Origin of the sequence: Kosakonia sp. H7A, assembly GCF_003028445.1 — a bacterium.
Lineage (GTDB): Bacteria > Pseudomonadota > Gammaproteobacteria > Enterobacterales > Enterobacteriaceae > Kosakonia > Kosakonia radicincitans.
In genome coordinates this window covers 1,612,820-1,668,702 of record NZ_PYTZ01000001.1, presented here as the reverse complement: position 1 = coordinate 1,668,702, position 55,883 = coordinate 1,612,820, and the positions used below count along the sequence as shown (strand labels likewise).

General features: G+C 52.6%; 59 protein-coding genes and 1 riboswitch (2 of these 60 running past the window's edge). Of the genes, 40 read left to right on the top strand and 19 right to left on the bottom strand.

Going from position 1 to position 55,883, the window contains the following annotated elements; translation table 11 throughout:
• The 19 genes from CWM66_RS07790 to CWM66_RS07700 form a co-directional block, all read left to right on the top strand.
• Positions 1-325 carry the 3' end of an outer membrane lipoprotein-sorting protein gene (locus CWM66_RS07790; protein ID WP_071920270.1) on the top strand. Its footprint begins 422 nt before the window's first position, so only the last 325 of its 747 coding nucleotides appear in the window; its start codon lies off the left edge, out of view; its stop codon occupies positions 323-325.
• Positions 322-1,575 carry a hypothetical protein gene (locus tag CWM66_RS07785; protein WP_107146446.1) on the top strand — a complete coding sequence of 418 codons (1,254 nt, stop codon included), beginning with the start codon at positions 322-324 and terminating at the stop codon, positions 1,573-1,575. The genes CWM66_RS07790 and CWM66_RS07785 overlap by 4 nt, the downstream gene beginning before the upstream one ends.
• Before the next feature lie 102 nt (positions 1,576-1,677).
• Positions 1,678-2,763, top strand: coding sequence for a sensor histidine kinase (locus CWM66_RS07780; RefSeq protein WP_079516892.1), 1,086 nt, complete (start codon positions 1,678-1,680; stop codon positions 2,761-2,763).
• Positions 2,756-3,547 (top strand): LytTR family DNA-binding domain-containing protein, encoded by a 792-nt coding sequence (locus CWM66_RS07775; RefSeq protein ID WP_071920271.1) that lies wholly within the window; start codon positions 2,756-2,758, stop codon positions 3,545-3,547. The genes CWM66_RS07780 and CWM66_RS07775 overlap by 8 nt, the downstream gene beginning before the upstream one ends.
• A gap of 445 nt (positions 3,548-3,992) precedes the next feature.
• Positions 3,993-4,772: an SDR family oxidoreductase gene (locus tag CWM66_RS07770; RefSeq protein ID WP_007373371.1), complete on the top strand. Its 780-nt coding sequence runs from the start codon at positions 3,993-3,995 to the stop codon at positions 4,770-4,772.
• A complete protein-coding gene (locus CWM66_RS07765; protein ID WP_007373372.1) occupies positions 4,772-5,161 on the top strand; it encodes an acyl carrier protein in 390 nt (129 codons plus the stop codon). The genes CWM66_RS07770 and CWM66_RS07765 overlap by 1 nt, the downstream gene beginning before the upstream one ends.
• Positions 5,161-6,225 carry a hypothetical protein gene (locus tag CWM66_RS07760; RefSeq protein WP_107146445.1) on the top strand — a complete coding sequence of 355 codons (1,065 nt, stop codon included), beginning with the start codon at positions 5,161-5,163 and terminating at the stop codon, positions 6,223-6,225. Before CWM66_RS07765 ends, CWM66_RS07760 begins: the two co-directional genes overlap by 1 nt.
• A gap of 13 nt (positions 6,226-6,238) precedes the next feature.
• Entirely contained in the window at positions 6,239-7,525 is a 1,287-nt protein-coding gene (locus CWM66_RS07755; protein WP_007373374.1) for a beta-ketoacyl-[acyl-carrier-protein] synthase family protein, read from the top strand.
• 10 nt (positions 7,526-7,535) lie between these two features.
• The gene (locus CWM66_RS07750; protein ID WP_107146444.1) at positions 7,536-8,942 is read left to right on the top strand and encodes an AMP-binding protein; all 1,407 of its coding nucleotides are present in this window, start codon (positions 7,536-7,538) and stop codon (positions 8,940-8,942) included.
• A 15-nt stretch (positions 8,943-8,957) separates the two neighbouring features.
• The gene (locus CWM66_RS07745; protein ID WP_107146443.1) at positions 8,958-9,635 is read left to right on the top strand and encodes a 4'-phosphopantetheinyl transferase superfamily protein; all 678 of its coding nucleotides are present in this window, start codon (positions 8,958-8,960) and stop codon (positions 9,633-9,635) included.
• A gap of 51 nt (positions 9,636-9,686) precedes the next feature.
• Entirely contained in the window at positions 9,687-10,349 is a 663-nt protein-coding gene (locus CWM66_RS07740; RefSeq protein ID WP_107146442.1) for a class I SAM-dependent methyltransferase, read from the top strand.
• Positions 10,350-10,355: 6 nt separating this feature from the next.
• The gene (locus CWM66_RS07735) at positions 10,356-11,564 is read left to right on the top strand and encodes an AMP-binding protein (protein WP_107146441.1); all 1,209 of its coding nucleotides are present in this window, start codon (positions 10,356-10,358) and stop codon (positions 11,562-11,564) included.
• Positions 11,564-12,373 (top strand): class I SAM-dependent methyltransferase, encoded by an 810-nt coding sequence (locus CWM66_RS07730; RefSeq protein ID WP_007373379.1) that lies wholly within the window; start codon positions 11,564-11,566, stop codon positions 12,371-12,373. Before CWM66_RS07735 ends, CWM66_RS07730 begins: the two co-directional genes overlap by 1 nt.
• A gap of 3 nt (positions 12,374-12,376) precedes the next feature.
• Positions 12,377-13,450: a citrate/2-methylcitrate synthase gene (locus CWM66_RS07725; RefSeq protein WP_090397514.1), complete on the top strand. Its 1,074-nt coding sequence runs from the start codon at positions 12,377-12,379 to the stop codon at positions 13,448-13,450.
• A complete protein-coding gene (locus CWM66_RS07720; protein ID WP_107146440.1) occupies positions 13,441-14,241 on the top strand; it encodes a beta-hydroxyacyl-ACP dehydratase in 801 nt (266 codons plus the stop codon). The genes CWM66_RS07725 and CWM66_RS07720 overlap by 10 nt, the downstream gene beginning before the upstream one ends.
• 140 nt (positions 14,242-14,381) lie before the next feature.
• Positions 14,382-14,783 carry a hypothetical protein gene (locus CWM66_RS07715; protein ID WP_233218367.1) on the top strand — a complete coding sequence of 134 codons (402 nt, stop codon included), beginning with the start codon at positions 14,382-14,384 and terminating at the stop codon, positions 14,781-14,783.
• A gap of 1 nt (position 14,784) precedes the next feature.
• Entirely contained in the window at positions 14,785-15,294 is a 510-nt protein-coding gene (locus tag CWM66_RS07710; RefSeq protein ID WP_035887163.1) for a DUF6622 family protein, read from the top strand.
• Positions 15,295-15,512: 218 nt separating this feature from the next.
• A complete protein-coding gene (gene gcvA / locus CWM66_RS07705) occupies positions 15,513-16,418 on the top strand; it encodes a transcriptional regulator GcvA (RefSeq protein ID WP_007373384.1) in 906 nt (301 codons plus the stop codon).
• Between the two features lie 135 nt (positions 16,419-16,553).
• Positions 16,554-17,444 carry an oxidoreductase gene (locus tag CWM66_RS07700; RefSeq protein ID WP_007373385.1) on the top strand — a complete coding sequence of 297 codons (891 nt, stop codon included), beginning with the start codon at positions 16,554-16,556 and terminating at the stop codon, positions 17,442-17,444.
• Between the two features lie 104 nt (positions 17,445-17,548).
• Here the strand turns inward: CWM66_RS07700 and CWM66_RS07695 are convergent, their stop codons facing one another.
• Positions 17,549-18,466, bottom strand: coding sequence for a LysR family transcriptional regulator (locus CWM66_RS07695; RefSeq protein ID WP_107146439.1), 918 nt, complete (start codon positions 18,464-18,466; stop codon positions 17,549-17,551).
• Between the two features lie 100 nt (positions 18,467-18,566).
• On the opposite strand from CWM66_RS07695, the gene CWM66_RS07690 reads away from it, so the two are divergent.
• The gene (locus CWM66_RS07690; RefSeq protein WP_107146438.1) at positions 18,567-19,565 is read left to right on the top strand and encodes an aldo/keto reductase; all 999 of its coding nucleotides are present in this window, start codon (positions 18,567-18,569) and stop codon (positions 19,563-19,565) included.
• 122 nt (positions 19,566-19,687) lie between these two features.
• Here the strand turns inward: CWM66_RS07690 and CWM66_RS07685 are convergent, their stop codons facing one another.
• Positions 19,688-20,158: a hypothetical protein gene (locus tag CWM66_RS07685; RefSeq protein ID WP_079516882.1), complete on the bottom strand. Its 471-nt coding sequence runs from the start codon at positions 20,156-20,158 to the stop codon at positions 19,688-19,690.
• A 55-nt stretch (positions 20,159-20,213) separates the two neighbouring features.
• Entirely contained in the window at positions 20,214-21,671 is a 1,458-nt protein-coding gene (locus CWM66_RS07680) for an efflux transporter outer membrane subunit (protein WP_107146437.1), read from the bottom strand.
• An 89-nt stretch (positions 21,672-21,760) separates the two neighbouring features.
• Here CWM66_RS07680 and CWM66_RS07675 point away from each other — a divergent pair, with 89 nt between their 5' ends.
• The 8 genes from CWM66_RS07675 to CWM66_RS07640 all read left to right on the top strand — a co-directional run bounded on the left by CWM66_RS07675 (position 21,761) and on the right by CWM66_RS07640 (position 31,254).
• Positions 21,761-22,375, top strand: coding sequence for a TetR/AcrR family transcriptional regulator (locus CWM66_RS07675; protein WP_007373390.1), 615 nt, complete (start codon positions 21,761-21,763; stop codon positions 22,373-22,375).
• Between the two features lie 74 nt (positions 22,376-22,449).
• Entirely contained in the window at positions 22,450-23,559 is a 1,110-nt protein-coding gene (locus CWM66_RS07670; protein WP_007373391.1) for an efflux RND transporter periplasmic adaptor subunit, read from the top strand.
• On the top strand, positions 23,556-26,657 hold the full coding sequence (locus tag CWM66_RS07665; protein ID WP_107146436.1) for an efflux RND transporter permease subunit: 3,102 nt from the start codon (positions 23,556-23,558) through the stop codon (positions 26,655-26,657). Before CWM66_RS07670 ends, CWM66_RS07665 begins: the two co-directional genes overlap by 4 nt.
• 84 nt (positions 26,658-26,741) lie before the next feature.
• Entirely contained in the window at positions 26,742-27,419 is a 678-nt protein-coding gene (locus CWM66_RS07660) for a hypothetical protein (protein WP_107146435.1), read from the top strand.
• A 105-nt stretch (positions 27,420-27,524) separates the two neighbouring features.
• A complete protein-coding gene (locus tag CWM66_RS07655; protein WP_007373395.1) occupies positions 27,525-28,250 on the top strand; it encodes a MerR family transcriptional regulator in 726 nt (241 codons plus the stop codon).
• A 153-nt stretch (positions 28,251-28,403) separates the two neighbouring features.
• Positions 28,404-29,363, top strand: coding sequence for a DUF523 and DUF1722 domain-containing protein (locus tag CWM66_RS07650; RefSeq protein WP_035887191.1), 960 nt, complete (start codon positions 28,404-28,406; stop codon positions 29,361-29,363).
• Between the two features lie 116 nt (positions 29,364-29,479).
• Positions 29,480-30,115: a carbonic anhydrase gene (locus CWM66_RS07645; RefSeq protein WP_007373397.1), complete on the top strand. Its 636-nt coding sequence runs from the start codon at positions 29,480-29,482 to the stop codon at positions 30,113-30,115.
• A gap of 170 nt (positions 30,116-30,285) precedes the next feature.
• Positions 30,286-31,254: a helix-turn-helix domain-containing GNAT family N-acetyltransferase gene (locus CWM66_RS07640; RefSeq protein WP_107146434.1), complete on the top strand. Its 969-nt coding sequence runs from the start codon at positions 30,286-30,288 to the stop codon at positions 31,252-31,254.
• 45 nt (positions 31,255-31,299) lie between these two features.
• On the opposite strand, the gene CWM66_RS07635 is transcribed toward CWM66_RS07640, so the two are convergent.
• Together CWM66_RS07635 and bhsA are read right to left on the bottom strand one after the other, a co-directional pair.
• Complete coding sequence (locus CWM66_RS07635) at positions 31,300-31,509, bottom strand: DUF1471 domain-containing protein (protein WP_007373399.1); 210 nt, start codon at positions 31,507-31,509, stop codon at positions 31,300-31,302.
• Between the two features lie 89 nt (positions 31,510-31,598).
• A complete protein-coding gene (gene bhsA / locus CWM66_RS07630) occupies positions 31,599-31,856 on the bottom strand; it encodes a multiple stress resistance protein BhsA (RefSeq protein ID WP_007373400.1) in 258 nt (85 codons plus the stop codon).
• Positions 31,857-32,106: 250 nt separating this feature from the next.
• On the opposite strand from bhsA, the gene CWM66_RS07625 reads away from it, so the two are divergent.
• Positions 32,107-32,742, top strand: coding sequence for a TetR/AcrR family transcriptional regulator (locus CWM66_RS07625; protein ID WP_035887192.1), 636 nt, complete (start codon positions 32,107-32,109; stop codon positions 32,740-32,742).
• 38 nt (positions 32,743-32,780) lie between these two features.
• Here the strand turns inward: CWM66_RS07625 and CWM66_RS07620 are convergent, their stop codons facing one another.
• The 6 genes from CWM66_RS07620 to CWM66_RS07595 all read right to left on the bottom strand — a co-directional run bounded on the left by CWM66_RS07620 (position 32,781) and on the right by CWM66_RS07595 (position 38,059).
• Positions 32,781-33,071, bottom strand: coding sequence for a putative quinol monooxygenase (locus CWM66_RS07620; RefSeq protein WP_007373402.1), 291 nt, complete (start codon positions 33,069-33,071; stop codon positions 32,781-32,783).
• A gap of 109 nt (positions 33,072-33,180) precedes the next feature.
• Positions 33,181-34,116, bottom strand: coding sequence for a GlxA family transcriptional regulator (locus CWM66_RS07615; protein WP_007373403.1), 936 nt, complete (start codon positions 34,114-34,116; stop codon positions 33,181-33,183).
• A gap of 9 nt (positions 34,117-34,125) precedes the next feature.
• On the bottom strand, positions 34,126-35,328 hold the full coding sequence (locus CWM66_RS07610; RefSeq protein ID WP_090397497.1) for an MFS transporter: 1,203 nt from the start codon (positions 35,326-35,328) through the stop codon (positions 34,126-34,128).
• A gap of 42 nt (positions 35,329-35,370) precedes the next feature.
• The gene (locus CWM66_RS07605) at positions 35,371-36,132 is read right to left on the bottom strand and encodes an SDR family oxidoreductase (protein WP_107146433.1); all 762 of its coding nucleotides are present in this window, start codon (positions 36,130-36,132) and stop codon (positions 35,371-35,373) included.
• 26 nt (positions 36,133-36,158) lie between these two features.
• A complete protein-coding gene (locus CWM66_RS07600; RefSeq protein ID WP_072438107.1) occupies positions 36,159-36,974 on the bottom strand; it encodes an SDR family oxidoreductase in 816 nt (271 codons plus the stop codon).
• A gap of 122 nt (positions 36,975-37,096) precedes the next feature.
• A complete protein-coding gene (locus CWM66_RS07595) occupies positions 37,097-38,059 on the bottom strand; it encodes a GlxA family transcriptional regulator (protein ID WP_007373407.1) in 963 nt (320 codons plus the stop codon).
• A 117-nt stretch (positions 38,060-38,176) separates the two neighbouring features.
• Between CWM66_RS07595 and CWM66_RS07590 the strand changes: the two genes are divergently transcribed.
• Positions 38,177-38,818, top strand: a complete 642-nt coding sequence (locus CWM66_RS07590) for an HD domain-containing protein (protein ID WP_107146432.1) — start codon at positions 38,177-38,179, stop codon at positions 38,816-38,818.
• 25 nt (positions 38,819-38,843) lie between these two features.
• Here CWM66_RS07590 and CWM66_RS07585 read toward each other — a convergent pair whose 3' ends face one another.
• Entirely contained in the window at positions 38,844-39,737 is an 894-nt protein-coding gene (locus CWM66_RS07585; protein WP_107146431.1) for a LysR family transcriptional regulator, read from the bottom strand.
• Positions 39,738-39,877: 140 nt separating this feature from the next.
• Here CWM66_RS07585 and CWM66_RS07580 point away from each other — a divergent pair, with 140 nt between their 5' ends.
• Positions 39,878-40,798 carry an aromatic alcohol reductase gene (locus CWM66_RS07580; RefSeq protein WP_107146430.1) on the top strand — a complete coding sequence of 307 codons (921 nt, stop codon included), beginning with the start codon at positions 39,878-39,880 and terminating at the stop codon, positions 40,796-40,798.
• A 23-nt stretch (positions 40,799-40,821) separates the two neighbouring features.
• On the opposite strand, the gene zinT is transcribed toward CWM66_RS07580, so the two are convergent.
• The gene (zinT, locus tag CWM66_RS07575; RefSeq protein WP_071920297.1) at positions 40,822-41,466 is read right to left on the bottom strand and encodes a metal-binding protein ZinT; all 645 of its coding nucleotides are present in this window, start codon (positions 41,464-41,466) and stop codon (positions 40,822-40,824) included.
• A 224-nt stretch (positions 41,467-41,690) separates the two neighbouring features.
• On the opposite strand from zinT, the gene mntP reads away from it, so the two are divergent.
• From mntP to CWM66_RS07560, 3 genes are all read left to right on the top strand, one after another.
• Positions 41,691-42,260, top strand: a complete 570-nt coding sequence (gene mntP, locus CWM66_RS07570) for a manganese efflux pump MntP (protein WP_035887205.1) — start codon at positions 41,691-41,693, stop codon at positions 42,258-42,260.
• 30 nt (positions 42,261-42,290) lie between these two features.
• Positions 42,291-42,360, top strand: a riboswitch (Fluoride riboswitch).
• A gap of 79 nt (positions 42,361-42,439) precedes the next feature.
• A complete protein-coding gene (gene crcB, locus CWM66_RS07565; protein ID WP_007373413.1) occupies positions 42,440-42,817 on the top strand; it encodes a fluoride efflux transporter CrcB in 378 nt (125 codons plus the stop codon).
• A 240-nt stretch (positions 42,818-43,057) separates the two neighbouring features.
• Positions 43,058-43,396 (top strand): hypothetical protein, encoded by a 339-nt coding sequence (locus tag CWM66_RS07560; RefSeq protein ID WP_107146429.1) that lies wholly within the window; start codon positions 43,058-43,060, stop codon positions 43,394-43,396.
• A gap of 424 nt (positions 43,397-43,820) precedes the next feature.
• Here CWM66_RS07560 and CWM66_RS07555 read toward each other — a convergent pair whose 3' ends face one another.
• Positions 43,821-44,105 carry a SelT/SelW/SelH family protein gene (locus tag CWM66_RS07555; protein WP_007373416.1) on the bottom strand — a complete coding sequence of 95 codons (285 nt, stop codon included), beginning with the start codon at positions 44,103-44,105 and terminating at the stop codon, positions 43,821-43,823.
• A 228-nt stretch (positions 44,106-44,333) separates the two neighbouring features.
• Here CWM66_RS07555 and CWM66_RS07550 point away from each other — a divergent pair, with 228 nt between their 5' ends.
• The 5 genes from CWM66_RS07550 (at position 44,334) to CWM66_RS07530 (ending at position 50,416) form a co-directional block, all read left to right on the top strand.
• Positions 44,334-46,706 (top strand): TonB-dependent receptor domain-containing protein, encoded by a 2,373-nt coding sequence (locus CWM66_RS07550; RefSeq protein ID WP_107146428.1) that lies wholly within the window; start codon positions 44,334-44,336, stop codon positions 46,704-46,706.
• Between the two features lie 75 nt (positions 46,707-46,781).
• Positions 46,782-47,834 carry a hemin-degrading factor gene (locus tag CWM66_RS07545; protein WP_107146427.1) on the top strand — a complete coding sequence of 351 codons (1,053 nt, stop codon included), beginning with the start codon at positions 46,782-46,784 and terminating at the stop codon, positions 47,832-47,834.
• Positions 47,831-48,649, top strand: coding sequence for a hemin ABC transporter substrate-binding protein (locus CWM66_RS07540; RefSeq protein ID WP_107146426.1), 819 nt, complete (start codon positions 47,831-47,833; stop codon positions 48,647-48,649). The genes CWM66_RS07545 and CWM66_RS07540 overlap by 4 nt, the downstream gene beginning before the upstream one ends.
• Positions 48,649-49,644 (top strand): iron ABC transporter permease, encoded by a 996-nt coding sequence (locus CWM66_RS07535; RefSeq protein WP_007373420.1) that lies wholly within the window; start codon positions 48,649-48,651, stop codon positions 49,642-49,644. Before CWM66_RS07540 ends, CWM66_RS07535 begins: the two co-directional genes overlap by 1 nt.
• On the top strand, positions 49,637-50,416 hold the full coding sequence (locus CWM66_RS07530) for a heme ABC transporter ATP-binding protein (RefSeq protein ID WP_007373421.1): 780 nt from the start codon (positions 49,637-49,639) through the stop codon (positions 50,414-50,416). The genes CWM66_RS07535 and CWM66_RS07530 overlap by 8 nt, the downstream gene beginning before the upstream one ends.
• A gap of 22 nt (positions 50,417-50,438) precedes the next feature.
• Here the strand turns inward: CWM66_RS07530 and CWM66_RS07525 are convergent, their stop codons facing one another.
• The 5 genes from CWM66_RS07525 to CWM66_RS07505 form a co-directional block, all read right to left on the bottom strand.
• The gene (locus CWM66_RS07525; RefSeq protein WP_007373422.1) at positions 50,439-51,173 is read right to left on the bottom strand and encodes a proteasome-type protease; all 735 of its coding nucleotides are present in this window, start codon (positions 51,171-51,173) and stop codon (positions 50,439-50,441) included.
• Between the two features lie 29 nt (positions 51,174-51,202).
• Positions 51,203-52,024, bottom strand: coding sequence for a transglutaminase family protein (locus CWM66_RS07520; RefSeq protein ID WP_107146425.1), 822 nt, complete (start codon positions 52,022-52,024; stop codon positions 51,203-51,205).
• Positions 52,021-52,950: an alpha-E domain-containing protein gene (locus CWM66_RS07515; RefSeq protein ID WP_064569071.1), complete on the bottom strand. Its 930-nt coding sequence runs from the start codon at positions 52,948-52,950 to the stop codon at positions 52,021-52,023. The genes CWM66_RS07520 and CWM66_RS07515 overlap by 4 nt, the downstream gene beginning before the upstream one ends.
• Positions 52,950-54,383 (bottom strand): circularly permuted type 2 ATP-grasp protein, encoded by a 1,434-nt coding sequence (locus CWM66_RS07510; RefSeq protein WP_007373425.1) that lies wholly within the window; start codon positions 54,381-54,383, stop codon positions 52,950-52,952. Before CWM66_RS07510 ends, CWM66_RS07515 begins: the two co-directional genes overlap by 1 nt.
• Before the next feature lie 170 nt (positions 54,384-54,553).
• Complete coding sequence (locus tag CWM66_RS07505) at positions 54,554-55,447, bottom strand: DMT family transporter (RefSeq protein ID WP_107146424.1); 894 nt, start codon at positions 55,445-55,447, stop codon at positions 54,554-54,556.
• Between the two features lie 116 nt (positions 55,448-55,563).
• Here CWM66_RS07505 and gcvA (CWM66_RS07500) point away from each other — a divergent pair, with 116 nt between their 5' ends.
• Positions 55,564-55,883, top strand: partial view of a transcriptional regulator GcvA gene (gene gcvA / locus CWM66_RS07500; RefSeq protein ID WP_090397484.1) — the 5' end (the start) only. Its footprint extends 580 nt past the window's final position; only the first 320 of its 900 coding nucleotides appear in the window; it begins with the start codon at positions 55,564-55,566; its stop codon lies off the right edge, out of view.

The following is a 55,883-nucleotide window of genomic DNA, read 5'->3' as shown; positions in this document are numbered from 1 at the left end:
TAAACACGTCATGGCGAATCACCTTGAGTTGACGGCAAAAACGGCAGGTGAAACCTACGCTAAAATTCAGTTATGGCTGGATGCAACGAATGATTTCCCGCTAAAAGCAGACCTCTATTTGCTGTCACAAAAGATGGCGAAGCAGGCAATTTTTACCGCGGATAACCCGCTTCACCCGCAAAAAATAGTTTCAATGACATTACTGGATAGCATACAGCCGGAGAAACAAACGGTCATTGATTACCAGAATGTCGTGCCGTATCAACTGGATGAAAAATATTACAACCCGGCCTATTTAATTCAACAGCCAAGGGTAGATCTGTGACCGCTTCGGGTCGTCTGTGTCTCTTATCCATGCTGATTGTTGCCGCGCGGGCTGAAGCTAAATTTGATGTTAACTGGACATGGCAAAGCAGTTTTGAAAGTGAACAATATCGCCACACGAAGTTAAACGATACTGCTGGCGGGTCGATACAGTCTCTGGATTCGCTGCTCACGGCAACGGCCGAGTGGAACAGCGTAACCGGGACATTTGCCCTGCAAGGCAATAATCTTTTAACAACCGACAGCCAGGACTCTGCTACTAAGAAATTGATTGTGCAGGAGTTATTTTGGCAGCCAGAAGCCGAACTGGCAGGTGTGCCGCTTGATTTAAGCATCGGGAAACAACGGCTGGACTGGGATGTCGGGTACGGATTTCGTCCCCTGGATATTTTTAAGTCGTATGAGCGCAACCCGGTGGGGATACAGGTTGACGAAGGTGTCGGCGCGGCCACGGCGTCCTGGTTTGATGGTGTTGGTCAATGGGAACTGGTGGCAACCGATGAGTCCTGGGCCTCAACCAATACGGATCAGGCCCGGCTGGCGGAAAAACAGCACGGCATCGGTCTTCGGCGTTATGCCCTGGTGGGGAGTACAGAACTCCAGGGGGTGATGTACTTTGATCAGGTTCATCACGGTACTGTTGGGGGTTCCGTCGTTGCTGTCCTGACGCCGGCACTGGAACTGCACGGCTCGTTTGCCTATGCGCAGCGTTATCAGTCTTATAAACAAGGCGATATGTATGAGCCGGTCAGATGGGGAACAAGTAATGATTCGTATCAATTTTTGCTGGGTTTCAATTGGGCCAATACTACAGGTTTGAATATTATCGGTGAATATTGGTACGACGGGCGTAGTTGGGATAAGAGTATGTGGAAGAAGGCATTTCAGCGCGCAGACGAACTCTCGCAGCATCCGGCAACAACAGGTTTGGCCAGCAGTTATTCCTGGGGGCTGGACAATACCAGTTTAGTTGCACAGAACGTCATGCTGCACTTTAAGATGAATATGGCTGCTTTACATCCCAAATATTTGTGGCTTGAAAAATTAGAACCCAGTCTGGATTTACTGGTTTCGCCAACCGATGGCGGCCTGGTTGCAACTCCAAGGCTCTCATACCCGGTGTATGAGTCAGGAGAATCTGATATGAAGATTGAGCTAGCAAGCCGATTTTATACCGGAGCGGGAAATTCCGTGTATGCCAACATGCCGGCTCGGGATTTGATTTTTATAAATCTTAAAGGAAATTTCTAATCAATATGATATAATTTCCGGAATAAAGCAGGGAAACAGGTTAATGCAGAGAAATATGAGTGGAAATTTCCACCATAATATAAAGCTAAAAGGACATTCGGGATGCGCAGGCTATTACCAGTAAGCCAAAAGTTTCGCACTCAGCTAATACAAACAAGTTTGTACTGTATGGGCGTTGCCGGAATACTCATCTTGTTTGAATCGCCAGCGGATTTATCTCACAACTGGGCGTCCTTATTATTCAGAAAAATGATTATTAGTTTTGGTTATGGTTACAGCGCCTTGTTCAGCGCATTGCTGCTGAGATGGATGAAGCCATCACTGTCTGAAGCAAAAATTAACGGTCTCTCTTTCATCTGTTGCATCCTGTTTGGCAGCCTTAATGCCTATTTTTGGTTTAGCCCGTTATCTTATAACGAATTTTTTCTGAATCAACGTTCGACGCTGGCCCCTGGTTTCATTCTGGCCATTGTGAGTTTCACTTTCTTTTATATCCACGAACAGAAATTAAAAGCGCAGAACGCGCTCGAAGTTGCAAAGCGCCAACAATCTGAGCAAAAGAAAGCGCTGGCACTAAGTCAACTCAAACAGCTTCAGAGCCAAATAGAGCCGCATTTTCTTTTCAATACCATGGCGAATCTGGATGTCTTAATTGATAAAGATCCTGCACTGGCAAAACTTCTACTGGTTAATTTGACGAACTTGTTACGCGGGACCCTGAAAAAAAACCGCAGCGATTTTGTTAATATTGATGAGGAACTGGCGCTAATCGATGCCTATTTATCTATCCAGCAAATAAGGCTTGGTGCGCGTTTGGTCTACAAGATAAGGAATGAGTTCAGCGCTGGTGCTTTTTTTATCCCGCCCATGTTAATTCAGCCATTGGTTGAAAACGCCATTCGCCATGGTATCGAACCGCAACACCGAAGCGGATCTATTGAAGTGACGGTGAGAAAAGAGGCGGAAGGCGCATGTATCCAGGTCATTGACAATGGCTGCGGGCTTTCTATGGCACCATCATCCTGCGGGCATGGTCTGGCTCTGGAGAATATCCGGCAAAGGCTGGATGCAATCTATATGGGGAAGGCCCGGTTACGCATCAAAGAAAATCCGACCCAGGGGGTTACTGCTGAAATTTTCATCCCGCTAATAGTCACCAATTCAACGCCGGAAATGCGCAATGACTAAAAACATAACCGCAATTATTGCTGATGATGAGCCTTTACTGAGATATCAGCTCAATAAAATGCTGGCAGATGTTTGGCCTGAACTGGACATACTGGCCAGCTGTGAAAATGGGAAAGAAGCGTTTGATGCCATCGCGGAAGAGCAGCCTGATATTGCCTTTCTGGATATCCGTATGCCGGAAATGGATGGTATGACGTTAATACGCAGGATCAGCCAGCTGGATAAATTTCCGTTAGTCGTATTTGTGACGGCCTATGATGAGTACGCCGTACAGGCATTTGAAACCAATGCCATCGACTATTTGTTAAAGCCGCTGAATGAAAAACGGCTGGAGCAATGTGTGTTGAAAATGAAGCAGCGGCTGAATGAGAATACGGCAGACAAAGCCACACCCGATCTGAATGCACTGTTCGAAAAGTTTCAGTCTTTCCTGCCCGTTGAACATAAAAATTATTTGAAATGGGTTCGTGTGCAAAAAGGCGAGGATATTGAATTAATACATTGTTCCGATATCCAGTTTTTTAAGGCGGAAGATAAGTACATATCGCTGTATAAGAAAAGTAAAACGCAGTCAGATATTTTCTTGCTGCGCGGTTCGCTGCGGGAACTGTTACTGCAACTTGATCCGGAAGAATTCTGGCAGGTCCATCGCTCTGTTGTCGTCAACGTTAACGCCATTGAAAAAATAAAAAGAGACTGTACCGGTAAGATTCAATTAATCATTGGTGGGCATGTGTTACAAGTCAGTCGGGCAATGCAGAACAAATTTCTCTATAACATCTAAATAATAAAAGACCAGAGATCGCGTTTACTGCTAACTGCACATTATCAATGCTGGTTATTAATCAGGAAAATACTGTATGGCATAAAAATATCCATTGCAGCAATAACCATATTTAATAATAACTTACGACAGGTATTAGCAAATTTGTTTGCGAAGAATACCTGCGGATGATTATTGCCTGAATTACAGGTTGTTTAATATCTGACTGTCAGTGGATATTAAATACTTGTGATTGGATTCCTTTTGCCTTTTATTTGTCTGTAAATATTTTAAAGTAAAAGTAATTGATTTTGTAAAATTAGATGATATTTTAAAACGTAATCAGACATTGCTTATTTATATAGCCTTCTCAGGGCTTGTGTTTGTATTGAGAATGGATGATTCAATTTTTGAGCTGCAATAGAAGATTCATGGTTACGCTTAAATATAAGCAAGGAGAAGTGTCATGAGCCATATCTTTACCGATGTTATAAATCATCCTGCATATAATGAAAAACCTTTGGCGCTGGTAGTGGCAGGTACTGCTGAGATAGGACGGAATGTCATTAATTCATTAATTAATGATGGTTATCTCGTTGTTTTTACGTGGTTCAGTAATGAAGCTGTAGTCAGCGATATGAAGGCGCGATATCAAAGCGCTGTTATGCCGGTTCAGCTGGATTTGACCTCTGAGCATGACGTCGTGCAATTCTGTACTGCCTTAGAAAATATCAAAGTAGATGTAGCCATCTACTGTGCTGGTAATAACCCGGCGTGTCTTTGCGATGAGCTGAAACCCGAAAATATTCGCACCACAACGCGTCTTAACTATCTGTCGGCAGTATTAATTTTTAATACTATCGTCAAAACGATGAAGCAGTATAAAGAAAATGAGACCAAGCTAGTGTTTATCAGCTCGGTGGCGGCCAAAAAAATCAGCGTGGGCAACTCGCTGTATGGTTCGACAAAAGCAGCAATGGAAAGATATCTCTCCAGCGTCGCTCTGGAAATGGCCAGATTCAATATCAGGACGCTATGCCTGAGCCCTGGTTATATCAAAACAAAAATGCTCCAGGACTATTGTGCGAAAGAAGGGAGAAGTATCGCCAGTATAGAAAAAACGATCCCAATGAGAAAAATGCTGGCTACTGAAGATGTTGCAAATGCCGTCAGCTCATTTATTAACGGCACAATTATTACTACAGGCGTTTCATTAACGATCGGAAATGGTGAGGGGATAATCTAATGTATATTTCAACAATTAATCAGATTTTTAAAGATATCATGTACCTGGATGAAGCAGAAGAGCTTGATCCGAACAAGTCATTGTTCTCTGATTACGGGATGACCTCGATTGATTATATTGATTTTGCCTTCGAGTTAAAAAAACACTTCAAAGTTGACGTTAGCCCTGAAAGCCTTTGGCCGGTAAATAAATGGGCGACTACAGAAGATTACTACTCATTTGATACCAAAGAGTGGACCAGCAAAGGCCTTACTGAAATCAACAATCTGCTGGGCTTAAAAGGAGCAGACGCGGTTGATAAAAAAATTCAGTTCAAGGAGCTCTACTCCTATTTCACGCTGAACTATATCAACCAACAAATATCAGCCGTTAAGACGCAGGTCGCGTGATGGAAAAGGTCTATATAAAAAACTATGGTGTGCATCAGCAATTTGCCACCAATAGTGCGGCGCTGAGCCAGTTACTGGCCACCGCGGGGGAAATTAACCCCCATGATCTGGACTACTACAGTTTTTCGACACCATCGGTGGTGGAAAAAAAGTGGGTCAGCAGAGAGGACTGCTCAGTACTGAACTCAATGTCAAAAATGGCGATCAATGCGCTGATCGATTTTAAAAGCAAAGCGTGCCTCGACGAGCATGCAAAAGCCTTTCTTTATACGGCATGTGACAGTGAGGAGCACAGTTTTACTACGCTTTTTGAAATTTGCCGTAAATACAACGATGATGGTTCAGTCTGGAAACATATCCAGCAATATAAAGAGATGAATAATCCTCTTGATATGCTGAGATTACTGCCAACTAATGTGCTGTATCACACCTCAAAATTATTACGTGACCATGAGGAAGGTACACCGTTACGCGCCGCATCGTTAAGTGGCCTGGTGGCATTAAAACTGGCCTGGGCTGACATCGTTAATTCAACGGCAAAAGAAGGGGCAATGGTGGTGAGCGCGGCAAATATGCTGACCTTCGATAGCCTGGCCGTTTTTAAAAAGTTTGGTGAAATCCGGCAAAATGCTACGGATGCGTCCGGTATTATCCCCAGTTGGGGGGCGGCGGTGATGTCTTTAGACAATGACAGCCGCAATGCGCTGGCTGAATTAACCTCTGTCACTGTTCACTACTGCCTCAAAGTCAGGTTTGAACAAGAGGACTGGGAACGTTTGTTGGGCAAACAGCGGACACAACAGGGAGAACCCGATGTTATTATCAGTTATAACAACGGTATTCGCGCACAAAAAATAGCTGAGTATTCTGCGCTAGAGAAATTTTTCCCCCGGGCAAGGGTTATCAATTATAAAGCGAAAACCGGTTACACCGGGAAACTCAATAATATCCTGGATATTTTATGCTGCCTTAATGATCCCGCTATTCCTTCAGGAGCCAGGGTCATGCTGAATGGCGCTGGTATCAATTATGGTATCGGGAACATTTGGTTAATTAAAAGCTGAGGAAAGGATCATAATGAATACCCATTTCGATGCAGATACTTTATGTATCAGTGCATATGGCGCGGTCACGCCATTAGGCAGCAATCTGGATGAAATTCACGCCAGCTTTATGAATGAGAAAAGCGGTATACGGGAGATAAAGAAGTTTGATCACCGCTATTTTCAGACGCATGAAGCCGGTATCCCTGTTGAAGGTAATGCCTCAATTAGCTGGCCTAAAAAAAGCCCCTTCAGAAACGGCGAGCTTTTTTACGCCGGATTAGCAGCAAAGCGCCTGCACGATCGGCTGCGGCTACAGACATATTATTCTGCGGAAGAAATTGGCTGCATCGTGGGAATCGACGAGCCGGCGATCGATATTGAACAGTGCATCGGTTTTTCGGAAAAAGTTCCTGCTGATGCGGATAAGCAATGCCTGGTCGATGCTGCGCTGGAGCATTTTAAAATTGGTGATTTTCTCGATCTTGATACCACCGCTGTTCTGAAAGCGATACATGAAATCATCCCCTTTGCGGGTCTCAGCTTCGCGCATTTAGGCCTCTGCTCGGCTTCAACGCAAAGTATCGGCCTGGCTATGCGAGCTATCCGCAGCGGCGAAATTAAAGCGGCAATTTGCGGCGGTGTTTCAGCCAAAGTCACGCCGTTGAACCTTGCGCGATTAGAAGGAATGGGGGTGATCTCGACCGATGAACACTATTGTGGCACCGCGCGTTCGCGGCCTTTCGATCGGCACCGCAGCGGATTTGTCTTAGCAGAAGGCGCGGGGCTGTTCGTCATTGAAAAGCTATCCAGCGTATTGGCGCGGCAGGACAAGCCTCTGGCCTATTTATTGGGTTATGGCGGCGCACTCTGCGCGCAGCATATTGTGATGCCGCATCAAGACGATCTGGAAATGCAATTGTCGATGGAACGGGCCATCGAACATGCAGGGGTTGACCGTAATACGATTGACTTTGTGAATACGCATGGAACATCAACATTACAAAATGACCAGCACGAAGCCAGCGCAATCAGAAAAGTATTTGGTGAGCACAATCCGGCGATTGTGGCGACGAAATCGTATCACGGGCACCTGATTGCGGCTGCCGGGGCGATGGAAATTCTGGGCGTGCTGGTTTCATTTCAGCATGATCTCTTACCCAAAATTTTGAATTGCGATGAACCCGATCCGCAATTACCCGATGGCATTGAACTTGTGAATGAGCATCAGCACCGGCCGCTTAAATACGCATTGAAAAACTCATTTGGTATGGGCGGTGGCGCAGGCAGTCTGGTTTTAGGAAATCCAAAATATCTGTAAGGCAGACATCATGCTAACAATGCATTCCTTATTAGAAAGAAACTGGCAAGTAATTTGTCATGACAGTCAATATTCGTCAGATGATGTCACCATGCTGACAAAGGGCTGTGCCAGTAGCGTGGTCAGATATTTTCGTCATCGCCCGCAGGTGGAACAAAATAAGCTTTTTGTTTTTGTGATTAGAAATAATTTCGAAGGCATGATCAGCTATTTTGTTGCTTCTGCGCTCAGGTTGAAAGCCTGGATAGTCAATATTCATGACCTTGACATTGTTGATATGCTGGTTGATACAGATTGTATTGCGGCTTTGGTTATGAGCAATGAAGTCAGGGATATTAATACGATAAACCAGCGGATTAATATCTCATTTGACCGCTGTTCGACGCTTGCGAGCGAGAAGCTTGATGGTTTTACTGAGTATACGTGTGCGCGTTTTTATTTTTGCACCTCCGGAACAACCAGTACGCCTAAGCTGATCCAGTATCATGAAAATACACTGATTGAAAACGCATGTGCGGTGAGCCAGTATCTCAAGCTCGGCAATGAAGATCGCTCATTGTGTTATTTTCCGGTGCAGTATATGTATGGTCTCTCAACCATGCTGTGTGCATTTTTATCGGAAAGTAGACTGGTATTTGAAAAATTCCACATCAGCAATATTGGTGAACTTGTTTCACACTACAGCATTACCAATTTGCCTTTAATCGGCGACTGGATGCTGCCAGTCAGCGAAATTTTTACCAAAAGCCGAATTCACGTAAACAATATCCTGAATGCATCCGATCGTCTGCTTACCGTGCAGGCAGCGAGCATCCTTTCATCCTGCAATACATTGTGGAATAACTTCGGCCAGACCGAATCCGGGCCTCGTTTATTTCATAATGGGATTCGGTCGCCAGGTGATATTGAAAAAACCAGCAAATATGGCGTTGTAGCGCCCGGTAAGGTCATGACGGATAGCATCAAAATTGATTTGCGTCCCGTCGATGTGGAGGCGTCTGATTCAGTGTGCCGGATGTTTTATAAAACGCCTTTCGCTTGTGATGGCTATGTCGATAGCTACCTGCAATTAAAGCCGCGAGCGGAATGGTTTGATTCCGGCGATCTGTTTGTGAAAGATGAAGCCGAATGTTATTACTGGATTGCCAGAGCGGTGAATGAATTCAAACACAACGGCAAGTTTATTCCGGTTCAGCTTATTTCAAATGATATTGTGAAGAATGCCGGATGCCTGCGACACTATTTTTCAAAAGCGCAGAACGGCGATCTTTATCTCAATCTTGATATGTCCGCGAGCAGTGCGCAGATAAAGACAATCACCAAGCTATTGTCAGATAAATGGTATCAGTATGCATTCAGAATAAATGTCAGAGAAATCGCTACGACAAAAACAGGGAAGATAAAATGTGCAATATAGGGTAAGAGTCGTGGCATGAATAAAGTGTATGTTAATCGTCATGCAAACAACTATCTGTGCATTGTGAGTCACTCTTTTTATGCCGCTTATTTAAATGTCGACAGGCTTCATCGCTATTTGCCGGTCTCAACAACGCGTACAGCGGAAAAGATATTGTGCCGTGAAATGGCCAGAGTGCTTTTTGTCGATATATTTAACAGGATTTTGTCTGGCGTCGATATGGCCCACAGTTCCGTAAGCCATGGACGGAATGAAAGCGTTATGTTGGTGAATAATGATCCGCGGATTCATTCTGTCGGGATTGATATCGAGTTTATCGAAAAGGCGAAAGCACCAAGGCCATTTATGCTGAATTATTGTGAAAAATATGCCCGTTTCTCGCTGGAGCAGGCGCCGGACAACCGTTTATGCACCACGATATTCAGCTGTATGGAGAGTCTGTATAAGGCATTGTGCGCCATTTCGGCATGTACTTTTGATATCAATGATTATTTATTAGTTGCACATAATCGGGTGAGATGCGTTTTCCGCTATCTTGGCAAAGTACCTGAATTTAAGGGAAGGACGTTTATTTGTAACTGCTATTACCTTGAACAATCCGTAATAACCGTCGTTTTGCTGAATGCATCTTTAACATCAATCATTTTAGATGATCTGTTATATGAAGAGATGAGCGTCGCAATACCCGGTTAACTTTTTAACAATCCTGTGGCATAGCCATCAATATATTTAAGGAATATTGGTATGAACGATTTGCTGGTAGATATCACACCTGAACACTATGAAACTTACGCGACAGAAGGTACATCACCGTGGAACGAATATTTAAAGGAAAGGATTCTGGAAGAAGCAGCCAGTATTACTTCGCCGAGAAAAAAGATTCTGGATATTGGTATGGGAACCGGCCATATGCTTTTCGACCTGTTCCAGTCGCAAAAACTCACTGATTACTCCTTTTATGGGGTGGATATTGATCCGCGCATGGTGCGTTTTTGCGTTAAAAAATGTAGCGAGCTGAAATGCCAGCACGTATTCAACATCGTTGAAGCCAGCGTCAGTAATTTACCGTTTCCCGATAATTCATTTTCAATGATCTATGCCCGCTCCGTTATTCATCACTGGGCTGAACCTGCAAAAGGATTGCAGGAGCTGTGTCGTGTTCTGGATAGCGGCGGTCGCATTATTATCCACGAACCGCTGGCCGATGCAGAAGAGACCGCGCTGGGTGTTTTCAATCAATCACGTAGCGAGTGTGGCGTGACGAATATGTCCACGGAAGAAAAATTCACGCTGGCGAGTCTTACCGCGCTTATGCACTGCTGCGATCTTGACGGGATAAGCTGGACAGTGACGCGCGGAGAAGGTCTTGCTGCCCTGGGCTGTGAAATTTTTATTAAAAAGGCCTGAGCCATCATGGATTATTGCTGCGCTGAGATGTATGCAAAAATGCAACCGCGGATTACGGCAATCACCGGATGCCAGGCATTCGATTATGCGGCCTTCCGTGATTCAGTCAGGATGAGTTCCCACGTTTATTCAACCACTGGCGACAGTGGTTCTTTGACGCAGCGGGACCCTGCGGCTGAACAAATACCGATGCTGCTTGGCGCCACAAGCGGCACCACCGGGGCGATGAAAATGATCAGCGTCCGTTTAAAATCCAGCAAGGACGCGGTCAGCGCATCGGAGCACAATTTAATTCATAACCTGCGGTCACGGCAGGTTTTTTCCGCAGGAAACGTCGTTGGTAACCTCTTTACGATTAACCTGTTTTCATCCTTACACTATTCGGCGTGTGAAATTTTAAAACATTGTCGCGCGCATGTGGTTCCGGTCGGCGATATTGCATTGCTGCAGAAGAATCATTTCGATTTTCTGGCCGAAATTCAGCTCTCGACGCTGTTTGGTGTGCCGGCCACTCTCGTTCAGTTTGTGGAAACTATGCTCCGGCTTGGGGTTCCGCTGTCCATTAAAAAAGTGGTCTTTACCGGTGAACCGATGTTGGCCGCGCATGAAAAGTATCTGCGCGAGGTACTGGGCGATGACCTTCGGGTAATCGGTTTGTACGGCCTGTCGGAGTGCGGTTTCATTGGGATGTCTGTCGAGGGGCATCATAATAAATATCTGCTGTTCAGCGATGACTTCTTCTTTGAATATGACGATAAAAAAGGGCTATTGGTCACGTCGCTGGACCCGGATGCCTCACGTAAACTTGTCAGATATCCGGTAGGGGATATGGGCAAATTATCCGTTGAAAATAATCAACTCTATTTTCAGGGTATTAAACGCAACGCGATAGATTTTAATTTCATGGGCAATCTGATTAGCCATGAAAAAATAGCCAGAATGATTAATCAACGATTGCCTGAGGCGATTGTTCAAATCGTCTTGTCGTTATCCGCTGAGAGACAAGAAATCATGGATATTAAAATCTGCTGCGGATTATCTCATGCCTCTGATTTGTCCGGGCTGGAGAACGAAATCTGTCATTTGCCGGATATTTATGAAGCCTATATGAAAAACCGGGGACATATCAATCTCACCGTTGTTGAGTATAACGCTCTGCTTTTTTCACCCAGAGGGAAATGTCTGCTGGTTTGCGACACAAGGGAGTCATGCTAATGCAACTTGATCACTTGCTTCATGAAATTGTGTTAGTGAATTCGCATCCGATTGATGAGCATTCACTCTTTTCTATGGATTTTTACGACAGGCTCCAGCATATCAGTATGCAATTTTCTGCTGCACGTAGAGAGGATGCCGCCGTTTTTAATACCTTTATTGATACCCACAAGGATCTTCTTGCGGAACTGGATCGTAAAGCGCTCGACTATGAAATGAAATATGAAGAGCAAATGTCAGGAATGATGTCCAGGCGCCTGGCGATCCCGCAATCTGAGCTTGAGAGTATCAGCAATAACAGAAATAAGTTTATCGATTTTTATCGCCAACTCTACAATGCAGAAAGGGCGCTTATCCGCAGTGATGCGGAAAATATTTGTCATGTGGGTTGCGGGCCGATGCCAACCAGCGTGCTGATGTGGGCAAAATATTCAGCATGTCAAATAACCGCGCTGGATATTATTCAGGATGCGGTAGCGCAGGCGCAAAATGTTTTCGATTGCTGGCGTATACCTAAAGACGTGGAGGCGCATCGCGTTCGTTTTTTATGCCAGCCAGGAGAAGCGTTTGATTATAAGGATATGGATGTGATCATTTTGTCCTCTTCCATTATGAATAAGAAAAACCTCTACGCTGCCATTAAAAAAACGATCACCAAAACGGTCGATGTGATCGAGCGGGAACCTAACTTTCTTTATGAGTCAGGATATCTGAATGCTGATGAAATGGCTGAGCAGTTTATCGCCAAAACCACGCTCAATAATGTCAACATCAGGCTCTACCGCCTGTCGCCGGAGCAACAGGAGTAAATCATGTCAGATGATGTTATTGATAATTATGATTTAGATAATAACGTGTTGTTTATTCGTGGATGCAATTTGATCGACATTGCCGATGCAAACCGTTATTTGCAGAATGCCTGGTTTGCACTGACCGGCAGCCTCGTTAATGAAGAACAGATGGATCGGCTTATTCAGAGCGCCAGCACCGAACTGAAACAAACGGACCCTGTAACGAAAATTAAAGCGATGCATCAACTGATCAACGCATTGCCATCACTGACCTTAATGCAGCGATTTATGATGTTATTGTCGCAAGTTGAAGTGTCGGCGGCACAGTGTAAGGTTATGGCACCGGTAAACGATGGCGACTGTCTGAAAATTATCTTGCTTATGCCGTGGATTATTTCGCTGACGCGTTCCTCGGAGTCATTTATTGATTTACCGGCGATCGAAAATTGCAAAAGTTTTGAACACTATTTTTGGTTAGCGTTAACCGGTAAGGCGGCCTCTTCCGGCCTGGATGATGAGGCGCGTTGCCGGTTTATGTCTCTGCTGTTGGGCGGGTTTGGTATTGTGACGCCTACTACCACCACGGTAAGGTTTATTGCCAGTACCAAGAGCGATGTTATTTCTGCATTAATCGGTGGGTTTTGTGCCACCGGGCCTGCGCATATGGGCGCCTGTAAATATGCGATCATGAGGCTGTCCAGCGTCATTGATGATGTTGAAAAAGGGAATATTGATGCCGCGGCAAACCATTACTGCAAGGACAAGCCCTGGCCGGGGTTTGGTCATCCAATCATGCGCAATGATGTCCGGGTCGATTTCTTCTTTTCACGCTTTCACATGTTGATGCGGCCCTTCAGTGCACTTGCCCGTGCCATTTCGGACAACAGCGGGCTGCAACCCAATGTCGATTTTTTAATTGCCAGCGTCATGAGCGCGCACCGGGTTATGCCTGAACTGGGGCTGCTGGCCTTTTTTGTCTGTCGGGTGCCGATACTTCTCGCGCACTATCAAGCGCGGTTTAGCGCCCACTCCTTTGGTTTGTCATCAGAGGATTTAAGAGAAAAATATAAAAAGGTTCCCCAATCATGGCTATAAGTCATCGCATCGGAGCAAATTTCCTCGGGATATGTCAGGGCATAGCCTTAACGGGATCGGCGGCGGCTTGCGGACAAATTAATATTTCCCACTGGGATTTAGCGCATAACTACCTGAAACCGGGTTTGTTACTCGAAGCCTTGCATCAATTTGCCGTTCGCTTCGCCACTGCGGTTTCGAAAAATACCGATCCAACCTGGCGCTATCTGCCGGTGATGGTGGAACAGTTTGACTCTGCCGCCAATTTTGATAGCGAACTGTTACGCGTTGAAGGGCATATTGAACTTATTAATGATGCTTACCGTATTCACTGTAAGGCCACTCCACGCGATAATCACCGCGCTGTTATTGCGCAGGCTATTATCATGGTCAGCAAGGTCTACTTACCTGAATCGGCTTCCGACAACGCCTCGCCATCATTCCTCGGTGATTTATATAATGTTTCTCCGTTAACCGGGGATACTTATTCTTTTTCCTTTAACGCGCATCATCCGCTTTTTCAGGAGCACTTTCCCTCCCGGGCCGTATGTCCCGGTTCATTGTTGATTGACATGGTTCTCTCGTTAGCGTCGTGCGAGACGGCGGAGAATATCGCTTTTGTTGCGCTGGAAAAAGTCAAATTTATTGAAGCGGTTTATCCGGGAAATGCCTATCTGCTTTCCATTAAACGAGATGCCGGGTGTGATTCGGGCGGTGTTTTTTATATTCATTCGGAAACTAAAAAACGATGCACGTGCGGCAAGTTTTCTATTAAATATAGAAAGGATGATGCGATATGTTCAATATTATAATTTCCTTTATTCCGTGGAGTATCTACTCATGGGTGGTCAATGAAAACGTGTTAACCATCGTTGAAAGGTCACTGATCTTAAGTGTGATCTTACTGTTTATTATTGTGGTGAACATTAAAATTGTCCGACAGGGAGAGCCAGTGATGATTACCAATATTCTGACGGTAATCATCCTGTTTATTAATTACTTTGCCGGATGGTCTACGTTGTTACTGAATTACCCAACAAGTTTTTGTTATCTGTCACTCGCGTTCGTCTCGTTTATGAGTCTGTTGGTCAAGAAACCCTTTACCATTTTTTATGCCAGTGCCGGTGTTTCTGAGGAGAAACGCAGGCATATCATGTTCTACCTTATCAACAAATATATTACATGGATTTGGACAATCATCTTTCTTGCCAATGGCCTGCTCAATGCATTTTTTGCATGGACTCCCCAGCTTCGCCTGGCCACTATTGGCCTGGTCTGTGTTGGTATTCTTTTTTCTAAATATCTTCCTAACATCATGCGATACTTTTATCGCGTCAAACACCATGGTGCATAATATGTCATTATTAACGATTTTGACCGGAACTCCTGTATGGGTCTGGATTTTGCTTGTTTTTCTCATTGCGAGAGGAATAAATGCATTGAATGACCGGGAAATGGAAGTTAAACGGCTTTTTCTGTTGCCGTTAATCTTCCTTTTTTGGGGGGGAAGCGGCGTGATTAATGAACTGGCATTCCCGCACTGGGGAATGGTATCCATGCTGGCGGGGCTACTCATTGGCGGCAGCGTTGGCTGGTTGCTCTGGCGCTCTGGCCCGCGTTTAAAAATCAAAGAGGGAACGGATTTAATTATTCGTCCGGGTACGCCATTGACCCTGATATTTATCATTGTTGCTTTTGCTACCAAATTCGCGTTGATTTTTTTTCTCAATGTCGAACCGGATTTGAAATACGCGTTTAATTTTAATCTTATGTTTGGTCTGTTGAGTGGAATTATCGACGGTGTGTTTTGGGGCGGAACGCTAAATTTATATTTTACGCCCCGACAGGCCGAGAAAGGCATCTGAATACATTGGCGCCAGCGTATCACTGCCTGGCCTCCGGGCCACCGATAAGCACATGCGCGGGAGAATATGCAGAACGCTCCCGGACTGAGGAGCGTTTCTGAGCGTGGCTTCTATTATTTTAAGCACACGATAGTGTGTTTTCTCTGCGGCACCGTTTCCCTGACAATCAATCGAGCCTATTGTGTTATGAGTATTAGCTCATTACAGGGAACAGAAAGATGCGTGATCTTCCTCCTATTGCCACGCTGCGTGCATTCGAGGTGGCAACCCGCCACACGACGTTTACTTCCGCCGCAGAAGAGCTGTGTATTACACAAAGCGCCGTCAGCCATCAGTTAAAAAACCTTGAAGAACTCTGGGGCCTGCAACTTTTTCAGCGCGGTAAGCCCCTCAGCCTGACCCCCGCTGGCGCCGCGCTCGCTCCTCTGGTGCGTGAATTTTTTAGCAAGCTGGAAACCACCCTTAGCGATCTGCGTGAGCAAAAAGGTCGGGTGCGATTGCGCGTCAATACCACTTACTCCTTTGCGCTGAAGTGGCTGCTTCCGCGGTTACCGGGGTTAGCGCGATTGCACCCGGAGATCCTGGTCAGCCTGGAAAGTACGGATAAAGCCATTCACTTCGCCAGCACCGATGCGGATGTGGCGATCCGTTTCGGCCACGGTAATTATCCGGCATTGCACACGGAATTTATGTTCCGCGAGCAGCTCTTTCCGGTAGCCAGCCCGGCGCTTTTACAGCGGTTTGGTACGCCGGATAAACCTGCCGAACTGCTGCGCTACCCGCTCCTGACGCGTGACGGCGCCGATCTGGTCCCGAAATGGGGCGCCTGGTTTAAGCGGGTCGGCGTCAACACCGATGTGCTGCATGAGAGTGTCCGCTTTGCCGATACCAATATGACGATTGAAGCTGCGCTACTTGGGCAGGGGATTGCCCTGGCGCGCAGCGGGCACGTTGAAAAAGAGATTGGCGATGGCTCTCTGATCCGGCTCTTTGATATCCCTTTTCCTTCTCCGGCCGCCTATTACTTCGTCTGCCCTCTGGGAACGGAAACCCAGCCTCATATTGTGAAATTCCGCAGTTGGTTGCTGGCCGAATCACAGCAGGCGCAGCGTAGTTATCGTTAAAGCATGAGTATTTGCTCATGGCGCGATGATGACACTTCACTTTTCATCCGTGGGGGCGCTGTTTAGCATCACTCTATGCTGACCGCGAGAACGCAATCGGCACGCTGATGATTCAATCAACCAGGAGGGCTCAAGATGTCTGACTATCCTTCCATCGCGCTTATCGGCCCTGGCGCGATCGGTACCACTATCGCTGCGGTATTGCACGAAGTTGGCCGCACGCCGCTACTGTGCGGGCGCACTGCCCATTCACAGTTAGTTCTGCGCCACGATGAAGGAGAAATTGTTGTGCCGGGGCCGGTGCTGAACAATCCGGCTGCGATCGCCAATCCTTTCGATGTGGTGTTTGTGGCGGTGAAAACGACCCAGGTCGCTGACTGTGCCGACTGGCTGGCCGCCCTGTGCGATGAAAACACCGTGGTGTGCGCGCTGCAAAACGGCGTTGAGCAGAAAAATCAGCTGGAAAGCCGTGTTAATGGTGCCAGCATACTGCCTTCTGTCGTCTGGTTTCCGGCGCAGCGTGAGCCAGACGCCTCAGTGTGGCTGCGCGTCAAACCGCGTCTTACGCTGCCGGATGTGCCGCAGGCAAAGCGGGTGGCAAAGGCGCTCAGCGGCACTCGCTGTGCGGTTGAGCTGTCGTCCGATTTTACGTCGATCGCCTGGCGCAAGCTGCTGCAAAATGCCGTTGCAGGTCTGATGGTGCTGGCTAATCGCCGCGCCGGAATGTTTTCTCGCGGCGATGTAACGGAACTGGCGCTGGCTTACCTGCGCGAATGCCTGACGGTTGCACGTGCGCAAGGCGCGCTACTGCACGATAACGTTCCGCAGGAAATTATTGAGGGTTTTCAACGCGCACCAGCGGATTTAGGCACCTCGATCCTGGCCGATCGGCAGGCTAATCGCCCCATGGAGTGGGATATTCGCAACGGCGTAATACAGCGTTATGGTCATGCGCAGGGCATTCCCGTCCCCATCAGCGATGTGCTGGTTCCGCTGCTGGCGGCCGGGAGCGAGGGGCCGGGTTAACGCGTTTTCGGCCGCCACGTTTTTAAGCGCAGAGAGAGCAGGGCAAGCGATTTTTTCCTGGCTCTCCGGGTGCTGATTCCACTGCAGCCGGTAATAACAAACTTTCAGTCCTTTTCGCTAAGACGTTTATTTCTCGACATGACCCATGTGATAAAAGTGCGTAATGGCGCAGGAATATGTTTACGCCCTGGATAATAAAGCGAGAAATTTTCAGCGGGATAAGGAAAACCAGGTAATAAACGAATCAGCGTGCCGTCATTAATTTTCTGACGCACCAGCGGTTCATAAACAAAAGCAATGCCCAGTGCCGATTCAGCCGCCTGGATCATCGCTGCATCTGAATCAACAATCAGATCGCCATTCACCGCTATTTCTTTAATGTTATGTTGCTCATCGATAAATTCCCAGCGGTAAATCTCCCCGCTGGGAAAACAGCGGTTAATACATTTAAAGTTAACAAGTTCCTGTGGCGAATCCGGTTCGCCATATTTGTTAATAAATTCAGGGCTGGCAACAGGAATAAGGGAAAGCCTGGGGCCTAACGCAATGGCAATCATATCTTTAGGGACATCCCGAATATAGCGAATTCCCGCATCGAAACCGGATTCGATGATGTTCACTTTTTTGTCGGTGGTGAACAATTCCAGGGTGATATCAGGGTATTCTGTTTTGAATTCAATAAAATACTCCTGAAAGAAAAGATCAAGCACGATACGCGGCAGGTTTACTTTTATTTTGCCTTCTGGCTTCGCCCGGTGTGAATTGAGGCTGTCGATGGCGCGGATATAGTCATTAAAAACAGGCGTAATATTGTTTACGAATTCTTCGCCGATAGCTGTCAACGAAAGACTACGGGTTGACCGGTTTAAAAGCCTTACACCTAATCTCTCTTCCAGATTATTTATGGCGCTGGTCAGGGACGGAGGTGAAAGATTTAATTCTTTGGCCGCTTTGCGAAAACTTCCATGCTTTACAATAAGGAAAAGCATTTCGATATGCTGAAAGTCGGGAAGTTTTTTCATTGTTAATTTCCATTGAATACTGCATTAGGGACATATTAATTGTTACCGATATTAAAGGGAAGTATATCTGTAATCACCTTCTACAGATGAGGAAAATAAGGTGAAGAAACGTTTTCTTGGCAAAGATAAATTCCTGGTTTCAGCAGTAGGCCTCGGTTGCATGGGGATGAGTTTTGCTTACGGCGGAGTCGAAGAATCGCAGGCCATTAAAACCCTGCACGCAGCGGTGGATATGGGTGTTACGTTCCTGGATACCGCCGAAGTTTACGGCCCTTATGATAATGAGTTGCTGATCGGTAAGGCCATCAAAGGAATACGCGATAAAGTTCAGATCGCGACAAAATTCGGTTTCCGTATTCTGCCGAATGGCCGCGGGATCGAGCGAATGGCGGGCGTGGACAGCCGTCCTCACCATATCCGCGAAGCGGTCGAAGGATCGCTTCAACGGCTTCATATCGACACCATCGATTTACTTTATCAACACCGGATTGATCCCGATGTTCCTGTGGAAGAGGTTGTGGGAACGATGGCGGAACTGATCAAGGAGGGAAAAGTTCGCCATATCGGGCTTTCCGAAGTGTCGCCGCAGACCCTGCGTCGCGCCTGTAAAGTCCATCCTGTCACTGCGGTCCAGAGCGAATATTCTCTCTGGTCGCGTGAGCCGGAAGCGGGCATTCTCAGCGCTTGCCGTGAATTAGGCGTCGGGTTTGTGCCGTACAGCCCGCTCGGTCGCGGCTTTTTAACCGGCAAGATTACCGACTGCTCCGGCTTCGCCAGCGATGATTTCCGTCGGCAGCTTCCTCGTTTTCAACGCGAGGCGATGGCGAAAAATCATCAACTTCTCAGCCAGTTGCAGAGTGTAGCCGCTCGATACGAATGTAGCCTGGCGCAGCTTGCGCTCGCCTGGGTGATGAGCAAAGGCGAGGATATTGTGCCGATTCCCGGCGCCAGAAATAGTGCGCATTTACAGGACAATACTGGCGCGGCCAGTTTGCCGTTATCGGGTGCGGATATCAGCATAATGGATAATATCTTTACCCCGGAGAGCGTTTGCGGCCTGAGATATAACGAAGGTGACTTTAATTTAATCGACCAATAATAGCCGACGATCCATAAGATCTGCCGCAGGTGGAGGGAGCTGTAAGATGCAAGATTGGCATAATGCGGTCTATTTTATCCGGGTAAAAATTGGCGGGATTTTGCCCGGGCGTAGGGGTTACTTCATTGGTCTGACTGGCGCAATGTAGCAGAAGGCAACATGCGATAACTAAGTTCGATGGAATTTGCTGTTTTGATTGCAGGTAATAATGCATGAAGAAGAAAAAGGAGATCATCGATCTGCGCAGCGGAAAAGACCATAGACGGCGTGGCGGTCAGTAAAGAGAGGGTAGCCAGGTTCACTTCACTCTCTGTCTGTACATAAACTACGGTTTGCGAAGGCCGGTATGTCGTGCTCTGCTGGCTGTGCTCTGCGGTGCTGGTTGTTGTACTGACAAGAATCATATCGGCTTCGTCGATGACCGCCCGATCGTTATCGAGGATCCAACAGGGAAATTGTCTTGCCAGATCCTCGGCGCGATGAAAGCTATCGGCTAAGAGAAAAACATGGGCGTCAGGCGCAAGCCGGAATAACCCGGCTAATAAGGTTTCGGTCAGATCAGTGATACCCAGAATACCGATTCGTTTCACCATTATCTCTCTTCGCTCAGCGCACAGAATTTTTTAACAACGCCAGAACCGCCGCGCTTTAACCGGATTGCCGGGCCGTTCCGCCGTCGGAAGGGGGTTGCCAGCCGCCACCCAGCGCCCTGAAAGCAGCCACGGCTGCGCGTGCAGAGGCGGTCTGCGCCTGCGCCCTTGCATCGGATGCCTGAAGAAGATTTTCATCGTTATGCAGTACATCAATCAGGCTGGCGGCCCCTTGCTGAAAAGCGACAAAGGAAGCCTTACGCGCGCTGGCCAGCGCGGTTTCGCCCGTCGTCAGCGTCGCTGTCTGCGTTTCACGGTTGATCAGCGCGGAGAACGCATTTTCAACATCTTCGGTTGCGCGTAATACCGACAACCGGTAAGCAGCAAGCGCTTCCGCCTGCTGGCCTTTCGCCTGTTCTATCTGCGCGTTGATACGGCCAAAATCAAAAAGCCGCCAGCGTAAACCCAGCACGCCAGCCGACTGGCTGGCTCCCGCAGTGAACAGATTCCCGCTGGAGACTGCCGTTGCGCTGCCGAGCAGAGCGTTGAGTGAAAACGTCGGGTAATACTCGCTGACCGCCACGCCAATGCGGGCGCTTGATGCGGCCAGGTGGCGCTCCGCCACGATGATATCGGGCCTGCGGCGCAGCAACTCTGCTGGAGTCCCCATCGCGGCGATCTGCGGTGTCTGCGGGATCGCACCAGGCGAAGAGAGCTGCGCCCGGTGCGTGCCTGGTGGAGTACCGAGCATCACGTCCAGCGCATTCATTGCGGCATCAATTCCGTTCTGCAGAACCGGAACGGTAGCCTGAACCTGCGCCAGCGCGCCTTCGGTCTGGTGTACCTGATATTCAGGCGCTAACCCTTTGCTGTGGAGCAGTTGTACCTTTTCCAGCAGTTGTTGCTGCGTATTGACCTGATTATTTGCAATGGCCAGCCGGGTCTGTAATCCGCGCAACGTAATATAGATATCGGCCGTTTGCGCCGCCACGGCAAGGCGCGTCGCGGCGACGCCCGCCTCAGAGGCCTGATAATCTGCCAGCGCAGCCTGACGAGCGCGGCGCAGCCCGCCGAACAGATCAATCTCCCAGCTTGCGTTGAGATCGGTTTCATAGGAATTACCGTAGCGATTATAATCCGGCGTCGAGTTGAGAACCTGTCCCAGAGGGGTTTCGACCGACTGATACGCGCGAGCGGCTTGCCCGCTGATATTTCCCGAGGGGAGTAGCGCCGCTGTTGCTGTTCCGAGCCCGGCACGGGCCTGTGTCATTCTGGCGGATGCCTGGGCAAGATCGAGATTTTGTGCGAGCGCGTCTGAAACCAACTGACTCAAGAGAGGATCCCCGAAACCTTTCCACCAGGTTGTGAAACTGACGGGGCCGGATGCGTTTCGCTGCGGTTGCGCCTGGTAGTGCTCCGCCAGCGGGGCATCAGGACGACGATAATCCGGTCCAACGGCGCAGCCCGTCAGAATGCAGGTACTCACAACCAGAGCAAGAGTACGTTGGGGAAACATGGTGAATCCTTGAGGCGAAATAAAGTTGTGACTACATTACCAAATGGTCACTCGTTGTCAATCCGGGCGCATTGAGCTAAGCTGAAAAAATGACTAAAGATATGAACACCACCCCTTCACGAGGCCCGACGGATCACAATGTCCGCGATCAGGTCGTTGAAGCGGCCACTGAGCACTTCAGCCATTTTGGCTATGAGAAAACCACGGTGTCCGATCTGGCGAAAGCGATCGGTTTCTCCAAGGCATACATCTATAAATTTTTCGACTCCAAGCAGGCTATCGGCGAAGTTATCTGTGCTAACCGGCTGGCGATGATCATGGACATTGTCAATACCGCCATCGCGGATGCGCCGACCGCTTCTGAAAAAATACGGCGTTTACTCAAAACGTTAACGGAAGCTGGCAGCGATCTATTTTTTTGCGATCGCAAGCTATACGACATTGCCGCTGTGGCAGCGCGGGATAACTGGCCGTCAGTGGTGGCCTATAAGCAGCATCTGCGAGAACTGATTGAAACAATCCTTGTTGAAGGGCGTCAGGCGGGGGAATTTGAAAGAAAAACGCCGCTGGACGAGGCCGCGCATGCGATTTATCTGGTCATGCTCCCGTATATCAGCCCGGTTGAGCTGCAATATAATCTGGAAACAGCCCCGACGGCCGCTGTATTGCTGGCATCACTGATATTGCGCAGCCTGTCGCCATAATTTGTGACTATTGACAATATTGGTCACTAGTTTGAGAATGCGGTTCCTGTCCTGTTAAATAAATAAGGGAACCCATGCTCAGGCCCACACTTGCCACCTTTGTTTTTTGCCTGTTGCCGTTTGCGCTTGTCGCCTGCGGCGACGCTTCCAGCGTCGACGATCCCCGTAGCCAGCCACCTTTGGTGAGGTCGGTGACGGTGGTGGGCGCAGCCGATTCCTCGCGTGCCTTTACGGGTACTGTTGTGGCACGCATTCAAAGCGCTATAGGCTTCCGGGTGTCGGGTAAGATCCTTGAACGTCTCGTTGATACCGGCCAGACCGTCAAAAAAGGGCAGCCGTTAATGCGTCTGGACCCCGTCGATCTGCATCTGCAGGCGCAGGCCCAGCAGCAAGCCGTTGCGGCTGCACAGGCGCGCGCCAGGCAGACGGCCGATGATGAGGCGCGTTATCGGGGGCTGGTTGCGGCAGGCGCGGTCTCTGCTTCGGCTTACGATCAGATAAAAGCGGCTGCGGCGACGGCGAAGGCGGAATTGAGCGCCGCTCAGGCGCAGGCCAGCGTGGCGCAAAATGCGATGAGCTACGCGTTACTGGTGGCTGACGCCGATGGCGTGGTTATGGAAACGCTGGCTGAACCTGGTCAGGTGGTCAGTGCCGGAGAGCCGGTGGTCAGGCTGGCCAGAGCCGGGCTGCGCGAGGCGATTGTCCAGTTGCCGGAAACGTTGCGCCCGGCACCTGGAAGCGAGGCGAGGGCGACGCTGTACGGTAACGAAAGCGAAGCGGTGACGGCAAAACTACGCTTGCTGTCAGATGCCGCCGATCCGCTGACGCGTACATTTGAGGCGCGATACATCCTTGAGGGCGCTCTGGCGAACGCTCCTCTCGGCGCCACCGTTACGCTCCATATTGGCGAAGAGAATGTGTCTCATCAGTTACTCCAGGTGCCACTGGCGGCGATTTATGATGCCGGTAAAGGGCCGGGCGTCTGGCGAATTTCCGGCAAGCCCGCCAAAGTGACATGGCAACCCGTGCAGGTGGTAAGCCTGGGGGATGATGCGGCAAGCGTGACCGGTAGCCTTAAGCCCGGCGAGCAGGTCGTGGCGCTGGGGGCGCATCTGCTGCATGACGGTGAGGCAATCCGGCTGGCTAAGCAGAACGATGCCAGTGTCGCCGGGAGCCAGCCATGAGTACGTCGCGGTTTAACCTTTCGGCGCTCGCTGTGCGCGAGCGTTCCATCACACTGTTTCTCATTTTGCTGATTACGGTTGCCGGGATTCTCGCGTTCTTTGGACTGGGACGTGCAGAGGATCCGCCGTTTACCGTCAAACAGATGACCATCATTTCAGCCTGGCCTGGCGCCACGGCGCAGGAGATGCAGGACCAGGTAGCCGAACCGCTGGAAAAGCGTTTGCAGGAGCTTAAGTGGTATGACCGCAGCGAGACCTACACGCGACCGGGGCTGGCTTTTACCACGCTCTCATTACAGGATGGAACACCGCCTTCCCAGGTTCAGGAGGAGTTTTACCAGGCGCGTAAAAAGCTGGGTGATGAGGCAAAAAGCCTGCCCACAGGCGTAATCGGCCCGATGATCAACGATGAGTTCTCCGATGTCACTTTTGCACTCTTTGCCCTGAAAGCAAAGGGCGAGCCGCAGCGCCTGCTGGTGCGTGATGCCGAGTCATTACGTCAGCGTTTATTGCATGTTCCCGGCGTTAAAAAGGTCAATATTATCGGCGAACAGGCGGAGCGGATATTTGTCTCGTTCTCCCACGATCGGCTGGCAACGCTGGGTATTTCTCCACAGGATATTTTTTCTGCCCTGAACAGCCAGAACGTGTTGACGCCTGCCGGTTCGATAGACGCCAGGGGGCCGCAGGTTTTTATCCGTCTTGATGGCGCTTTCGACGATCTGGAGAAAATTCGTAACACGCCCGTTGTCGCTCAGGGCAGAACATTGCAACTCTCCGATGTGGCGACGGTGGAGCGCGGTTACGAAGATCCGGCAACGTTCCTGGTGCGCAATCAGGGAGAACCTGCACTGCTGCTGGGGATCGTGATGCGTGAGGGCTGGAACGGTCTGGAACTGGGTAAAGCGCTGGATGCGGAGGCGAGCAATATTAATGCGCAGATGCCGCTCGGTATGACTTTTAGCAAAGTGACCGATCAGTCCGTCAATATCAGCTCGGCAGTCGACGAATTCATGATCAAATTTTTCGTCGCGTTGCTGGTGGTGATGCTGGTCTGCTTTCTCAGTATGGGCTGGCGCGTCGGTGTCGTGGTTGCCGCTGCGGTACCTTTAACATTGGCTGCCGTTTTTGTGGTGATGGAAGCCACGGGCAAGAATTTTGACCGTATAACCCTGGGATCGCTCATCCTCGCTCTGGGGCTGCTGGTGGATGACGCTATCATTGCCATCGAAATGATGGTGGTAAAAATGGAGGAGGGATATGACCGGATCAAAGCCTCAGCCTACGCCTGGAGCCACACCGCTGCGCCAATGCTGGCTGGCACACTGGTAACGGCCGTTGGCTTTATGCCCAACGGGTTTGCGCAATCCACGGCGGGCGAATATACCAGCAATATGTTCTGGATTGTGGGAATTGCATTGATTGCTTCCTGGGTGGTGGCGGTGGTGTTTACGCCTTACCTGGGGGTGAAAATGCTGCCCAACATCAAAACGGTTGAAGGGGGGCACTCGGCTATCTACAACACCCGCCGCTACAACCGTTTTCGTGCATTTCTGACCCGCGTTATTGCGCGGAAATGGCTCGCCGCCGGCTCGGTTATTGCGCTTTTTATCATCGCCATTCTGGGGATGGGGCTGGTTAAAAAACAATTTTTCCCTACCTCCGATCGCCCGGAAGTGCTGGTGGAAATACAACTGCCTTACGGTAGCGCCATTGAGCAGACCAGCGCCTCGGCGGCAAAAATCGAAAACTGGCTCAAGGAACAACAAGAAGCCAAAATCGTCACCGCGTACGTAGGGCAGGGATCGCCACGCTTTTATCTGGCGATGGCGCCGGAACTGCCCGATCCTTCATTTGCGAAAATTGTTGTGCTCACCGACAGCGAGGAAGCGCGCGATGCGCTCAAGCACCGGCTTCGCGAAGCGGTGGCTGATGGGCTTGCGCCCGAAGCGCGCGTTCGCGTTACGCAACTGGTGTTTGGCCCCTATTCGCCGTATCCGGTGGCATTCCGTGTGATGGGGCCGGATCCGGCCAGACTGCGTGACATCGCCGACAAAGTGAAAACGGTGATGCAGGCCAGCCCGTTGATGAGAACCGTCAATACAGACTGGGGAACGCGTGTGCCTGCGCTGCATTTCACGCTCGATCAAAACCGCCTGCAATCGGTGGGATTGACATCGGGCAGCGTGGCTCAGCAGCTTCAGTTCCTGCTTTCGGGCGTGCCAGTCACCCAGGTGCGTGAAGATATTCGTTCGGTACAGGTGATGGCGCGCGCTGCGGGGAATATTCGTCTTGATCCGGCAAGAATCGGCGACTTTACCTTAGTCGGATCGGCCGGGCAGCGCGTTCCGCTGTCGCAAATAGGGACGTTTGAGGTACGTATGGAAGATCCTGTCCTGCGCCGTCGCGATCGTACGCCAACCATTACCGTACGGGGCGATATCGCCGACTCTCTTCAGCCGCCAGATGTATCGGTGGCGATAATGAAGCAACTTCAGCCGATCATCACGTCGCTACCGGATGGATATCGTATTGAGCTGGCGGGTTCCATTGAGGAGTCAGGAAAAGCCACCAAAGCGATGGCACCTTTATTCCCTATCATGATAGCCATGACGCTACTGATCATTATCCTGCAGGTGCGTTCGATGTCGGCAATGGTGATGGTCTTTATGACCGCGCCTCTGGGATTGATTGGGGTCGTGCCAACGCTGCTGCTCTTTGACAAACCTTTTGGTATCAATGCGCTGGTGGGGTTGGTCGCGCTTTCGGGCATTCTCATGCGCAACACATTAATCCTTATCGGTCAGATCCATCACAACCAACAGGAAGGACTTGCGCCGTTCCCTGCGGTTGTTGAGGCAACCGTACAGCGCGCCCGGCCGGTACTGCTCACGGCGCTGGCAGCCATTCTGGCGTTTATTCCACTGACGCACTCCATATTTTGGGGCACACTGGCTTATACGCTTATCGGCGGGACATTCGGTGGAACTATTATCACATTGGTATTTTTGCCAGCGATGTACGCTATCTGGTACCGGATAAAAGTTCCTGCTTCAGCAACCTCACCGGCGGAACGCGCAGTAAAACAACCTGAATAATCTTGTGCTGTCCGGGCATGCGTTGCGATACCAGCCACGCATGCCTGTGTACTAGCATTATTTTTTATGCTGACGGGATGCCAGATGATGAACCGCGAACTGGATGCTCTCTACTCTTCGACAAACCAACAAACACTCGCGCAGTGGCAAGTAACTCAGGGTATCGGCAAGCCACGCGGCGCGTATTACGACCCGCGCAGGCTTGCGCTGGCCGCCGGGATCCAACCAGAGATGCCTGCGCAGATCCGTGCGCTGCTTGATGATTTACAGCAGCTTGCCGGGCGCGATCCGTTAGCGGATATCCTGCCCGCAGAAGGATTCCATTTCACCTTTTTACCCCTGACATTGCCGCTCTACGAACCGGGGGAACCCTTACCGGAAAAGATCCAGCACTTAACAACGTGTTGGAAGCGCTATCACGCTCAGACAATTAAGATAAGTGCATTACGCCTGGTGGCGTTACCCGGTCAGCTATTACTTGCGGGGATCGCTGATGAACAGGCGATGGCGATGCGCCACGCTTTTTGCCAGCAGGTTTTGCATTCAGCGTGGCGGGACGAATTGCTTGCCAGGCACCCGGCGTTACCTTTGCCGCCGTTATTTTGGCACAGCACACTGTTACGTTACGGCGCAACATACTTACCGCAGACGCTGCGGGAATTCTTCCTCGCCCGGCAGGGGCGTGATTATGGTGATGTCGCCGGCAGTTTGAAACTGGCCCGCATCAATTACAACTGGACGCAGTGCTATCCTTTGGATTAGCCCGATAGCCGGGTTACGGTACTCCGGCTGACGGGCAGGTGCCTCATTCAACAGGGAAATATCCGTGATATATTGAACGTTATCCTCTTTCATCAGGCGCAACCCATGTCCTACTCGATCGGCGAATTTGCCAGGCTTTGCGGGATCCCCGCCACGACGCTGCGTGCATGGCAGCGTCGTTATGGTCTGCTCAAGCCGATGCGTACGGAAGGCGGGCACAGGTTGTACAATGATGACGATGTGCAGCAGGCGCTTAAAATACTCGACTGGGTAAAAAAAGGTGTGCCTGTCAGCCAGGTGAAGCCACTGCTGGCGCGCCCGGGTAGCCGTCACGCGAACAACTGGCTGACGCTTCAGCAGACGATGCTTCAGCATCTGAAAGAGGGCAAAATCGAATCCCTGCGTCAGCTCATTTATAATTCAGGTCGCGAATATCCAAGGGGTGAGCTGGTACGCGAAGTGCTGCGCCCGCTGCGCGGCCAGGTGTCGGCCAATGTTGCCGCGATGATGACCCTGCGGGAAATTCTCGATGGCATCATTATTTCCTATACGGCGTTTTGTCTGGAAAGGGATAAAAAAGCGCCCGGCGAAAACTATCTGCTCACCGGCTGGCACCTTAACGATCCCTGTGAAATCTGGCTTGAAGCGTTACTGCGCACCGGGCAGGGGCAACGTATTGATATTCTTCCGTCTCCTCCGGCAATGCTGGCGCCAGAGATCTTCCCGCAGCGCAAATGGTTGCTGGTGACCAGCGGAAAGCTGAGCGCCGCGCGTAAAAAACAGATTATGCAGTGGCAGCAGGTTGTCTCCCTTGACGTTATTACCCTTTAAAAACGTTCCCGGTAGCTTGATGTTTGCTGACTAATAACTCTTTGTAATATTTATTCATTAACAAATTTTATCTTTTAAAACTTAGACAAATATCCTCTGTTGTGTAACTTTTAAGGTAGGTCTTTTTATACCCGTTAAGCGCAGGGGGCATTTATGAACCATCAACCCACGATTGGGATTAGCGGATGTCTGACGGGCTCCGCAGTGCGCTTCGACGGGGGACATAAACGCATGGGGTTTGTCATGGATGAACTGGCGCAGTGGGTCACGTTTAAGCCTGTCTGCCCGGAGATGGCCATCGGTCTGCCGGTTCCTCGCCCGGCATTGCGCCTGATCCAGACGACCGATGGCGACACCCGCATGCGTTTTAGCCACGATCCGCAGGAAGATGTGACGGACAAAATGGCTGCTTTCGCCGAACGTTTTCTGCCTTCCGTCAGTAACTTATCCGGCTTTATTGTCTGCGCTAAATCGCCCAGTTGCGGGATGGAACGCGTACGGCTGTATGATGAGCAGGGCCATCGCGGACGTAAAGCGGGCATCGGGCTGTTTACCGCTGCGCTGCTGAAAAAATACCCGTGGCTGCCGGTAGAAGAGGATGGGCGCTTGCACGATCCGCAGCTGTGCGAAAACTTTGTCGCGCGGATCTTCGCGTTGCATGAGCTGAATGCGCTACGTGAAGAGGGGTTAACCCGCAGCAATCTGCTGGCGTTTCACAGCCGCTACAAGCTTCAGTTGCTGGCTCATCACCAGGCGGGGTACCGCAAAATCGGTCCCTTTGTTGCCCGGCTCGGCGAGTGGAAGGATCTGGATGCTTTCTTTGTCGCTTATCGCGAGCAGTTTATGGCGCTCCTTAAACATGTCGCTTCGCGCAAGAATCACACCAACGTGCTGATGCATATTCAGGGCTATTTTACCCGGCACCTCACCAGTCGGCAGCGCGCCGAGCTGCTGTCGGTGATCACCAACTACCGGCTCGGGTTATTGCCGCTGCTTGCGCCATTAACATTGCTGCAACACTATCTGGCGGAATATCCAGACAGTTACCTGCAAACACAGAGCTATTTCGCGCCTTATCCCGCCAATCTTGGCCTGCGGCTCGCCGTGAACTGACGGGACGCAAAAAGAGATGCAGACAGAGAACTATTGCAATTTGCGTCAAGATGCGGGACTTTTGGCGTGAGGTTTTTCTCAAACCGAAATGAAGACCGAAAAAAAGAGAACGTGCTATGCAACATATCATTGAAGGCTTCCTCAGCTTCCAGAAAGAAATTTTCCCGCAACGTAAAGAGCTTTTCCGTAGCCTGGCCTCCAGTCAGAACCCGAAAGCCTTGTTTATTTCCTGCTCAGACAGCCGTCTGGTGCCGGAACTGGTGACGCAACAGGAGCCGGGCCAGCTTTTCGTTATCCGCAATGCCGGTAATATTGTGCCGTCGTTCGGGCCGGAGCCGGGCGGTGTATCAGCGACAATCGAATATGCGGTTGTGGCGCTGGGCGTGACGGATATCGTGATTTGTGGTCACTCCAACTGCGGCGCGATGAAAGCGATCGCTACCGCTCAGAGCCTGGAGCCAATGCCTGCGGTGGCCCACTGGCTGCACTATTCAGATGCAGCAAGAGCCGTTGTTGAGAAGAGAACTTTTGAAAACGAAACCGACAAAGTCAATGCGATGGTCGAAGAGAACGTGATTGCGCAACTGAACAATATCAAAACGCATCCTTCTGTGGCCGTCGGGCTTCGTGACAACGCGCTGCGTCTGCACGGGTGGGTTTACGATATTGAAAGCGGCGAAATCCGTACGCTGGATAAAAACAGCAAAAAATACGTTTCGCTGGCCGAAAATCCGACGGTGTATTTTGAATAAAACTTTATTGCGTGGCTGAAGCGTCAGCCCCGATAAATACGTAAAGGCTGCCTGGCAGCCTTTTTTATGCGCGGCGTCAGCGCTTTCCCGTGAGCGTCAGTCTGTTGCATTGACAGGATGTACTGCAGGTGGTTGTATAGTACAACTAACTATCCTGTAGCGGAAACATGATGACAGCGCCCAACCTGATTAATGACATTCGTGTCGCCTCCCGGCTGATGGTTCGTGAACTTGGCTTTATGAATTCGACGCTTGCCGCCACGGATTACTCGCCCTCCGCTGTGCATACCTTGCTGGAAGTTGAACATCACGGCGCCATCACCGCTGCGCAACTGGTCAATATTCTGGGGCTGGAAAAATCCAGCGTCAGCCGCATGCTGGCCAGGCTGATTAAAGCGGGGGAGTTACAGGAAGTTCAGGCCACTGACGATGCGCGCTTTAAGACACTGCAATTGACTGCAAAAGGGAAAGAGAGCGTTGCCCGCATTAACCGCTATGGCGCGATGCGCGTGCGTGAGGCGATGGAGCATCTGAGCGATGCGCAGCGTGAAGTGGTCGCCCGTGGATTATCCGCTTACGCCTTTGCGCTGGAAAGTTGCCGCAACGGGGTGGCGCAACTGGGCGGTGCAAAACCGGAAATTGTCAGCGGTTATCTGCCGGGGATGATTGGCCGGATCAGCGAAATGCATGCCAGCTATTATTCGCAGCACTATGATTTTGGCTATTTTTTTGAAGCAAAAGTCGCTGCCGGGCTGGCGGAGTTTGCCGGGCGGCTGGACAATCCGCGTAACGGCATCTGGCTTGCCGTTCGTCACGGGCGCATTGTAGGTTCGGTGGCTATTGACGGGGAAGATCTGGGAAATAACGAGGCGCATCTGCGCTGGTTTATTCTTGATGAGGAGTGCCGGGGCAGCGGCGTCGGGCGAGAACTGCTGGCCCGTGCGATGGCATTTTGCGACGAGCAACAGTTCGACGCGGTACAGCTCTGGACCTTCAGCGGATTGCATGCGGCCCGCAGCCTGTATGAATCCTGTGGCTTTACACTCAGCAAAGAGTGGCAGGGCGATCAGTGGGGACGCCCGATGCTGGAGCAACAATTCACCCGATACAGGCATGCGGGTTCGCCTTCGCGGGCATAAAAAAAGCGCCCGAAGGCGCCTCTCACACAGAATATCGCAACAAACTTATTTGGTCAGTTCGGCTGTCATGTGTACGTTGTTATTAGTATTGGCTTCAATAATTTTGTAAGACGCACCTTCTTTCTGCGCCTGGGCGGCAATCACGGATTCTGCATCATCCAGCGTGCGGCCGGTAGCCGTAACGGTCTGTGCGAAAGCGCCAAAAGAGAGAGCAGAAAGAGCAGCAGCGATAGCGATAGTATTGAAAGTTTTCATGGTGTTATTCCTTAAATTTCTCATTCGTGTTGGGCGTTATTGCCCGAATCTAAAAATCTTCTGTTGCGGCGGGTAAGCCCGCCAACGTCTTATTTGTAAATAACCGCGGTGCCGTGCAGGGTGTTCGGGCCGGTCACTGAGGTGATACGGAACGATTTCGCACCCATTTCATCGGCTTTCTGCGCCAGTTCACTTTCCAGCGAAGAGAGGTTGGTACCGGCATTGGCGGAAATCACGCCCACTTTCTGCTGGTCGGCCGGAGAAGACTGAACTTCTACCGCAGCCATGCTGGCGAAAGAGAGGGAGCTAAGAACTGCAACGGCGATCAGGGACTGAATGCTTTTCATGTGATTTACCTTTCTAAAATGGTTTGTTTGGGCGTCGTAAGTATTAACTTAACGATCGATAGGTAAATCATAAGTGTGATCTGCATCACTCGTCAATACTATTTTTATAGTGATCATTAAAATAAATATAAATGTTTTGTTATTCAATGTATTGAGTGGTGAAATTTTTTTAAAAATCTTCGCTGGTCATCGCCCTTGTAATGTTTTTATAATGATTAGTAATTAAATCCATGTGGACAAGGGAGGAACCATGACAACCGATGTCACATGCTGTACGAAAAAAAGTCGTGGACGACCAAAAGTCTTCGACAGAGCGGAGATGATGGACAAAGCGATGATGCTGTTCTGGCAGCATGGCTATGAAGCCACATCGCTGGCCGAGCTGGCGGAAGCCACCGGCGCGAAAGCGCCAACGCTGTATGCGGAGTTCACCAATAAAGAAGGGTTATTCATGGCGGTTCTCGACCGCTACATGGCGCGCTTTATTGCGAAACACCAGGCGACGCTGTTTTGTGATGAGAAGAGCGTAACCCAGGCGTTGCGGGATTATTTCACCGCAGTAGTCGGCTGTTTTACCCAAAGCGACACGCCAGCGGGCTGCTTTTTGATCAACACCTCTGCCACGGTGTCATCGTCGGCTGCGCCTATCGTCGAGACGATCCGGGAAAAGCATGCTTCGCAGGAACAGACCCTGCTGACATTTTTGCAGCAGCGCCAGTTGCGCGGTGAGATCCCGCCACACAGCGATCTGCCGGTGATTGCGCATTTTTTAATGTGCATTGTGCAGGGGATGGCGGTCAGCGCGCGGGAAGGCGCGACGCGGGAAAAGCTGATGGAGATTATCGACACCACACTGCGCTTATGGCCGGAGCTGGTGAAAGCGTGAAGACAAGAAACCCAGGCCAGAATGCCTGGGTTTGGTCGTCAGGCGACGGCGGTCAGCGTCGTGACCTGTAAATCGGCTAAGCCGTCAATGGCGCTGACCAGCGCTTTGAACGGCGCGGCCTGTTCATGCTGCGCCAGCATTTGCGCCGATTGCCAGCGCTCAATCATCACGAACTGATGATCGTTTTTGCTGTTGACATGCAACTGGTACTGCTCACATCCCGGCTCGCCCTGAACGTCCCGTTCCACGGTTTTCAGCGCCTGAGCTACTTTGTCACGGGCGCCTGCATGGGCGGTAATGGTGGCGACAATAGTGATTTTTTCCTGCATTTTTCTGCTCCTTTAAGCGTATAAAACTGTGCTCAGTCTACGCCGCCTGTGCGAACAAATAATCCCCTTTCGGGCGACAGCACTTTCATGCGCAAAGAGAAAATAGGGCTCAGCGCCCGGTACGCAACGACTGCGGCGGAATGCCATAGCCGCGAATAAAGACTTCCCGCATATGGCGGCGATCGCGAAAACCGGATTCGCGGGCGATGGCATCCAGCGATAAACGGCTTTGCTCAATCATCAGCCGCGCAGCTTCCAGACGTAATCCCTCAATCGCCTTGGCCGGCGATTTCCCCGTCTCCTGGCGAAACAGGCGACTAAGCTGGCGGGCGCTCAGATGGACGGCATCGGCCAGCAGTTCCACCGTCAGCGCTTTACTCAGATTACTGCGGGCATATTCGAGCGCGCTTTGCAGACGATCGGAGCGCGGTGCCAGCGCCAGCATCTCCGAATGCTGCGTTTGCCCGCCGGAGCGCCGCTGGTTCATCACCAGATTGTGCGCCACTGCGCGGGCGATCTCCGCACCCAGATCTTTTTCCACCATGCCGAGCGCCATATCCAGCCCGGCGGTCATGCCTGCGGAGGTCCAGACCCGATCATCAATGATAAAAATGCGATCATCTTCAAGTTGAATGTCGGGATGCAACTGCAACAAACTGCGGGCGTGCGCCCAGTGCGTGGTCGCGCGTTTTTTATCCAGTAATCCGGCCTGCGCCAGCACAAAGGCGCCGGTGCAGACCCCCGCAATGCGGCGTGCCTGGAGCGCCGTGGTTTGCAGAAAATGGACGATGCCAGCTGATGCCGGTTCTTCAACCGGTGTCAGTACGCCCGCTACCAGCCAGCTATCCACCTGCGTATCATCCGAAAGCGGCAGCGAATCCACGCCAATACCTGATGATGAGCGTACCGTGCCGCCAAATTCGGAGTAGACCACCGGCTGGTAAAAGGCTTTGCCGGTGGCCATGTTGGCAAACTCAAACACGGTCAGCGTGGAGATCGCCAGCATCTGGAAATGGTCGGCAATGATTAAGCCAATTTTATGCATCGCGACTCCCTAAGATCGCAGGCTGGCGGGCTGGAGTGTCGGGCAGCGAACGCGTAATCGCTCCGAAATCAGCAGGCTGATTAACGCCAGTAATAAGAACAGAACAGCGCTGAGCATCACACCATAAAAACCCCACAGCGGATAGATCCACGATGCGACGGCCGAGCCAAAACCAATCCCACAGAACATAAAGGCGCTGGTTAACGCCAGCGAAATCCCGCGCGTTTCGGCCGTGGCGATTTCCACCACTCGCCGCTGCTGGGACGGCCATAGCAGATCCGTAGAGAAAGCCCACAGTATCAGCAGCAGATAAAGCAGCATCAGTTTTGCGGGCAGGATCATCATCGCCAGCATATCCACAATCAGCAGTGTGATGCCTACCACCAGTAAACGCTCGGCGCTGTAGCGACGCGCTGCGCGGCCAACAAACAGGTTACCAAAAATCCCGGCGACGCCAATCACCGCTAAGGCAACAGAAACGCTGGTGGCTGTGCCGTGCCAGTTATCGCGGATCAGCGGAGAGATAAACGCGTACATGTCGTAGACGCCGGAGGTGATAAAAAATACCACCAGGAACGCCGCCAACGATTTACCCTCTGCCAGCACAGCGACCAACTGGCGAAAGTGGATATCCGCGCCTTTAACGATGTTTGGCACGCTTAACCACACCGCCAGCGCCGTAAACAGGCTGAACAAGGCGACCAGCGCAAACAGTTCACGTGCCCCCCATGTCGTAGCAATCCAGGCGGCCAGCGGGATCCCCACCATGCTCGCCATCGAGACACCAAGCAATATCATGGCGATAGCACTGCCGCGATCGTGCTGCGCCACTAACTCCGCGCCGAGCGCCACCAGTACCGGGCCAATCAGCGAAGCGCCAAGCCCCATCACAATGCGCGAAGCGATCAGCATCGGGTAATCTGCTGCCATCGCAAAGAGAAGTGCGCCGAGGCCAAATACCAGCATCCCGGCCAGTACCTGATATTTACGCATCAGGTGACCGAAAAAGATCTGCGCCAGCGGAGCGGCCAGCGCGAAGGTTAAACCAAAAATGGAGAGCAGGCGGGCGCTTTGCCCGTCACTTAATCCCCATTCATGGGAGACAGCGGCCAGGCTGCCGGCAACCGACAGTGCGCCCGTCGCCTGAACAAAATAGGCCAGGCTCAGCGCCCACAGGGCGCGTCTTTGCGAGGGGGGGATTGGGTTCTGCATTATCAACTCCAGCAAAGGGGCAGCGGGCTGCCCCGTCATCGTTTATGCAACAGGAATGGGGTTATCGACGAGGGACTGGTTGAACGCGTTAACCATCACATGCTCATTCGCGCCGGGGTTGTCGCGCGCGGGCAGTACGCTGTCCACAATCGCTTCAATGGAATCGGTACCCAGTTTGTCGAAGGTCTGCTGAATAAAGTCCTGCAACGGCATCGCGCGCGGATCGCCGCTTTTATAAATCAGGTCGGTATCTACCCACGGTGGCGAAATTTCAATCACTTTGACGCTACTGTCGCGCAGCAGGAAACGCTGCGACAGGGTGTAGGAGTGAATAGCCGCCTTCGTTGCCGAGTAGAGTGCATTCGCCGCGAGCGGCAGAAACGCCAGAATCGAACTGTTATTGATCAGCACCGCATCCGGCTGCTTTTTCAGATGTTCGATAAACGCGGCGCTGACGCGTACTGGCCCCAGCAGATTCGTGTTAAGCAGTGTGACTGCCATTTCGTCATCCAGCTCACCGGCGGCGTTATCAAACGGCATAATACCTGCGTTGTTGATCACCACGTTCAGCGCCGGATAGCGTAATAACACCTCTTTGGCTGCGGCGTTGATACTGTCCGCGCGGGTTACATCCAGCACGACTGCGCCCATGCCGGGATTAGCGGCAGTGACGCTATCCAGTAGCGCCTGGCGCCGTCCGGAAATGATCACCTGATTGCCAAGCTGGTGGAATTTTTCAGCCATCGCACGGCCAATACCAGAGGTGCCGCCGGTAATAAAAATCGTATTGCCTGTCAGTTTCATGATCTCATCCTTTGTTCTGTTAACGGTTAGTGGGTGACGGTTGCGCGGTAGCGCTCTGCCGGTACGTTTGTGGAGAGTTGCGGCATCAGCGCCCGGCGATGCTGTTCCAGTGCCTGCCAGTCGGCGTCGTTATGCAGGGAAGGAATGGTCACCAGCTCGCCCTGCAGAAAGCCCACCAGCGCCGCATCCACCATGTCCGTAGCGCTCATGACAATGGCTTTGTCGAGCTGTTCCAGCGGCAGGCCGCCGTTGTCCCAGAATGGTGTTGCCGTTGCGCCAGGCAGTACGGCCTGCACCTGAATGCCTTTATCGGCCAGTTCGTGATGCAGTGACTGACTAAACGCCAGCACAAAGGCTTTTGTCCCGCCGTATACGCCGTTCAGCACTTCGGGGGCGATGGCGACGATGGACGAAATGTTGATAACTGCGCCTGTGCCACGGGCAACGAAGCCGGGCACTACCGCGTAAGTGAGGCGGGTGAGGGCGGTGACATTCAGGTTAATCATCGCTTCCATGCGATCGATTTCGCTTCCCAGCAGCGGCGTATGCGTGCCGACGCCCGCGTTGTTGACCAGCAGGGTGATGCTGGCGTCTTCGCGCAGTCTGGCTTCCAGCGCACGGAGTTGTTGCGGATCGTTAAGGTCGGCGGCGATCGCTTCCACGTTACGCGACGTATCTGCGGTAATGTGGCTGGCCATCTGGTTCAGGCGGTTATGATTGCGGGCAACGATAATCAGGTCGTAACCCATACGGGCCAGGCGGTTGGCGTAAATCGCGCCGATACCGGTCGATGCGCCGGTAATAACGGCAGTGCCTTTGTGATGTTGTGTAGCGATGTTCATAGCAGACTCCCTGGTTCAACAATGGATGCGATGGAAGCATCATAAGTGAGTCAGGGATGTCTTAAATGACGTTGATGGTGCTAATTCAGGACATTTGCAATCTGGCCTGCAAACGCGTTTCGCTACAGGCGGCTGCCATAGATTTTGCGGTACACCGTGGGAGTTAAACCGGTGACTTTAATAAATGCCCGGCGCAGGACATCACCGCTGCTGTAGCCGCAGCGTGCGGCAACCGTTTTAATCGCCAGGCCGCTGGCCAGCAGTTCCCGTGCTTGCGCAATCCGCGCTTCTTCCAGCCACTCGCCGGTGCTCTTTGCCATCTCCTGCTGAAACAGGCGATTGAGGTGGCGCTCGCTGAGATGAATATGCTCCGCCATCTGCGTGACATTTTTTACCTGCGCCAGGTGCTGCAATGCCCAGCGCTGTAAGTCCTGCAACGCCGAACGCCCGCCAACGGAGATCTGCTGCTTACGCACAAAATGCCCCTGCCCGGCGGGACGACGAAAAAACATCACCAGATTGGCCGCCACATCCTGGGCGACGTCGCGACCGAGATCTTCTTCGATAAAACGCAGCGCCAGATCCATGCCGGAGGTGACGCCCGCCGCCGTTCTGACCGGCCCGTCCGCGACGTACAACGCATCCGCATCAACCGCGATATCCGGATAGCGCCTGGCGAGTTGCTCCGCGACCGACCAGTGCGTGGCCACCTGGCGCTGATGCAGCAGCCCGGTTTGCGCCAGCAGCAGCGCGCCGGTACAGACCGAGCCATAGCGCACGCTCTGGCGGCAAAGGGCAGTAACGGCGGCGATTTGCCGTTCCGTCAGCGCACGCGCGTCGATGTCCGGCGCACCAGCAATCAGGAAGGAAACATTCTCTGGCGGTGAAAAATCAGTAAGCCTGGCATTTGCATTAAGCGCCACGCCGGAAGAGGAGTGAAGGTGCTTTCCTTCCAGCGACATCAATACCGGCTGGTAAACCTGGCGATGCAGCAGGCGGTTGGCTTCGGCAAACGCATCAAAAGGCCCGGCAACATCCAGCAATTGCACGCCAGGAACAGCCAGTATGACGATGGTATGCAGCATCTTTCACCTCTGGAGTCTGCGGATAACGTTATGTCCGATATTGCCTGTTTTGAGCTGTTATAGACACAACTTTTCTCTTCTAGAATGACCCACACACATTCCAGCCGGAGAGAAAACATGAGCTTCAACGTACAAGGTATTCGCATCCCTGATAGCCAGATGGCGCGCGACGCCACCGCCCTGGTTCGCGATACTGAATCAGACCTGCTGTTTAACCACTCCAGCCGCGTTTACTACTGGGCGGCATTAGCGGGCAGGCAGCGCGATATCAAGGTTGACCACGAATTACTCTATGTCGGTTGTATGTTTCACGACATGGGGTTAACCCACGAACATTGCAGTTGTGATAAGCGTTTCGAGGTGGACGGAGCCAATGCGGCGCGCGAATTTATGCAGCACTATGGCGTGACGCAACAGGATATGGACAAGGTGTGGACGGCCATTGCACTGCACACCACGCCGGGTATTCCGGAATTTATGGCGCCGGAAATTGCGCTGGTCACCGCAGGTGTGGAAATGGATGTGCTGGGCATTGGCTATAACGGTTTTGACGAGGCGGAACGTGAAGCCGTGGTTGGTCAATATCCACGCCCGGCCCGTTTTAAAGAGGAGATCATCCAGGCCTTTTATGACGGCATTAAACACCGGCCTGCGACCACGTTTGGCAACGTTAAAGCCGATGTGTTAGCCGATAAAGATCCGCACTTTGCGCCGCTGAACTTCTGTCGCATCATCCGCAAGTCGCCGTGGAAAGGCTGAGTGAACCGCCGGGCGATTGCCCGGTTTATTGCTGATTGAGCACCGCTTTGCTCCAGTCATAAAATGCCCGCACTGAGGGGGGTAAATAGCGGCTTTGCGGGTAAACCAGTGACAGGGGCAAGTCAAAGGTGTAGTTCTCCATACAGCGCACCAGCGCTCCGCTTGCCAGCCAGGGTTGCGCCAGATAACTGGCGACGCGAATCAGCCCCAACCCTTGTATCCCGGCCTGAATATAGGCATCCGTATCGTCAACGATCAGCGTCTCGCTGAGGCGAATTTCATGATCGTCGCCTGCGTGGCTCAGCAGCCAGTCGGTGGTGCGCCCGGTACGGTGATTCAGATAACCCACGGCTTTATGCTGGCGTAACGCCTGTAAATCAGCGGGATTGCCATACTGCGCGATGTACTGCGGGGAAGCCAGCACCACCCAGCTAAACTTCGCCAGTGAGCGTGCCACCAGCGTGGTGGAATCCTCCACTCTGCCGGTACGAATCACGCAGTCGTACCCTTCCTGGATCACATCCTCCACGTTATCGCTGGAGCACAGCGTCACCGCCAGTTGCGGGTAGCGGTGCAAAAATTCACCCAGCCGGGGCAGAATGCAGTGTCGCGCCAGCGATTGCGGCATGCCGATTTTCAGGCGACCCGCGGGCTGGCCGTGAGTGCCGGGGAAAGAGGACTCCAGCGCAGTGATATCATCCAGTATCCTTTTGCTCGCCTCGTAGTAGCGGTTTCCTTCCGCCGTCACGCTGAGTTTGCGTGTGGTGCGCTGTAAAAGCTGCAAGCCCAGCCCGTTTTCCAGCTCTTTAATTACCCGTGAGACGGTGGAGCGCGGCAGGCCGAGTGCTTCTGCAGTGCGGGCAAAACTGCGCGTTTCCACCACCTGCACATAGACGCGCATCGATTCCAGTTTATCCACTTTTCCCCCTCCGCTTTTTTTCGATTATCCCATTTTAACGAACAGTCTAACCTGAATTTTGTACCTTATCGAAATCACGCCTTCGCCGTAATCTTTTCGCAGTGCAGTAAAACTGCCATCTGATTGAATGAGGACGTGAAATGGCTATACAGAACGAAAACGTATTGGTGCTTGGGGCGGGACAACTCGGCGCGGCGGTGCTGAACATGCTGGTACCTGCCGTGACGCAGGCGCAGGGCACAGTTACGGTTGTGGTTTCGCCAGGCGCGTGGGATGAATGTGGCTATTTGCGATCGGCGGCACACCAAAAATGGGTGGATCGCGGTGCGAGATTTATCGCTGTCGATATTGCGACCAGCACGGTTGACTCGCTCATCCCGCTGCTGGCGCAGTTTGATACGGTGATCAATTGCATGGGCTTTGTCGCCGGAACGGGTACGCAGCTTAAAATCACCCGTGCAGTGCTGGCTGCAGGTGTACGCCGCTATTTTCCATGGCAGTTTGGTGTGGATTACGACGTGGTGGGAAAAGGCAGCGGCCAGCCGGTGTGGGACGAGCAGTATGATGTCCGGGAACTGTTGCGGGCGCAAACCGGCACCGAATGGGTGATCGTGTCGACCGGTATGTTTACCAGTTTCCTGTTTGAACCAGCATTCGATGTGGTGAATCTGGAGCAAAAAACGATAAATGCGCTGGGCGGGTGGGAGACGCGGGTGACGGTGACTTCGCCTGCCGATATTGGTCGGCTGACTACCGCTATCTATCTGCATCAACCGCGCATTATGAATGAGGTGGTGCTGATTGCCGGGGAAACGCTCTCGTATGCCACGCTTGCGGATACCGTTGAAGCCGTAACCGGGCAGGCATTTAAAAGAGGCGTTTATACGCTGCCCGCGTTAGCGGATGCATTGCGCCTGCAACCGGAGGATCAAATGTGCCGCTATCGCACCGCTTTCGCCCGCGGCGAAGGGGTCTGGTGGCCGATGGAGCAGACCTGGAACGCCCGGCATCAGATAGCGACGCAGGACGTTAAAGGCTGGTTGCAGGCACATCTGGCGTAAACAGGCTGAATCACCCGCAGGCATCAATGGTGCAGCATTTCGTCTACGATCTGCGCTTTGTTCAAATTGTACGGATAGAAGGTCGGCCAGTTATCCATCTCTTTCAGCAGCGCTTGCTGGGATTCGTTGCCCATAAAAATATGGAAATGCAGCGACTGGCGCGGCGCAATAATGTGGTCGCTGAACTGCACAAATTTCGGTGCTTTTGACTGCGCGTCATTACATTCAAACAGATAGCGCACGCCTTTCTTGCCGGAGGTGTAGGTCAGAATTTTATAACCGGCGTAGTCATAGCGGCAGCGGGTGACCGTTTTGCCGGTGTGAAACTCAATCACGTTATTTTCAATGCCGATGGTATCGATGTTGGTCGCATAGCCTTTTTTGTAGTAAGCGCGGTACTCCTCCACCGTTTTGTCGCCGTGCTGCGCTTTTTTCTCCAGCACCGGATCGAGATCGCCATTCAGCAGATATGGGTTCAGCGATTGCCAGATCCCGTCCCAGTCGGACAGTGACCGATCCTTGACATCTTTATCGTCGATAATGCCTTCGCTGGCTTTGCGTTCCACCTCTGTCAGCGGCTTTCCGTGGTGATGATCGTGAGCCATGCTCTGTGTACTACCCAGTAATACGCCCATACCCAGAACAAAGGCGGATTTCTTCATGATCATACTGCGCTCCCTGATGATTTGTTATGTAATGAAATGTTATAATATAACAATATTAGAAATCATCAATGTGTGCAACATAGCTTCGGTTATAAAACATAGCATCATCTATATGTTGATGATAAATAAGTAATTTTTGCCTTTTTGTCGTTGCTGTGGCACCATTGCCGCTCTTTTCGCAGCGCAGTGTTTTTCCCCTCTGTTGAGGCGGTTTTAAAGGGTGAGCAATGAGTTTCTATGCAATGATTATTCTGGCCTTTGGGATGTCGATGGATTCCTTCGCTGCTGCCATTGGCAAGGGCGCGGTGTTACAACGTCCGCCCGTTCGCGAAGCGCTGAGAACAGGGTTGATCTTCGGCGTCATTGAGGCTATCACGCCGGTAATTGGCTGGGCTGCGGGGCTGGCCGCCAGTCAGTACATCATGCACTGGGATCACTGGATCGCCTTTGTGCTGCTGCTGGCGCTTGGCGCGCGGATGGTGAAAGAGGGGTTGAGTAAATCGCCTGACGAAAACGTTGAAGCCCCGCGCCGTCACGGTTTTTGGCTGCTGGTGACCACCGCCATTGCCACCAGTCTGGATGCGATGGCCGTGGGTGTCGGGTTGGCGTTTCTCAACGTGAATATCGTGGTGACTGCGCTGATGATTGGCCTTGCGACAACGATTATGGCGACTACGGGTATGCTGCTGGGGCGTTTTCTTGGCGCGGCGATCGGCAAATGGGCGGAAGTGCTCGGCGGCGTGGTGCTGATGGGTATCGGCAGTTTAATTCTGGTTGAGCACTTAGGCTTACTGTAACTTGCCTGCAGGGGCAAAATCATTAACAATGCGCCAGAAGGTGATGGCGTTCCACCTTACCCAACCGCTTCCTGGAGAAGCTGATGACGCCTGATATGACTCTTAAATGGAGGCATGTCGGGCGTTTTTCTTTATGTCCCTCCCGCATGCCTCAACGTGATGTATTGATGAGGAAAAACATGCTGAAGTCTTTATTTGCCGTCATTGTGGGTGGTTCCGCAGGCTGCGTTATCCGCTGGCTGCTCTCTCTACGTTTAAATGCGCTTTTTCCCAATCTGCCGCCGGGTACGCTGCTGGTTAACCTGCTGGGTGGCATGATCATTGGTGGCGCGCTGGCGTTCTTTACGCGCCAGCCGCATCTCGATCCCACCTGGCGATTGCTGATCACCACGGGCCTGTGCGGCGGCATGACAACTTTTTCAACCTTCTCGCTGGAGATTTTCGCGCAGTTGCAAACGGGAAATTATCTGTGGGCAATGACCTCCGTGCTGGTGCACGTACTGGGCTCGTTGCTGATGACGGCGCTGGGTTTTACGCTGATTAACGCACTGTATTGAGACTGTATGCAGGGGAAGGTAAATATCTTCCCCTCTCTTTAACCGTAAAAATACCAGGACTATTGGCAACATTTTTATTTTAATCTTGCGAAGATGTTTTTTCCTATTTTTTTAATGGCGCTATGAGTGAGTATTGACTAATGCCACTAAATAAGCAGAATTAGGAACATTGACGCAACGGACATGCACGATATAGCCCGTAATAATTATTAAGAATAAGCGCTTTAGCAATATCAGTTGGTGGAAAAATCTGATAGCAGAAAATATTATATTTTTGATTTTTTTGTTTTATTTGGCTTGCCGGGAAACGGTAAGCCAGAACGGTTTGCAGGCCAGGTTTTTCGCCATTCACATGTGAGTCTGGAGTGGTTGATGGGCAAAGAGCAAGAGAGTTACGGAATGCACGATTTTTTCAGAGGTGACACTTCTGGCCATGAAATGATTGAGCGCTATACGTATGTGAAAATTATTAATTTTGATGCGACTGACACGATTAATTTTGAGTTTTCGCCGTATCAAAAATATTTTATTTCAATTATGGCGAATCGCAAACCACCTGCCGAAAATAGCACTCAATAACTTCCATTACTGAATGTAAAAATAAATTTACTGGCAGTGCAGCGAACGCTCAATGTACTGCCCGTAATTGAATGAAAAACCCGAAAAAAGAACCCTCAGACACAGGAAATCCGCTCTGTGTCTGAAGGCATGCAAGTGCATCTTCGTTACTAACAATGAGCGTGCTAACAAATTGTAAAACGATGATCAGAATATCCCTGTAAAACAGGGATTTGTAATGAAAATAAAAGATCTTTGTGAATGAATATTTTCATCGTTAACACATTGAAATTATTGATAATCTGAACATATTTCATCCATTCTGACGTTTGAAACCCTGGTGTCGCATTTGCAGCCGCCCCTTGCGGGCGGCTTTTTTTTACCTGCTAAAACTTTTTATTGGTCGCAATGCGCATCATCAATGACTGCCTGCGCAGCTTGACGCTTAATCGCTTTTTTTCTCTACGTGCCCGAGCGGTTTTTCCGGGAAGCAGTAGTCGCGCACGCGGCGTTTTAACTCTGCAGCATCGGGAAAACCGCCTTCCTGCTTACGATCCCAGATGACTGTGCCATCGATATCAATCACAAAAATTCCGCCTGTGCCGGGGATCAGACGCACCGATCCGAGATCGGTACTGAACGTATGTAGCAGTTCTTGCGCCATCCAGCTGGCGCGCAGCATCCAGTTACACTGCGAGCAATAATGTAAAGTAATCGCCGGTTTGTTCATTTTCTCGTCCCTCCAAAAGGCGAATCAGAGAGCAAAGTGTATGCAAAGTGCGGACACAAAGGTGAGTAGTTTATGAATTCATTGCAAGTGATAATCATTATCATTACTATCTGGACTCATAACATAACGATAACCTGCATTTTTGTCCTGACGTATTCTCGTTTCGTGGAACGACTGGAAGTAAGACGTGAGCCTGATACTAATAAATTCTAAGGCTTACAAAATATTATGTGTAAATCGCAACTTTCTCCGCGTCGCTTCAGGAAGCGCGTGGTGGTGACTTCATTACTCGCAGCCCTGTATCAGAACACCGCGCTGGCAGCGGATACCGATACCTCGACGACTACCGCAACGAATGCGAAACAGGATACGGCCGAACAGATGGTCGTTACGGCGCCTGCACCGGTGCTGAAAGCAGGAAGTAGCCATTCCGTTAGCGCACAGGATTTACAAAACAAAGGCGCGAAAGATTTCGGCTCTATCATGCGTTACGAGCCGCTGATTAGCGCGACCGGCGCAAGCGGCGGTTCTGGTAACGGCAAAAGTGGTTTTGACCGTGGTGGTTACACCGGTTACAACATTCGCGGCCTGGAAAGTAACCGCGTGGGAATTGATGTTGATGGCATTCCGCAGCCGGATGCAACCGGCCGTAGCTACGTCAGCCGCGCGGGCCTGAACACCTTCGGCATTGGCCGTGACTATATCGATCCGTACATGTACGGCAATGTGGATATTCAGTCCGGCGCGACGCCCACCGATCAAGCAAACACCTCGATTGGCGGCAACGTCTCCTTCCGCCCGAAATCACCGGACGATTATCTGCACCCGGGTAAAAACAGCTACTTTGGTTACCAGAGCGATTATGACTCCGCCGATCGTAGCTGGCACAACGGCGTGACCGGCGCGGCAGGGGATGAAACCCTGCGCGGTATCTTTGTTTATAGCCGCCGCGATGGTCAGCAAACCCGCAACAACAGCGGCTCCATTGATGCGTACCCGGCGAACTGGCACTCCGATGCGGTGATGGCCTCCGGTATCTGGCAGCCAAACGATGAGCATAAACTGACCGGTACGCTGGATTACTACCACAAAACCAATCACACCCATTACGACTCATGGAACAGCAGCGGCAGCACCATCCTCGGCGACGCACAGCAAACCAGCCAGACCCGCCGCTGGGGCGTCAGCCTGAAAGATGACTGGACGCCAATGAACGACTGGCTGGACAGCATGTCCAGCAAAGTTTATTACCAGCACACCGAAGCGCATGACCGCACTTACATGCCGGACAGCACCACCGCCACCATGGAAACGGTGTACTCCAATTACGATACCGATACCTGGGGCATACAGAATGTGCTGGCGAAAACCCTTGGCCGCCACGATCTGAGCGCCGGTTTCAACGCCAGCACCACCAAAACCAAGCGTCCGTTTAACCAGTCGCCGGTGCCGAGTATCTACAGCGAAATCATGCAGCCGGAAGCGGACAGCAAAAGTTACACGCTGGGCGCATTCGTGCAGGATCAGATTAACTTCGATGCAGATGGCCACCATTTCGCCATCATTCCTGGCGCACGCGTTGTTCATCAATCAATGAAACCGGATAACCTCTCCAGTCTGACGACCAACAGCACCGCGCTGGATGAGTCCGAAGTCTCCACCCTGTACGGGAAAAATTCCGACACCCAACTGTTGCCGTCGTTAACCTTCCAGTACGACATTACGCCGCGCCTGATGACCTACCTGCAATACAAACGCGGTGCCGAGTTCCCGAATGCCAGCCAGCTTTACGGCTCCTGGAACCTGGGTTCCAGCTATGCGGGTCGCCAGCAGTATGCGCTGATCGGCAACACTGATCTGAAAACCGAAACCAGCAATAACGTTGAATGGGGCATGAAAGGGGAGGTCACCGAAGGCGTTACGCTGCATACCGCGCTGTTCTACAACAGCTACAAAAACTTTATCGCATATACCCGTTATACGCGTGCCAATAACCCGGATAAATTCACCAACGTTCCGTCGAACATCTACACCACTTATCAGGCGGAAAACCGTGATAAAGCCTTTATCTACGGCGGCGAAATCAGCGCGAAATTTAACTTTGGCACCTGGTTTGAGCAGGTCGATGGTCTGAGCGCCACGCTGGCTTACGGTTACACCGAAGGGAAATCGAAATCCAGCTATATGGGCGACAAATACATCGATCTCGACAGCGTCGCGCCGATGAAAGCGATCGTGGGTGTCGCCTGGGACGATCCGGCGAAACGCTACGGTACTGCGCTGACAGCCACCTTTGTGAAAGGTAAACGCGCCACCGCCACCAGCCGCGAGTCTTACACCAATACCGGCTCCGCGATTAATGACTCCAGCACCGAGTATATGCGCGTGCCGGGTTACGGCCTGCTGGACTGGACGGCCTACTGGCGAGTGGCGAAACACGTGAAGATCAACGGCGGCGTTTACAACATTACCGACCGCAAATACTGGGACTACCTGAGCAGCCGCACCCTCGAAGAGTCCACCAATCAGGATGCCTACGACAAAGCGCTGGCCGTCATGCCGGGCCGTACCTGGCAACTGGGCGTCAACGTCGATTTCTGATCGCGCATGCGGTCCAGGTCTTCATCCCCCGGTATCGCTGCCGGGGTTTTTAACATGATAAAGGAAGCGAATGCTATGCCTGTTTCGTCAAACGATTTTCTCGCAATTTGGCAGCAATATCAGACAATTAAATCGCAGGAACCTGCTAAGTATGCCCGCGATATCGCCACCGGCATGGCGATCAGTGAAGCCGAATTAACCCAATCACGCGTCGGGCATGATGCCGTGCGCCTGAACGACGATATGCGCGGGCTTCTCGCCGCGCTGGAACTCGTCGGTGACACCAAATGCATCTGCCGCAACGAGTATGCGGTGCATGAACAGATGGGCCGTTTCACCAACCTGCATATCGGCGAACACGCCGGGCTGGTGCTCAACCCGCGCGCGCTCGATCTGCGCCTGTTTATTAATCAGTGGGCCAGCGCCTTTAGCCTGCGTGAGCAAAGCCCGCGCGGCGAACATCAAAGCATTCAGTTCTTCGACCAGCAGGGCGATGCGGTGCTGAAAGTCTACGCCAGCGAACAGACCGATATGGCGGCGTGGAACGAGGTGGTGACCCGTTTCACGGCGCAGGCCGATCTGCCGTTAGCAATTAGCAAAGCGGTTGCCGAACCGCACGCTGAAAGCGCCGATGGCGTCGCGCTGGATCAGGCATGGCGGGCGATGACCGATGTCCATCAGTTCTTCGGCCTGCTGAAAAAACATAACCTCTCGCGCCAGCAGGCGTTTCGCCTGGTGGGAGACGATCTGGCCTGCCAGGTCAGCAACGACGCACTGCCGCGCCTGCTGGAGACGGTGTTACAGCAAGGCAATGAAATCATGATCTTCGTCGGCAACCGCGGCTGTGTGCAGATCTTCACCGGCGCGCTGGAGACGCTGACGCCGATGAAAGGCTGGATCAACATCTTCAACGAACACTTCACGCTGCACCTGCTTGAGAGAGGGATCGCCGAAAGCTGGGTCACCCGTAAACCAACCGCCGAGGGGCATGTCACCAGCCTTGAACTGTTCGCTGCCGATGGTACGCAAATCGCGCAGCTTTACGGCCAGCGTAGCGAAGGGCAGCCGGAACAGAGCCAGTGGCGCAGGCAAATTGATGCGTTGTGCAACGAAGGACAAACCGCATGAAAAAATTACTGATGCTGCTGGCGGCGCTGCCGCTGATGGCGAGTGCCGCTGCGGAAAGAGTGGTGACGCTCGGCGGTGATGTCACCGAAATCGTCTACGGGCTGGGCGCACAGTCGCAGCTGGTGGGGCGCGACACCACCAGCACTTGGCCGCCGGAGGTGAGCAAACTGCCGGATGTTGGTTATGTCCGCCAGCTCAACGCCGAAGGCATCCTGTCGCTGCGCCCGACCATCGTGCTGGCCAGCGAACAGGCGCAGCCGTCGACGGTGTTGCAAAACGTCGCCGGGAACAACGTCAAAGTGATCCCGGTTCCGGGCGGATATACACCTGCAGCCATTGATAACAAAGTGGCGGTGATTGCCGCCGCGCTCGGTAAAACTGCCGAAGGCGAACAGTTGCGGCAAAAAGTGGCGGCGCAAATCGCCGCGCTACCGAAAACGGCGCTCAATAAGCGGGTGCTGTTTCTGTTAAGCCACGGCGGGATGGGCACGATGGTTGCCGGGCAGGAGACGGCGGCAGACGGCGCGATCCGCGCGGCGGGTTTACAGAATGCGATGCAAGGCTTTGCCCACTATCGCGCTCTTTCGCAGGAAGGGGTGATAGCGAGTCAGCCGGATCTGATTGTCATCTCCGCCGATGGCGTGAAAAGCATGGGCGGCGAAGCGAACCTGTGGAAGTTGCCAGGCCTGGCGCAGACGCCCGCCGGACGGCATAAACAGTTGCTGATTGTCGATGATATGGCGCTGCTCGGCTTTGGTCTGCGCACGCCGCAGGCGCTGCGGGATCTGCGTAAAAAAGCGGAGCAATTACCCTGATGAGCCGCGCTGTTATTCGCGCGCTGTGGGGAATGCTGTTGCTGCTGCTCGGGTTGACGTTTCTGGCGAGCACGCAGGGTGCCATGCATCTGCCGCTCACCAGTTTGTGGCAGGCGGGCGACGAAGGTCTGCGCCAAATCTGGCTGACCATTCGCCTGCCGCGCGTGCTGTTGGCGCTGGTGGTCGGCGCGGCGCTGGCGCTCTCCGGCTGCGTGATGCAGGGATTGTTTCGCAACCCGCTCGCCGACCCTGGTTTGCTGGGGATCAGCAGCGGCAGCGCGCTGGCGGTGGCCTGCTGGCTGGTATTGCCGCTGCCGGTGCCTGCGCTGGTGGCGCTCTACGCACCGATGGTGGCGGCCTTTATCGGTAGCCTGGCGGTGATGGTGGTGATCTTCCTGCTCAGCAAAGCTCGCGACAACACGCTGTCGCGCTTGCTGCTGGTCGGCATCGCCATTAACGCCCTGTGCGGCGCGGCTGTCGGGGTGCTCTCCTGGCTGAGTAATGACGCTCAGCTTCGCCAGCTTTCGCAGTGGGGAATGGGCAGCCTTGGCCAGGCGCAGTGGTCTACGTTTACCATCGCCGCCACGCTGATTGTGCCGTCATCGCTGGTGGTGTGGCGCGTTGCCCGTCAGCTCAATCTGCTGCAACTGGGCGATGAAGAGGCGCACTATCTCGGCGTCAACGTTCCGGCGCTGCAACGGGTGATGCTGCTGTGCAGCGCGCTGCTGGTGGCAGCATCGGTCGCCATCAGCGGGATCATCGGTTTTCTCGGCCTGGTGGTGCCGCACCTGATGCGCATGTGGCTGGGGCCGGATCATCGTGCGCTGGTGCCCGGTTCTCTGCTAGCCGGGGCGATACTGCTGCTGATTGCCGATACCGCCGCCCGTACGCTGGTGGCACCGGCGGAGATGCCGGTAGGGCTGATTACCAGCCTGCTCGGCGCACCGTGGTTTTTATGGCTGATTTTTCGACAACGAGGAGCCGCGCATGGATAACACCTTAACCGCCGCGCATTTGCGCCTGCAACGCGGGCAGCGCTGGGTGATTGATGATGTGTCGTTAACGCTGAACGGCGGTGAACTGGTGGCGCTGATTGGCCCGAATGGCGCGGGAAAATCAACGCTGCTGCGGTTGCTGACCGGTTATCTGCCCGCCGATGCGGGTACGTGTCAACTGGCCGGGCGCGCACTGGCTCAGTGGCCGGCAGAGACGCTCTCCCGCCGTCGGGCGGTGATGCTGCAACAAACGCAGTTGCGGTTTGACTGGCCAGTGGCGGCGATTGTTGCGATGGGGCGCGCGCCGTGGGGATCGCAGCGCGAAGCCGACGTTGTGCGTGAAGTGTTGACGCTGACTGGCTGCGATGAGCTTGCGCATCGGCGCTATGCCACGCTCTCCGGCGGCGAGCAACAGCGCGTGCAACTGGCGCGCTGCCTGGCGCAACTGTGGCGCGACAGCGCGCCGGAAGGCTGGCTGTTTCTCGACGAACCCACATCGGCGCTGGATCTTTACCACCAGCAACAGTTGCTGCGGCTGCTGAAAAAGCTCATCGCCAGCGGCAAATTACATGTCTGCGTGGTGCTGCACGATCTGAATCTGGCGGCACTGTGGGCCGATCGTATTCTGCTGTTGCATAAGGGAAGGCTGGTGGCGCAGGGTTCGCCGCAGCAGGTGATCCAGACGCCGGTGATTGCGCAGTGGTACGGTGCCGATGTGCAGGTGAGTGCGCATCCAGGCGGCGATGCGCCGCACGTTTTCCTCTGCGCATAAACCGCCCGGCGGCGTGCCGGGATCAGGGTTGAGTGGGAAAGGGTGTTAACTGGCGGAAGGTGTTGAGCAGCCCTTCAGACCAGGCTTTGCGGATGGCAATAAAATAGGGATCGCTTTCAATAATCCGTTGCTGTTCGCGGGCGTGAAAACTTTCGCGGCGGTAGATCATCACATCCAGCGGCATGCCGACGGAGAGATTGCTGCGCAGCGTGGAGTCGATCGAGATCAGCGCGCAGCACATCGCCTGCTCCAGCGGCGTATCTGGCGTTAACACCCGATCGATAATCGGTTTACCGTACTTGCTTTCGCCAATCTGGAAGTAGGGCGTGTCGTTGGTCGACTCGATAAAATTCCCTTCCTGATAGATATGAAACAGCCGGTGCTCTTCGTTGCCAATCTGCCCGCCCAGCAGCATATTACAGCCAAAGTTGGTGTTGCTACCGTTTTGCTGCGCCTTGCTGTCGCGGTGGATAACTTCCCGCACCGTTTCGCCGATCAGCGTTGCGGCGTCGTACATGGTTTCGGCCTGCATCAGGTTGGGCGTCTGCTGGCTCTCAATACGCGAGGTCAGCAGACTGATAATGCTCTGCGTGGTTGCCAGATTACCGGCGGACTGGATCACCAGTACCCGTTCGCCTTCACGCTGAAAAACGTGAAGTTTTTTGAACGTCGCAATGTGATCGACGCCCGCATTGGTCCGGGAGTCAGAAGCGAAGACCAGCCCGTCGCACAGACGCATGGCCACACAGTAGGTCATTACCTCACCTTTCTACATAACAGTTAACGCTATTGCTGCTGAACCTGTTGCTGCTGTTGCGTAAACAGATTCACTTCAGCGGTGGAAAACAGCTCTTCGCAGCCGCCGCCCAAACGGCTGCCGCGCACCGGGCAGGCATCCAGATAATCCATCCCCACCGCCAGCCGCAGATGCTGGTTGAGCAGGCGGGTATTGTTGGTGATATCAAAACTGTGCCAGCGGTCGTTGATCCAGGCTTCCGCCCAGGCATGCATCGCCACGTGCTCGGTATCCCGGCTATAGACATAACCGCTGACATAGCGCGCCGGGATCTTCAGGCTACGGCAGCAGGCCAGAAACACATGGGTATGATCCTGGCAGACGCCTTTCCCTTTGGCGAATGCGTCCGCTGCGCTGTCCTGCACATGCGTCGCGCCGGGAGTATACGGCATTTTTAGCTGTAATTCCGCCATCAGCGATGTGAGGCTCTCTTCGGGCGCTGCTTCCCGGTAATAGCGGCTGGCAAAACCGCGGATCAGATCGTCCGCTTCCGTCAGCGGCGTGACGCGTAAAAAGACCAGCGGCGACAACGTTTCATCGCTGTTATCCTGGCTCTCTTCCACATTATCGGCGATTTCCACCACCCCTTGAGCGTGGATAAAAATCTCCTGGTGCGGGCTGTCCAGCGTCAGCACATGCATCAGGTTGCCATAAGCATCATGGGTGGCGACGGCCGAGGCGGGCAGCGTCAGTTTCCACTCGCTAACCTGCTGGCGCGCGGAGTTTTGCGGCGTTAGCCGCAGATACTGGGTGCTGAATTTCACCTCTTCATCGTACTGGTAATGCGTTAAATGGTTGATGCTGAGTTTCATATCGCCTCCAGATAAGTCTGGCGAATGCTATCGGCCAGTTCGTTAATTTGGGTGAGGAAGTGGTTCAGCCAGTTTTGCAGCCCCTGATTCATTACCTCGTCGAGGGAACCAAAGCGCAGTTCCACATGCAGCAGGTGCGCCCGGCGCAGCGGAACATGCGCCCGCGTATTACCGATCATCTCCAGTTGCTGTACCAGATCCGCCACACAGGCATGCAGCGAACGGGGCACATCATTACGGAACACCAGCAGTTCGCTGACGGTTTCCCGGCTGATCGGCTGGCGGTAAATACTGTGATAGGCCTCGCGGGCGCTCACCGCGCGCAGCAGGGTGTCGAGGCGATAATATTCACGCACTGGATCCGGATCGTTGTTCAGTTGCTGATCTTTAAGCGCCAGCAGTTGGGCGGTGGCGTAGGCGCGCTCAATCAGCGTACCGACACGAATAAAACACTGCGCATCGTTGCGCAACAACGTGCCGAACATCGCGCCGCGAAACAGATGCGAGCGCTCTTTCACCCAGTCAAAAAAGGTATCAATACCGATTTTATCCACCCCGGACTGACGCAGATTGCGGATGTCGATACGCGTGGTGTTGATGCACTCCCACACTTCCGATGACAGGCTGCCGCGTACCGCATGGGCGTTATTCCACGCCATTTCAATACAGCTATAAATGCTGCTCGGGTTGTGGCTATCAAGGGCGAAGAAGTTCAGCAGGTTGTTCATGGAAAAGCGGGCGTAACGCTGCTGAAACAGCTCATGGGAAAAGGTGAGATTGAGCGGCAGCGCCAAATCGTGTTGCTGCTGGCGGTGGCGCGGCATCATTGACAGCTTCCAGGTAACATCCAGCACCCGGGCAAAGCTCTCTGCCCGCTCCAGGTAGCGGGCCATCCAGTACAGTTCGCTGGCTGTGCGGCTTAGCATCATTCATCCTCCTCCATCACCCAGGTATCTTTGGTGCCGCCGCCCTGCGACGAGTTCACCACCAGCGAACCTTCGTTCAGCGCCACGCGCGTCAGGCCGCCAGGCACCAGGCGAACCTCTTCGCCGGAGAGCACAAACGGGCGCAGATCGATATGGCGCGGCGCCAGTCCCTCTTCGACAAAGGTCGGGCAGGTGGAGAGCGCCAGCGTCTCCTGGCCAATATAGTTGCCGGGGTTCGCCAGCAGCCGCTTGCGGAAATCCTCAATCTGCTGGCGGGTCGATTTCGGGCCGACCAGCATGCCGTACCCGCCCGCACCGTGAACCTCTTTCACCACCATGCTGTCGAGATGGGCCAGCACATAGTTAAGATCGTCGGGCTTGCGGCACTGCCAGGTGGCGATATTGCCGAGAATCGGCTCCTCGCTGAGGTAGAAGCGGATCATGTCCGGCACATAGGGGTAAATGGATTTATCATCGGCCACGCCGGTGCCAATCGCGTTCGCCAGCACCACGCCGCCCGACCGGTAGACCGACAGCAGGCCCGGAACACCGAGCATCGAATCGGCGCGAAACGCCAGCGGATCGAGAAACGCATCGTCAATGCGGCGGTAGATGACATCCACCCGGCACGGGCCTTCAGTGGTGCGCATATAGACCGCGCCGCCTTTGACGAACAAGTCGGCGCTTTCTACCAGCTCAACACCCATCTGCTGTGCCAGAAAACTGTGCTCAAAATAGGCGCTGTTAAAACGCCCTGGCGTCATCACCACCACCGTGGGATCGTCCACCGGGGTACTTTCACGCAGGGTTTGCAGCAGGTAGCCGGGGTAGCGCTCCACCGGCGCAATATGCTGGCTGGCGAAGAGATCCGGGTAGAGGCGCATCATCATCTTGCGGTTCTCCAGCATATAGGAGACGCCGGACGGGGTGCGCAGGTTATCTTCCAGCACGTAATAGCGGCCATCGCTGTTACGTACCATGTCGATACCGGTGATGTGAGCGTAAATATTGTTATGCAGATCCACGCCCTGCATGCAGGGCTGGTACTGCTCGTTCGCCAGAACCTGCTCGCGCGGAACAATACCGGCGTTGAGGATATTTTGCTGATGGTAGATATCGTACAGGAAAGCGTTCAGCGCTTTGACGCGCTGGCGGATGCCTTGATCGAGAGTGCGCCACTCATGGGCCGGGATAATCCTCGGTACGCTGTCAAAGGGGATCAGGCGTTCGGTGCCTCCCTCTTCACCATAAACGTTGAAGGTAATGCCCACCCGGTGAAATAACAGTTCTGCCTGTTCTTTCTTTTGATGGATGGCGTGCTGGTCGGTCTGTTGAAGCCACTGCCACCAGGCATCGTAATGCTGGCGTTGACTGCCCTCTGCGCTGAGCATCTCATCGTAGTAAGGTGCTGTCGGAAGCGTTATTTTTATCATTGTCATCCCCTGCATTGCGCGTGTGAAGATTCTGTAAAAATGCAGAAAGCATGCCAGCATGGCTGGCAATGCGTTTTCGTGGTGAGTACAGGCGCAAATGCACCATTTTGAGGCGAAGCGCAGCGGCAGCGCGCTAAAGTGGTGTGAAGATAAGCGTAGCAGAACCTTTGCTAACGGCGTTTCTCGGCCGTCGGGCTGACCACCAGCCATACTGCCAGGCAGACAATCAGCGCGCCGATAAGAAACCCACCGTTCAGCGTTTCGCCCAGCACGAGGTAGCCCCACAGCACGGCAAACGGCGGGATAAGAAAGGTAACAGTCAGGCTGCGCAGCGGCCCGATATCGGCAATCAGGCGAAAATAGAGAATATATGCCACGGCGGTACAAAGCAGGCCCAGTGCCAGCACGCAGGCCCACACGGACGGCTGCGCCCAGTTGATGGTTGCGCCGCTGCCAATCGACCAGGCGCAGAACGGCAGTAAAAACAGCGTGGCGCCCGCCTGGCTACCGAAGGCGACCAGCGTCGGTTCCAGACCGCCGCGCGCCGTTATCCAGTGGCGGGTGAGAAAACCGGCAATGCCATAGCAGCCGGTCGCCACCAGGCATGCCGCTACGCCAGCGGCGACTTCCTGCACGTTGCGCATTTCGCCGAGCGTGGTGATAGTCAAAATCCCCACCAGCCCGAGCACAACGCCCGCCCACTTTTTCCCGCTCAGGTGTTCGCCAAAAAACGCCACGCCCGCCAGCGCGCCCATCAACGGCGTGGTGGCATTGAGAACAGCGGAATACCCGGCAGGCAGCCAACGCGCGGCCAGGCAGTACATCAGAAACGGCAGCCCGGAGTTAATCACCCCAAGCAGCAAAGCCGCGCGCAGCTTACCGGAAAATTGAAACGCGCGGCGAAACAGCGCCAGCAGTGCCGCCAGGCCAAGAAAGCCAAACAGTACGCGGAGAAAAGCGGTGTTAATGGCACCGAATTCCGGTGCGGCAATCCGCATAAACAGAAAGCTCGCGCCCCAGATGGCCGCCAGCATCATTAATCTCAGGTAATCAATGGCCCGCATTGTGCAACTCCTTGTGTTGCGTTTTTAACTAAAAATGTTTTACCCCGGTGGCATCAGGCTGACAAACCAGCATTTTTGCTACAGTTTAGTTGCACTTAATTATGCGGAGAGCCGCGATGACCCTACCGCCCCTGCAGGCGTTAATCTGTTTTGCTACCGTCGCCCGACATATGAGTATGAAAGCGGCGGCCGAGGAGTTATGCATTACCGCCAGTGCCGTGAGCCAGCAAATCGCCAGGCTTGAGGCGTGGCTGAATGTCCGGTTGTTTATGCGCGGGCCGCGCTTTCTGGCGCTGACGGCGGAAGGGCACATTTACTTGCGCGCTATTCAGCCTGCGTTTAACCAGATATCACAGGCCACGCAGCGGCTAATGGATAACGCCTGCCAGAGCAAAGTCACCGTCAGTTGCACGCCCGGCTTCGCCATTCAGTGGTT

Excerpts from the sequence above, each read along its gene's own strand:
- zinT (WP_071920297.1), bottom strand. The coding sequence starts at position 41,466 with ATGATCATGAAGAAATCCGCCTTTGTTCTGGGTATGGGCGTATTACTG.
- CWM66_RS07725 (WP_090397514.1), top strand. The coding sequence starts at position 12,377 with ATGTCAGATGATGTTATTGATAATTATGATTTAGATAATAACGTGTTG.
- CWM66_RS07720 (WP_107146440.1), top strand. The coding sequence starts at position 13,441 with ATGGCTATAAGTCATCGCATCGGAGCAAATTTCCTCGGGATATGTCAG.
- CWM66_RS07520 (WP_107146425.1), bottom strand. The coding sequence starts at position 52,024 with ATGAAACTCAGCATCAACCATTTAACGCATTACCAGTACGATGAAGAG.
- CWM66_RS07525 (WP_007373422.1), bottom strand. The coding sequence starts at position 51,173 with ATGACCTACTGTGTGGCCATGCGTCTGTGCGACGGGCTGGTCTTCGCT.
- CWM66_RS07745 (WP_107146443.1), top strand. The coding sequence starts at position 8,958 with ATGAATAAAGTGTATGTTAATCGTCATGCAAACAACTATCTGTGCATT.
- CWM66_RS07675 (WP_007373390.1), top strand. The coding sequence starts at position 21,761 with ATGACTAAAGATATGAACACCACCCCTTCACGAGGCCCGACGGATCAC.
- CWM66_RS07780 (WP_079516892.1), top strand. The coding sequence starts at position 1,678 with ATGCGCAGGCTATTACCAGTAAGCCAAAAGTTTCGCACTCAGCTAATA.
- CWM66_RS07755 (WP_007373374.1), top strand. The coding sequence starts at position 6,239 with ATGAATACCCATTTCGATGCAGATACTTTATGTATCAGTGCATATGGC.
- CWM66_RS07605 (WP_107146433.1), bottom strand. The coding sequence starts at position 36,132 with ATGAAACTGACAGGCAATACGATTTTTATTACCGGCGGCACCTCTGGT.
- CWM66_RS07610 (WP_090397497.1), bottom strand. The coding sequence starts at position 35,328 with ATGCAGAACCCAATCCCCCCCTCGCAAAGACGCGCCCTGTGGGCGCTG.
- CWM66_RS07670 (WP_007373391.1), top strand. The coding sequence starts at position 22,450 with ATGCTCAGGCCCACACTTGCCACCTTTGTTTTTTGCCTGTTGCCGTTT.
- CWM66_RS07590 (WP_107146432.1), top strand. The coding sequence starts at position 38,177 with ATGAGCTTCAACGTACAAGGTATTCGCATCCCTGATAGCCAGATGGCG.
- CWM66_RS07655 (WP_007373395.1), top strand. The coding sequence starts at position 27,525 with ATGTCCTACTCGATCGGCGAATTTGCCAGGCTTTGCGGGATCCCCGCC.
- CWM66_RS07540 (WP_107146426.1), top strand. The coding sequence starts at position 47,831 with ATGAAAAAATTACTGATGCTGCTGGCGGCGCTGCCGCTGATGGCGAGT.
- CWM66_RS07510 (WP_007373425.1), bottom strand. The coding sequence starts at position 54,383 with ATGATAAAAATAACGCTTCCGACAGCACCTTACTACGATGAGATGCTC.
- CWM66_RS07535 (WP_007373420.1), top strand. The coding sequence starts at position 48,649 with ATGAGCCGCGCTGTTATTCGCGCGCTGTGGGGAATGCTGTTGCTGCTG.
- CWM66_RS07550 (WP_107146428.1), top strand. The coding sequence starts at position 44,334 with ATGTGTAAATCGCAACTTTCTCCGCGTCGCTTCAGGAAGCGCGTGGTG.
- CWM66_RS07600 (WP_072438107.1), bottom strand. The coding sequence starts at position 36,974 with ATGAACATCGCTACACAACATCACAAAGGCACTGCCGTTATTACCGGC.
- CWM66_RS07700 (WP_007373385.1), top strand. The coding sequence starts at position 16,554 with ATGTCTGACTATCCTTCCATCGCGCTTATCGGCCCTGGCGCGATCGGT.
- CWM66_RS07660 (WP_107146435.1), top strand. The coding sequence starts at position 26,742 with ATGATGAACCGCGAACTGGATGCTCTCTACTCTTCGACAAACCAACAA.
- CWM66_RS07640 (WP_107146434.1), top strand. The coding sequence starts at position 30,286 with ATGACAGCGCCCAACCTGATTAATGACATTCGTGTCGCCTCCCGGCTG.
- CWM66_RS07555 (WP_007373416.1), bottom strand. The coding sequence starts at position 44,105 with ATGAACAAACCGGCGATTACTTTACATTATTGCTCGCAGTGTAACTGG.
- CWM66_RS07505 (WP_107146424.1), bottom strand. The coding sequence starts at position 55,447 with ATGCGGGCCATTGATTACCTGAGATTAATGATGCTGGCGGCCATCTGG.
- CWM66_RS07625 (WP_035887192.1), top strand. The coding sequence starts at position 32,107 with ATGACAACCGATGTCACATGCTGTACGAAAAAAAGTCGTGGACGACCA.
- CWM66_RS07545 (WP_107146427.1), top strand. The coding sequence starts at position 46,782 with ATGCCTGTTTCGTCAAACGATTTTCTCGCAATTTGGCAGCAATATCAG.
- CWM66_RS07765 (WP_007373372.1), top strand. The coding sequence starts at position 4,772 with ATGTATATTTCAACAATTAATCAGATTTTTAAAGATATCATGTACCTG.
- CWM66_RS07735 (WP_107146441.1), top strand. The coding sequence starts at position 10,356 with ATGGATTATTGCTGCGCTGAGATGTATGCAAAAATGCAACCGCGGATT.
- CWM66_RS07645 (WP_007373397.1), top strand. The coding sequence starts at position 29,480 with ATGCAACATATCATTGAAGGCTTCCTCAGCTTCCAGAAAGAAATTTTC.
- CWM66_RS07665 (WP_107146436.1), top strand. The coding sequence starts at position 23,556 with ATGAGTACGTCGCGGTTTAACCTTTCGGCGCTCGCTGTGCGCGAGCGT.
- CWM66_RS07595 (WP_007373407.1), bottom strand. The coding sequence starts at position 38,059 with ATGCTGCATACCATCGTCATACTGGCTGTTCCTGGCGTGCAATTGCTG.
- CWM66_RS07775 (WP_071920271.1), top strand. The coding sequence starts at position 2,756 with ATGACTAAAAACATAACCGCAATTATTGCTGATGATGAGCCTTTACTG.
- CWM66_RS07695 (WP_107146439.1), bottom strand. The coding sequence starts at position 18,466 with ATGAAAAAACTTCCCGACTTTCAGCATATCGAAATGCTTTTCCTTATT.
- CWM66_RS07650 (WP_035887191.1), top strand. The coding sequence starts at position 28,404 with ATGAACCATCAACCCACGATTGGGATTAGCGGATGTCTGACGGGCTCC.
- CWM66_RS07730 (WP_007373379.1), top strand. The coding sequence starts at position 11,564 with ATGCAACTTGATCACTTGCTTCATGAAATTGTGTTAGTGAATTCGCAT.
- gcvA (WP_007373384.1), top strand. The coding sequence starts at position 15,513 with ATGCGTGATCTTCCTCCTATTGCCACGCTGCGTGCATTCGAGGTGGCA.
- bhsA (WP_007373400.1), bottom strand. The coding sequence starts at position 31,856 with ATGAAAAGCATTCAGTCCCTGATCGCCGTTGCAGTTCTTAGCTCCCTC.
- CWM66_RS07580 (WP_107146430.1), top strand. The coding sequence starts at position 39,878 with ATGGCTATACAGAACGAAAACGTATTGGTGCTTGGGGCGGGACAACTC.
- CWM66_RS07760 (WP_107146445.1), top strand. The coding sequence starts at position 5,161 with ATGGAAAAGGTCTATATAAAAAACTATGGTGTGCATCAGCAATTTGCC.
- CWM66_RS07770 (WP_007373371.1), top strand. The coding sequence starts at position 3,993 with ATGAGCCATATCTTTACCGATGTTATAAATCATCCTGCATATAATGAA.
- CWM66_RS07710 (WP_035887163.1), top strand. The coding sequence starts at position 14,785 with ATGTCATTATTAACGATTTTGACCGGAACTCCTGTATGGGTCTGGATT.
- CWM66_RS07620 (WP_007373402.1), bottom strand. The coding sequence starts at position 33,071 with ATGCAGGAAAAAATCACTATTGTCGCCACCATTACCGCCCATGCAGGC.
- CWM66_RS07740 (WP_107146442.1), top strand. The coding sequence starts at position 9,687 with ATGAACGATTTGCTGGTAGATATCACACCTGAACACTATGAAACTTAC.
- CWM66_RS07685 (WP_079516882.1), bottom strand. The coding sequence starts at position 20,158 with ATGGTGAAACGAATCGGTATTCTGGGTATCACTGATCTGACCGAAACC.
- mntP (WP_035887205.1), top strand. The coding sequence starts at position 41,691 with ATGAGTTTCTATGCAATGATTATTCTGGCCTTTGGGATGTCGATGGAT.
- crcB (WP_007373413.1), top strand. The coding sequence starts at position 42,440 with ATGCTGAAGTCTTTATTTGCCGTCATTGTGGGTGGTTCCGCAGGCTGC.
- CWM66_RS07750 (WP_107146444.1), top strand. The coding sequence starts at position 7,536 with ATGCTAACAATGCATTCCTTATTAGAAAGAAACTGGCAAGTAATTTGT.
- CWM66_RS07615 (WP_007373403.1), bottom strand. The coding sequence starts at position 34,116 with ATGCATAAAATTGGCTTAATCATTGCCGACCATTTCCAGATGCTGGCG.
- CWM66_RS07515 (WP_064569071.1), bottom strand. The coding sequence starts at position 52,950 with ATGCTAAGCCGCACAGCCAGCGAACTGTACTGGATGGCCCGCTACCTG.
- CWM66_RS07680 (WP_107146437.1), bottom strand. The coding sequence starts at position 21,671 with ATGTTTCCCCAACGTACTCTTGCTCTGGTTGTGAGTACCTGCATTCTG.
- CWM66_RS07635 (WP_007373399.1), bottom strand. The coding sequence starts at position 31,509 with ATGAAAACTTTCAATACTATCGCTATCGCTGCTGCTCTTTCTGCTCTC.
- CWM66_RS07530 (WP_007373421.1), top strand. The coding sequence starts at position 49,637 with ATGGATAACACCTTAACCGCCGCGCATTTGCGCCTGCAACGCGGGCAG.